Below are 57,671 nucleotides of genomic sequence, written 5' to 3'. Positions count from 1 at the left end.
TCGTGCCGATTCAGATTTTGTGGGTCAACTTGGTGACAGATGGATTGCCGGCGATGGCGCTCGGCATGGATCAGCCGGAAGGAGACGTTATGAAGCGGAAGCCGCGTCACCCGAAAGAAGGGGTGTTTGCACGCAAGCTTGGATGGAAGGTGGTCTCCAGAGGATTTTTAATCGGTGCTGCCACGATTTTGGCTTTTATCATCGTGTATCACCGCAATCCTGAGAATTTGTCTTATGCTCAGACAATTGCGTTTGCAACGTTGGTGCTGGCTCAGCTTATTCACGTATTTGACTGCCGGAGCGAAACATCTGTTTTTTCCAGAAATCCGTTTGAAAACTTGTATCTGATCGGCGCTGTATTGTCATCAATTTTACTGATGCTGGTGGTTATTTACTATCCGCCGCTCCAGCCGATTTTCCACACGGTTGCCATCACGCCGGGAGACTGGATGCTTGTCATCGGCATGTCGGCCATCCCTACTTTTTTGCTGGCGGGGTCACTTTTGACAAGAAAAAAATAAATTCATATGATATAATCTTAGGGGTAATAGCATGTCTATTGCCCTTTTATTTTGAGAACAGGGAAGAAATTGGGTGTTTTATTTATGATACGAAGTATGACAGGCTTCGGCAGTGCAAGCAAAACACAAGATGATCTCTCTGTAAGCGTTGAACTTAAATCTGTGAATTACAGGTTTAAAGAAGTGAACGCTCGTTTGCCAAGGCCTTTGCTATATTTAGAAGATAAGCTGAAACAGACGATTCTGCAGTACATACAGCGCGGAAGAATTGAGCTTTTCGTCTCCGTTGACAGTGATATGCTTGTAGAGAGAAGGCTTGACATTGATTGGCCGCTTCTCGATGAGTTTGTCGCAGCTGCAGAGGATATGAAAAAGCGATATCAATTGTCCGCAGAGCCTGATGTCATGGACTTCTTCAAGCTTGAACATGTCGTCCAGATTCATGAGGAGCAGACACAAAGCGAAAAGCTTGAGGAGTTAATAACAGCTGCTGCAGAGGAAGCTGTAAAAGGACTCTGTGAGATGCGCGAAAAAGAGGGGCTGCTTCTAGCCAAAGACTGTCTGATGCATATTGACCAGCTTGAAGAGCTGGCCGAAAAGACCGAATCTTTGGCAGCCGATGCGGTATCTCGTTACAGGGAACGGCTTTACGCCAGAATAAAGGAATGGACCGAAGACGTGTTGGATGAGAGCCGGCTGGTTACAGAATGCGCTATTTTTGCAGATCGCTCTGATATTACAGAAGAGATTACAAGGCTGAAGAGCCACTTCGCTCAGTTTCGTGATATATTAGCTGAAGGCGGAGCTGTCGGGCGCAAACTCGACTTTCTTGTCCAAGAGCTGAATCGGGAAGCAAATACAATCGGCTCAAAAGCAAATGATCACCAGATCACAAAGCTTGTCGTCGAAATGAAAAGTTCTATTGAAAAAATAAAAGAACAAGTGCAAAATATAGAATAGTAACTGTGCGTATTGTTTACAGACGGACTTGCTAGGTTAAACTAGAGACGTCTATTTTACAGGGGGAACGTAGAAGATGACGATTAAACTGATTAATATCGGATTTGGCAATATTATCTCCGCCAATCGGATGATTTCGATTGTCAGCCCGGAGTCTGCGCCAATCAAACGGATGATCCAGGATGCAAGAGACCGCGGAATGCTAATTGACGCTACATACGGACGAAGAACCCGTGCAGTTGTCGTCATGGATAGTGATCACATTATCTTATCTGCCGTCCAGCCTGAGACAGTTGCACACAGACTTTCTGTTAAAGAAGAAATTATGGATGAAGGGCAGGGGTAATTGCCGCATGAAAGAAAGAGGGTTATTAATCGTTCTCTCAGGTCCCTCAGGAGTTGGTAAAGGAACGGTTCGGCAAGCGATTTTTTCGCAAGAAGATACAAAATTCGAGTATTCGATTTCAGTAACAACGAGAAACCCGCGAGAGGGCGAAGTGAACGGAGTCGATTATTTTTTCAAAACTAGAGAAGAATTTGAGCAAATGATTGCAAACAATAAGCTGCTTGAATGGGCAGAATATGTCGGCAATTATTACGGCACTCCTGTCGATTATGTTGAACAGACGCTCCAAGAAGGAAAAGACGTCTTTTTAGAAATCGAAGTTCAAGGCGCTCTTCAAGTGAGAAATGCTTTCCCGGAAGGTCTGTTTATTTTCCTTGCGCCTCCGAGTCTTTCTGAACTGAAGAACAGAATTGTGACAAGAGGAACGGAAACAGATGCTCTGATTGAAAATCGCATGAAAGCCGCAAAAGCTGAGATCGAAATGATGGACGCATATGATTACGTCGTAGAAAATGATAATGTCGAAACGGCTTGCGACAAAATCAAAGCAATCGTTCTCGCTGAACATTTGAAGCGTGAGCGCGTTGCACCAAGATATAAGAAAATGCTGGAGGTTGAATAACTGATGTTAGATCCGTCAATTGACTCATTAATGAATAAATTGGATTCGAAATACACGCTCGTAACCGTTTCTGCTAGACGCGCGCGTGAAATGCAAATCAAAAAAGACCAGATGATTGAACATACGATTTCACACAAATATGTAGGCAAAGCTTTAGAAGAAATTGATGCAGGCCTGCTTTCGTTTGAAAAGGAAGACCGCGAATAGTAGCACAAGTAGCAACCTATATCATGTAGGTTGTTATTTTTTTCCGTGCTGTTTTAAATTGCAGAGGGGGAGAAGTCATTGCTGAACAATCGAAATGTGTTGCTTTGCGTGAGCGGAGGCATCGCTGTTTATAAAGCCTGTGCGCTGACAAGCAAGCTGGTGCAGGCAGGGGCAAATGTTAAAGTCATTATGACTGAATCTGCGTGCCAGTTCGTTTCACCGCTGACATTTCAGGCATTGAGCCGCCATGAAGTATATACAGATACATTTAAAGAACAAAATCCAAGCGTCATTTCTCATATAGACGCAGCTGACTGGGCCGACCTGATTATTGTTGCGCCGGCTACGGCCAATGTGATTGGAAAACTGGCCAACGGCATTGCTGATGATATGCTGACAACAACCTTATTAGCGGCAACAGCGCCGGTATGGATTGCGCCCGCCATGAATGTGCATATGTATGACCATCCGGCAGTCAAACGCAATATTTCTGTCCTTTATCAGGATGGTTTTCGTTTTATTGAACCGAGCGAGGGCTATTTAGCATGCGGTTACGTTGGAAAAGGAAGATTGGAAGAACCCGAAAACATCGTGAAACTTGCGGCAAAGCATTTTGCAGAAGAAAAAGACGCGCCTTTAGAAGGCAAACAAGTGGTGATCACAGCAGGCCCGACACGGGAGGCAGTTGATCCTGTGCGTTTTTTCACGAATAAATCGACGGGTAAAATGGGATACGCATTAGCTGAGGCTGCGGTGCGGCTTGGTGCAAACGTGACCTTGATCTCAGGGCCGGTTTCTCTTGATGTCCCTAAAGGGCTTTCTCAGTTTATCCCTGTCCAATCGGCTGCGGACATGCGCGATGCGGTGCTCTCTGTGTATGAGAGAAGCGACGTCGTCATAAAAACAGCTGCTGTTGCCGATTTTACGCCAAAAACAGTATTTGACCAAAAAATGAAAAAACAAGACGGCGGAATGACCCTTGAATTAAAAAGAACAGTCGACATCTTAAAAGAACTGGGCGAGAAAAAACAGCATCAGCTGTTAGTCGGTTTTGCTGCTGAGACACAAGATGTGGAACATTACGCCCGCAAAAAGCTTTCTGCCAAAAATCTTGACATGATTGTGGCGAATGACGTGAAAGCGGCAGGGGCCGGTTTTGGTGCTGATACGAATATTGTGACGCTCTTTTTCAAAGACGGGCGCAAACGCGAGCTGCCGAAGATGTCTAAGCTCGATGTTTCGTTTGACATTCTTGGAGAAGTCGCAGCCCTCTTAAAACAAACCGGAGAGCACTCATGAATTTTGCCGAAGTCATCGTTGATGTCAGCACCAAAAATATAGACAGGCCGTTTGATTACAAAATCCCAGACCATCTTAAAGGTATGATCAAAACGGGAATGAGGGTCATTGTTCCGTTTGGCCCCCGTAAAATTCAAGGGTTTGTGACAGCTGTCAAAGATACGTCTGATCTCTCAGGTAAATCTGTCAAAGAAGTGGAGGATTTATTAGATCTTACGCCTGTTTTGACAGAAGAGCTGATGAATTTGTCTTCATGGCTGTCAGACAAAACGCTGTCTTTTAAGATTACGGCGCTTCAAGCGATGCTGCCTGCCGCATTAAAGGCAAAATATGAAAAAGAGCTGAAGATTGCGGAAGGTGCGGATATCCCGCCGCAGGTAGAACGGCTGTTTTCTGAAACAAAGAGCTTGCTGTATTCCGATATACCTGATCACGATACGCTGAAAATCATCCAGAAGCAGGTTCAAAAAGGCCATATCGATGTAACTTATAAAGTGGCGCAAAAAGCGAACAAAAAAATGGTCAGGTATATTCAGGCCAATGCCGGTAAAGAAGAGCTCTCCAAGCAGGCTGAGGGTTTATCCCGACAAGCGGCTAAACAGCAGGCGATCCTGCACTTTTTCATGACAGAACCGGAAGGCACGAAAATACCTGCTGCGGACCTGTGCAAAAAAACAGACACAAGCTCAGCCACCATCAAGAGCCTGATCCAAAAGGGGCTTCTGAAAGAAACCTATGAAGAGGTTTACAGAGACCCCTATCAGGACAAAATGTTCAAAAAAACAGAACCTCTGCCGCTGACAGACGAGCAGAGCGCGGCCTTTCAGCCGATACGCCGGACGTTAGATAACAATGAACATCAAGTGTTTCTCCTGCACGGAGTGACGGGAAGCGGCAAAACGGAAATTTATCTCCAGTCGATTGAAAAAGTGCTTGCGAAAGGAAAAGAAGCCATCGTACTTGTACCGGAAATATCGTTAACGCCGCAAATGGTTCATCGATTTAAAGGGCGTTTCGGCTCTCAGGTAGCCGTGATGCACAGCGGGTTATCCACTGGTGAAAAGTATGACGAGTGGCGCAAAATCCACCGCAAGGAAGTACGGCTTGTCGTGGGCGCGAGGTCCGCTATTTTTGCTCCGTTTGAAAATCTCGGGATGATTATCATCGATGAGGAGCATGAATCGTCCTATAAACAAGAGGAAATGCCGCGCTACCATGCGAAAGAAGTAGCGATCAAGAGAGCGGAGCACCACCGCTGTCCGGTTGTGTTAGGTAGTGCTACACCGACGTTAGAGTCATATGCACGGGCGCAAAAAGGAGTGTACGAGCTGCTTTCGCTGAAACACCGCGTCAATCACCAAGTGATGCCTGAGGTTTCGCTTGTGGATATGAGAGAGGAGCTCAGAAACGGCAATCGCTCTATGTTTTCAATAGAATTGATGGAAAAGCTTGAAGAAACCATTGCCAAGGGTGAACAGGCTGTGCTGTTTTTAAATAAAAGGGGCTATTCCTCCTTTGTGATGTGCAGGGACTGCGGATATGTCCCGCAATGCCCTCACTGCGACATTTCCATGACGTATCACCGTTCCGGCCAGAGGATGAAATGCCATTATTGCGGACATGAAGAGCCTGTTCCGCATACTTGTCCTGAATGCGGGAGCGATCATATCCGTTTTTTCGGAACGGGAACACAAAGAGTGGAAGAAGAATTAACAAAGGTGCTGCCACATGCAAGAGTCATACGGATGGATGTTGATACGACCTCTCGGAAAGGTGCCCATGAAAAATTATTGTCTGCTTTCGGAGAAGGCAAAGCAGATATTCTTCTTGGAACGCAAATGATTGCGAAAGGGCTTGATTTTCCGAATGTGACACTTGTCGGAGTCTTAAGCGCTGACACAACACTGCACATTCCTGATTTCAGATCTGCCGAAAAAACGTTTCAGCTGCTAACACAAGTCAGCGGCCGCGCGGGAAGACATGAAAAACCCGGCAATGTCATCATTCAAACGTACACACCGTCCCATTACAGCATCCAGCTGACGAAAACGCATGATTATGAAACGTTTTATCAGCATGAAATGGCGCACAGGAGGGAGCAATCCTACCCGCCGTATTACTATTTGGCTCTTGTGACGGTTTCTCACGAGGAAGTGGCAAAAGCGGCTGTAACCGCTGAGAAAATCGGACACTTTCTGAAAGCAAACTGCGGGGCAGATACGAAAATACTTGGTCCAAGCGCATCGCCGATCGCCAGGATCAAAGATAGATATCGTTATCAATGCGTGATAAAATACAAACAGGAAACCCAGATATCAGCTTTATTGAAGAAGATACTGGAACATTATAAACGCGAAATTGAACAAAAACATGTAATGATTTCAATTGATATGAATCCTTATATGATGATGTAAGATCTCACGTCTTGGAGGGTAATGAATTGGCAGTAAAAAAGGTCGTCACACATCCCGCGGAGGTTTTGGAAACGCCCGCGGAAACCGTGACTGTTTTTGATAAAAAGCTAAAAAAACTGCTTGATGATATGTACGATACCATGCTCGAAATGGATGGAGTCGGACTGGCAGCGCCGCAGATCGGTATTTTAAAAAGAGCGGCTGTTGTTGATATCGGAGAAGAAAGCGGCAGAATTGACCTTGTGAATCCGGAAATTCTTGAACAAAGCGGCGAGCAAACCGGAGTTGAAGGATGCTTGAGTTTTCCCGGCGTCTACGGAGATGTCACGCGTGCCGATTATGTGAAAGTGCGGGCGTATAACCGTCAGGGAAAACCGTTTATTCTTGAAGCAAGGGGCTTTTTCGCGAGAGCCGTGCAGCATGAAATGGACCACTTGGACGGCGTGCTGTTTACATCAAAAATAAGCAAATATTATACAGAAGATGAACTAGCGGATATGGAAGGATGATTTGATGACGAGAATCGTGTTTATGGGAACACCCGATTTTTCAGTTCCTGTGTTAAAAACCCTGATAGATGACGGATATGAAGTAGTGGGGGTCGTCACTCAGCCGGACCGTCCGAAGGGCAGAAAAAAAGTGCTCACGCCTCCGCCTGTGAAGGAAGAAGCTTTGCGTCACGGTATCCCGGTTCTTCAGCCTGAAAAAGTCAGACTGAAAGAAGAAATTGAAAAGGTGCTGGCATTAAAACCGGATCTCATTGTGACGGCAGCGTTTGGGCAAATTCTGCCTAAAGAGCTTCTCGACAGCCCTAAGTACGGATGCATTAATGTCCATGCGTCTCTTTTGCCTGAACTGAGAGGCGGGGCTCCTATCCATTATTCCATTCTCCAAGGAAAGAAAAAAACCGGAGTTACCATTATGTACATGGTGGAAAAATTAGATGCAGGCGATATGATTTCTAAAGTGGAAGTAGACATTGAAGAAACCGACAATGTCGGAACCCTGCACGATAAATTAAGCGCTGCTGGCGCGAAGCTTCTGTCTGAAACAGTTCCTCAAGTTATAGCCGGCGACATATCACCTGAAAAGCAGGATGACGAGAAAGCGACGTATGCGCCAAACATTAAAAGAGAACAAGAGCTGATTGACTGGTCCAGAGCAGGAGAAGAGCTTTATAATCAAGTTCGAGGTTTAAACCCATGGCCTGTTGCCTATACGACTTTAAATGGACAAAACCTGAAAGTGTGGGCGGCCAAGAAAACAGCGGCGCCGGCAAAAGCCGAGCCCGGCACAGTCATTGCTATTGAAAAAGAAGGAATTATCGTGGCCACAGGAAACGATACGGCACTGTTATTAACAGAGCTGCAGCCTGCCGGCAAAAAACGCATGCGAGGCGAAGACTTCGTCCGTGGCGCTCATGTTGAGACAGGTGATATGTTAGGAGTGCACAATGAAAACAAATAGCGTTCGTGATATTGCGCTGGAGGCGCTGGTCAAATTAGAACAAAATCAGTCATACAGTAACCTGCTCCTGAAATCGGTTATTAAATCCAATAAACTGAGCGATCAGGACCGGGGGCTTTTGACTGAACTAGTGTACGGTACATTGCAAAACAAAATCGCGCTGGATTATATGCTCAAGCCGTTTATCAACAAGCCGCAAAAGGTGAAGCCGTGGGTTATCCAGCTTCTCCGCCTGTCCTTATATCAAATGGAATATTTAGAGAAAATTCCGGACCGGGCAGTCATCCATGAAGCGGTAGAGATTGCTAAAAACCGCGGGCATAAAGGCATTGCCTCATTTGTCAACGGCGTGCTTCGCTCTATTCAGCGCGAAGGAGTCCCTTCCTTTGACGCCATCGAAGATCCTGTTCTCCGGCTTGCGACAGAAACAAGCCATCCCGAATGGCTCGTGAAAGAGTGGGCAGACGCATACGGATTTGATGCGGCTGAAAAGATTTGCCGCATTCATCTCATTCCGCCTAAGCAAACGCTGCGTGTCAATCAAATGAAAACAGACAGAGCGGAGATACTTGATCAAATGGCAGCTGAAGGAATCGAAGCAGAAAAAGGCGATCTCGCCGAGGATGCTGTGAAGCTTGTAAAGGGAACAATCGCCGGAACTCACTTCTTCCAGACCGGTGAAGTGTCCATCCAGGATGAAAGCTCCATGCTGGTTGCCCGGGCCCTTGACCCTAAGCCAGGTGAAACGGTGCTTGATGCGTGCGCGGCGCCGGGCGGAAAGTCAGCCCATATCGCTGAATTAATGGAGAACAAGGGAAGTGTGACATCGCTTGACCTTCACAAACATAAAGTGAAGCTGATCAAAGAAGCGTCAGAACGGCTTGGCCTTTCCATTATTGATGCGAAAACAATGGACGCGAGAAAAGCGGGAGAAACGTTTAAAAGTGTACAGTTTGACCGTATTTTGGTTGACGCTCCATGCTCAGGCTTTGGCGTGATCAGAAGAAAGCCGGATATGAAGTACACCAAAACCCCGAATGACAGCTCCCGGCTTGCTGAAATCCAGCTGTCTATCTTAAGGGAAATTGCGCCATTAGTAAAAAAAGGTGGCACTCTTGTCTACAGTACGTGTACAATGGATCGGACAGAAAATGAAGAAGTTATCCATGCGTTTATACAAGAACATCCTGATTTTGAACCCGATTTGTCTCTTGAAAAGCGGCTGCCCGAAAAGGCGAGACCCTTTGTTCGGGATGGGAGGCTTCAAATCCTTCCGCATTATTTCGGAACAGATGGTTTCTTTATTTGCAGCATGAGAAAGAAGGGATAAGCAATGACAGAACTTAAAAAAACAAAGATCAGAAAAGAATTGCGGACAGAGCGTCCTTCAATTTATTCTTTTGAATTAGACGAAATCAAACAATGGCTGACAGACAACGGAGAGAAACCGTTCCGCGCGGCACAGATTTTTGAATGGCTTTACGAAAAACGAGTATCTTCTTTTGACGAAATGACAAACCTGTCAAAGGATCTGCGTGAGAAATTAAACACTCATTTCGTATTAACGACGCTGAAAACAGCAGTTAAACAAACTTCTCAAGATGGTACGATGAAGTTTTTATTCGAGCTTCACGACGGTTATACAATCGAAACCGTTTTAATGAGACACGAGTATGGTAATTCTGTATGTGTAACGACACAAGTCGGCTGCCGCATTGGCTGCACATTCTGCGCATCAACGCTCGGCGGCTTAAAACGAAATCTTGAAGCGGGCGAAATTGTCGCTCAAGTGGTGAAAGTTCAAAAAGCGCTGGATGAAACGGATGAACGCGTCAGCTCTGTCGTCATCATGGGAATTGGCGAACCATTTGATAACTTTAACGAAATGCTTGCCTTCTTAAAAATCATTAACCATGATAAGGGACTGAATATAGGAGCCCGCCATATTACTGTTTCTACAAGCGGAATCATCCCGAAAATTTACGAATTCGCTGATCAGCAAATGCAGATTAACTTTGCGATTTCTCTGCACGCGCCAAATACAGAAATCAGAAGCCGTTTGATGCCGATTAACAGAGCGTACAAGCTGCCTGATTTAATGGAAGCCGTTAAATATTACATTAATAAAACAGGACGCCGGATCAGCTTTGAATACGGTCTGTTCGGTGGCGTAAATGATCAGGTCGAGCACGCTGAAGAGCTTGCAGACTTGCTGGAAGGCGTAAAATGCCACGTGAACTTGATTCCGGTAAACTATGTGCCTGAACGGGATTACGTCCGCACACCGCGCGAGCAGATTTTTGCTTTTGAGAAAACGCTGAAATCCCGCGGAGTAAATGTCACGATCCGAAGAGAGCAAGGCCATGACATTGACGCAGCCTGCGGTCAGCTTCGCGCGAAGGAGCGTCAAGACGAGACGAGGTGATGAGGGTTGTTAACAGCCTTAAAAACAGATACAGGGAAAATCCGCCAGCATAATGAAGATGATGCGGGTATTTTTAAGGGGAAAGACGATTTTGTATTAGCGGTTGTCGCTGATGGCATGGGCGGCCATCTTGCTGGAGATGTTGCAAGCAAGATGGCTGTGAAAGCCATGGGAGAGAAATGGAATGAGGCAGATACGGTTCCTGCGGCGCCGTCAGAGTGTGAAGAGTGGCTCATTGAACAGATTCTCGCGGTAAACAGCAAGATTTACGATCATGCCCAAGCGCACGAAGAATGCCAAGGCATGGGAACAACCATTGTATGCGCTCTTTTTACAGGCAAAACGGTTTCCGTTGCTCATATAGGCGACAGCAGATGCTATTTGCTTCAGGACGATCTTTTCGTTCAGGTGACAGAGGATCATTCTCTTGTGAATGAACTGGTTCGCACCGGTGAAATCTCCAGAGAAGATGCTGAGCATCATCCGCGCAAAAATGTGCTGACGAAGGCGCTCGGAACAGATCAATCTGTCAGTATTGACGCACGTTCTTTCGAAATTGAACCCGGAGACAAACTCCTTTTATGTTCTGATGGACTGACGAATAAAGTGGAAGTCACTGAATTAAAAGACATCCTGCAAAGCGATTCAGCTCCTCAGGAAAAAGTAAACCTGCTTGTGGACAAAGCCAATGAGAATGGCGGGGAAGACAATATTACAGCAGTTTTGCTTGAGCTTGCTTTACATGTTGAAGAGGGTGAAGATCAGTGCTAATCGGCAAGCGAATCAGCGGGCGTTACCAGATTCTCCGTGCCATAGGCGGCGGGGGAATGGCCAACGTTTATTTAGCTGAGGACATTATTCTTGATCGTGAAGTCGCAATCAAAATCCTGCGGTTTGACTATGTGAATGACAATGAGTTTATCAGGCGTTTCCGAAGAGAAGCCCAATCGGCATCAAGCCTTGATCACCCGAATATTGTCAGCATTTATGATTTGGGCGAGGAAGATGACATTTACTATATTGTCATGGAATACGTAGAGGGCATGACGCTAAAAGAATACATAACAGCAAATGGGCCGCTTCACCCCAAAGAAGCGCTCAGCATCATGGAGCAAATTGTCTCAGCCATTGCCCATGCCCACCAAAATCATATTGTCCACAGGGATATTAAACCGCATAACATTTTGATCGACCATATGGGCAATATCAAAGTAACGGATTTTGGAATTGCGACTGCACTGACTTCGACAACAATCACCCACACCAATTCTGTGCTGGGCTCAGTCCATTATTTATCCCCCGAACAGGCGCGGGGCGGTCTGGCCACAAAAAAATCAGATATTTATGCACTTGGGATTGTCTTATTTGAGCTGTTAACCGGCCGAATCCCGTTTGATGGAGAATCGGCTGTCAGCATCGCCTTAAAGCATCTTCAGGCTGAAACCCCTTCAGCGAAAAGGTGGAATCCCTCAGTACCCCAAAGCGTTGAAAACATCATATTAAAGGCAACCGCCAAAGATCCTTTTCATCGCTATGAAACTGCTGAAGATATGGAAGAAGATATTCGAACAGCTTTTGACGCGGACAGGCTCAACGAAAAGAAATTTACGATTCAAGATGATGAAGAAATGACGAAAGCGATTCCGATTATTAAGGATGCAGAGCTTGCGAAAGCTTCTAATGAAACCGAAGCTGACATGACATTTCCTCAAGAAAACCAAACGAAGAAAAAAGCTAAGAGAAAAAAATGGCCGTGGATTTTGCTCACCATATGCCTGATTTTTATCACGGCAGGAGTTCTCGCCGTCACTGTTTTTCCTTCTCTTTTTATGCCTAAGGATGTCAAAATACCCGATGTAGCAGGGATGGAATATGAGAAAGCGGCAGATCTTCTAGAAAAAGAAGGCTTGCAGGTAGATTCAGACGTTTTGGAAATCTCAGATGAGAAGATCGAAGAAGGCCTGATGGTCAAAACCGATCCTAAAGCCGAGTCCACTGTTAAAGAAGGAGCAACGGTTACGCTTTATAAGAGTACAGGTAAAGCAAAAAAGCAGATCGGTGATGTGACGGACCAATCAGTCGACAAGGCAAAAAAAGTGTTAAAGGAACAGGGCTTTAAAAATGTAACGGTGGATGAAGTAAATAATGATGAGAAAGACGCCGGCACTGTCATAGACCAGAATCCGTCAGCAGGGACCGAACTTGTGCCGGACGAAGATCAAGTTAAGCTCACAGTCAGCATCGGGCCGGAAGATATTACGCTCAGAGACTTAAAAACATACAGTAAAGAAGCAGCCTCAGGATATCTGGAAGATAACGGGCTCAAGCTGGTGGAAAAAGAAGCGTACTCAGATGACGTTCCGGAAGGACAGGTTGTCAAACAAAAACCGGCAGCGGGAACGGCGCTAAAGCCGGGAAATGAGGTCGAAGTGACATTCTCTCTCGGACCTGAGAAAAAACCGGCGAAAACAGTGAAAGAAAAAGTCAAGATTCCATATGAGCCTGAAAACGAAGGGGACGAGCTGGAGGTGCAAATCGCGATTGACGACGCGGACCACAGCATTTCTGACACTTACGAACATTTTAAGATTAAAGAGCCCGTAGAACGGACGATCGAACTGAAGATTGAACCTGGCCAAAAAGGGTACTATCAAGTGATGGTAAATAATAAAGTCGTCAGCTACAAAACAATTGAGTATCCGAAAGATGAATAACAAGGAGGGAAAATATGCCTGAGGGCAAAATTATTAAAGCGCTTAGCGGCTTTTATTACGTACTGGATGAATCAGAGGATTCAAATAACGGAAAAGTTATACAATGCAGAGGAAGAGGCATTTTCAGAAAAAATAAAATCACCCCTTTGGTCGGTGATTATGTTGTTTATCAAGCTGAAAATAATAAAGAAGGATATCTTCTGGAGATTAAAGAAAGAACCAATGAACTTATCAGGCCGCCGATCTGCAACGTTGATCAAGCGGTGCTTGTTTTCTCGGCGATGCAGCCATCTTTCAGCACAGCATTGCTCGACCGTTTCTTGGTTCTCGTAGAAGCGAATGACATCCAGCCGATTATTTGTATTACAAAAATGGATTTAATTGAAGATCAACATACACAAAAGCTCATTCAAGCGTATGCTGAAGACTACCGGAATATTGGCTATGACGTGTATCTTACCTCTTCAAAGGACCAAGACAGTTTAACGGAGATCATCCCGCATTTCCGCGGCAAAACAACGGTCTTTGCCGGCCAGTCTGGGGTTGGAAAATCCTCGCTTCTCAACGCGATCAGTCCCGAGCTGGGTTTGAGAACAAACGAGATTTCCGAGCATTTAGGCCGCGGGAAGCACACAACCCGCCATGTGGAGCTCATTCACACGTCCGGAGGTCTGGTTGCGGATACGCCGGGTTTCAGCTCTCTTGAGTTTACAGACATAGAAGAAGGAGAGCTGGGCTACACCTTCCCTGACATCAGAGAAAAAAGCGCATCATGCAAATTCAGAGGGTGTTTGCATTTGAAAGAGCCGAAATGTGCAGTCAAACAAGCTGTTGAAGAAGGGGAATTAAAGCAGTACCGCTACGACCATTATGTTGAATTTATCACAGAGATCAAAGACAGAAAGCCGAGGTATTAGATCATGGTAAAGATTGCACCTTCTATTCTTTCCGCTGATTTTGCCGCTTTAGGCAAAGAGATTCAAGATGTAGAAAAAGGCGGAGCCGATTACATTCATGTTGATGTCATGGACGGCCATTTTGTCCCGAATATTACGATTGGGCCGCTGATTGTAGAAGCCATTCGTCCGGTGACGAAACTGCCCCTGGATGTACATTTAATGATTGAAGAGCCGGATCGTTATATCCCGGCTTTCGCAAAAGCTGGAGCAGATATCCTGTCTGTACATGCCGAAGCCTGTCCGCACCTTCACCGGACAATCCAGCTTATGAAAGAGCAGGGTGTAAAAGCTGGCGTTGTCCTGAATCCGCATACACCTGTTCAAGTAATTGAGCATATTTTTGAAGAACTTGATCTCGTTCTCTTAATGACGGTGAACCCTGGATTTGGCGGACAGAAATTTATTCATTCTGTTCTTCCGAAAATAAAAGAAGTGAAACGAATGGCAGAGGAAAAAGGGAAACATGATCTGCTAATTGAAGTAGACGGCGGCGTCAACAAAGAAACAGCCCCGCTAGTCATCGAAGCGGGCGCAAATTTACTTGTTGCCGGTTCTGCTGTTTATGGCCAAACTGATCGCGAAAAAGCTATTTCTGAGATAAGAGGAAGCAAATAAGCAGCAGGAGAAAGAGCCGGGCGCATTTAGCCCGAGCTCTTTTTCCTGTACCCAGAAGCAGAAAGGAAAAAGAGATGAGAAAAATCAATATCGTTGCGGGAGGCCCAAAAGATTTGATCCCTGACCTGACTGGTTATACGGCTGATCACACGATCTGGGTCGGGGTTGACAAGGGCACAGTCACGCTTTTAGATGCCGGCATCATTCCTGATGAAGCTTTCGGAGATTTTGACAGCATTACGGAGCAGGAACGCCGGCAAATCGAAAAAGCCGCGCCCGCTCTCCATGTGTACCAGGCAGAAAAAGATCAAACTGATTTAGACCTCGCTCTTGATTGGGCCCTGGAAAAGCAGCCGGATGTCATTCAGATCTTCGGTATTACGGGAGGCAGAGCAGATCACTTTTTAGGAAATATTCAGCTGCTGTACAGGGGAGTAAAAACAAATTCGAAAATGAAGCTTATAGACAAACAGAATGATATTCAGATGTTCTCTCCAGGCGAATATTCTCTTCTTATCGATCAAAACAAACGGTATATCTCCTTCATCCCATTTACAGAAAAAGTGGATGAGCTGACTCTCATCGGTTTTAAATATCCGCTAAATAAGTGTCATATTACGCTTGGTTCAACACTATGTATTAGTAACGAACTCATTCATTCACGAGGTACTTTTTCGTTTGCGAAAGGCATATTAATAATGATAAGAAGCACGGATTAGCTTCTGCTTTCACTCATTTGTTGAAATTAATGAACCTTAAAGCGATGAACAGGCGGTTACGGGACTTATAGGAGGGGACAAAAATGAAATTTTACACCATTAAATTGCCGAAGTTTTTAGGAGGAATTGTCCGGGCGATGCTGGGCTCATTTAGAAAAGATTAAAGCCCAGGGGTTCAAGCCCCCTTTCACCACATAAAAACGCCTGCCACATATCAGGGCAGGCGTTCATTTTGTTATACACGCTCAACTTTACCGGATTTCAAAGCTCGAGCAGATACATATACTTTTTTAGGTTTTCCGTTCACAAGGATACGAACCTTTTGAAGATTCGCGCCCCAAGTGCGCTTAGAAGCATTCATTGCGTGAGAACGGTTATTCCCAGCTGTTGTTTTTTTACCTGTGATAACGCATTTACGTGCCATTTGTTTCCCTCCTCACTTGCACAAAACATCTACTTTTTCACTTTCATATGTTCTTAGATGCTTTCGATATGGATACTTTAAATAATTTACCACAGCTAAAAAACGTTTGCAACTATTGTTTCATCATCTTTCAAGAAAATTCACTTGACATCTTGCACAAACAGCGGCGCTATAGTATATGTAAAGAGACGTGCAGCGTTTGTCGCGTCTTTTCTTTTCATAATGGAATTCATATAGTAGAATAGCTGTAACTCTATGCATTCGAAGGAGGAACTAGTGTGTCCATTGAATTAAGAACGAAATACGGGCAGATTGATATATCGAATGAAGTCATTGCAATGGTTGCCGGCGGCGCTGCGATTGACTGTTACGGCATCGTTGGAATGGCCTCTAAAAACCAAATTAAAGACGGACTGACTGAAATCCTTCGGAAAGAGAATTTCAGCAGAGGTGTTCAAGTTCGCCAAGAAGCAGAACAGATACATATTGACATGTATATCATTGTCAGCTACGGCACAAAAATTTCTGAAGTGGCACATAACGTCCAAACAAAAGTAAAGTACACAGTAAATCAAACAGTCGGACTTGCAGTGGACTCTGTCAATATTTATGTCCAAGGCGTACGAGTGACGAACCCGTAGTTAGGAGGAGTAGGATTGTCTATCAGAACATTAGACGGCAGAACCTTTGCTGAGATGATTCTTGCAGGTGCACAGAATCTGTCGCAAAACGCGAGTGCGGTTGACGCGCTCAACGTGTTTCCGGTGCCGGACGGTGATACGGGAACAAACATGAACCTGTCAATGACTTCCGGGGCAAGAGAAGTGGAGCATTTGGAGACAAGTGATATCGGTAAAGTGGGCTCCGCGTTATCTAAAGGATTGCTCATGGGGGCAAGAGGGAATTCAGGAGTCATCCTGTCCCAATTGTTCCGAGGATTCAGTAAAAGCATTGAAACAAAAAAAGAAATTAATGCAAAAGAGTTTGCCGCCGCGCTGCAAGCCGGTGTCGATATGGCTTACAAAGCAGTCATGAAGCCTGTGGAGGGCACCATCTTAACAGTTGCAAAAGATGCTGCGAAACAAGCGGTGGCCCTGGCGGAAAAAGAAACCGATATCATTGCGCTGATGACATCGGTGACAAAGGAAGCTGAGGCATCCTTAAATCGGACACCAGAATTGCTGCCTGTCCTGAAGGAAGTAGGAGTCGTTGACAGCGGAGGCAAAGGCCTGCTTTGTGTGTATGAAGGTTTCCTCGCTTCATTAAAAGGAGAGACCGTTCCTGAGAAAACCGTTCTTCCGTCACTTGATGACATGGTCAGCGCAGAGCATCATAAGAGTGCGCAGAGCATGATGAATACAGATGATATTGAATTCGGTTTCTGTACAGAAGTGATGGTAAGGCTCGATCAGAATAAAAGAGAATTTGATGAAGGCACATTCAGAAATGACCTCAGCCAATTTGGTGATTCTCTTTTGGTTATTGCAGACGAGTCTCTGGCGAAGGTTCATATTCATGCTGAAGAGCCGGGAAACGTGTTAAACTACGCTCAAAATTACGGTGAATTAATAAAAATCAAAATTGAAAACATGAGAGAGCAGCACACTTCCATCATCAGCCAGGGCAGCGAGCCTGCTCACAGCGAGAAAGCGGCAAAGCAGCCGTACGGCATTGTGACTGTTGCGATGGGAGAAGGCATTTCTGATTTATTCAAAAGCATTGGCGCTTCCGTTGTGATTGAAGGCGGCCAGACGATGAATCCAAGCACTGAGGATATTGTCGATGCTGTAAGATCTGTAAATGCAGACACTGTGTTTATCTTACCGAATAACTCCAACATTATCATGGCTGCCAATCAAGCCGCAAGTGTGATAGGCGATAAGGTTTTTGTCATTCCTGCCAAAACGGTTCCGCAAGGGATGTCAGCGCTGCTGGCATTTAATCCGGATCAAGAGCCTGAAGCAAATGAAGCCAATATGCTAAGTGCCATTCAGCAAGTAAAAAGCGGACAGGTGACATACTCAGTCAGGGATACTCATATTGACGGACAAGACATAAAAAAAGGCGACTTTATGGGAATTCTGAATGGAACGATTATCGGCAGTGCAGAAGATCAGCTGGGTGCTGCAAAAATGCTCTTGTCAGAAATGATCGGAGAAGAGGACGAAATTGTCACCATTCTTTATGGAGAAGATGCGTCTCAAGAAGAAGCTGAAGAGCTTGAAGCGTTTCTCAACGACAAGTACGAAGAGATTGAGGTTGAAATCCACAACGGAAAACAGCCGCTGTATTCGTATATAGTTTCTGCAGAATAGAAGGGCGATTCGCCCTTCTATTCTTATGTCTGCTTTTAAGTGCGGCAGCGCTGTAACGCGCCCGCTTGCCATTTTATATCCGATCAATTAGTCTAGAAGCAAAGCCGCTTATAAGCTCTGATTCATAAGGAGGAATAGCATGAAATACAGAAGCGTTTTTGATATTATCGGCCCGGTTATGATCGGTCCGTCCAGTTCGCATACAGCAGGAGCGGCGAGAATCGGGAGAGTGGCCAGAAGTTTATTTGGCAGAGAGCCTGAGCGCATCGTTGTGTCCTTTTACGGCTCTTTTGCTGAAACTTATAAGGGTCACGGCACAGATGTGGCAATCATCGGCGGTCTGCTTGATTTTGATACATTTGACGAACGGATTAAAACCGCTATACAAATTGCAGAAGATAAAGGAATTGATATAGAGTTTCGAGTCGAAGACGCTGTTCCGGTTCACCCAAACACAGCTCGAATCAGCATTTCTGATGAAAAGGGAGAACTTGAACTGACGGGAATTTCGATAGGCGGAGGAAAAATTGAAATCACAGAATTAAACGGCTTTGAGCTCCGTCTGTCTGGAAACCACCCTGCCATTCTAGTTGTCCATAATGACAAGTTTGGCACCATTGCAGGAGTTGCCAATGTCCTTGCGAAATTCTCAATCAACGTCGGCCATATGGAAGTCGCCCGCAAGGATATTGGGCAGCTTGCGCTGATGACAATAGAAGTGGATCAAAATATTGACGATGATGTTCTCGATGAGCTGTCGAAGCTGCCGAACATTATTCAAGTGACAAAGATTGCTGACTAGCGAAGGGTCAGGAGGAGCCAGTTATGTTTCGTAATGTAAAAGAATTAATTGAGATAACGAAAGAAAAGCAAATGTCCATCTCTGACATCATGATCGCTCAAGAGATGGAAGTAACAGAAAAAACAAAAGAAGAAATTTTTCAGCAGATGGATCACAATCTGACTGTTATGGAAGCGGCGGTTCAGAAAGGGCTTGAAGGGGTTACGAGTCAAACGGGCTTAACAGGCGGGGATGCCGTTAAATTACAGGCCTACATTCAATCTGGAAAAAGCCTGTCGGGAGCACTGATTTTAGACGCGGTATCGAAAGCTGTGGCAACAAATGAAGTGAATGCCGCCATGGGAACAATCTGTGCGACACCGACAGCCGGATCTGCAGGTGTAGTGCCGGGTACGTTATTTGCCGTGAAAGAAAAACTGAACCCGACAAGAGAACAAATGATCCGCTTTTTATTTACGGCCGGAGCTTTCGGATTTGTCGTAGCAAATAATGCAAGTATTTCCGGTGCGGCCGGCGGGTGTCAGGCAGAGGTAGGATCTGCCTCGGGCATGGCAGCTGCGGCAATTGTTGAAATGGCAGGCGGAACACCTGAGCAAAGTGCGGAGGCCATGGCCATTACATTAAAAAATATGCTCGGCCTTGTGTGTGATCCTGTTGCGGGCCTTGTTGAAGTGCCTTGTGTGAAGCGGAATGCAATGGGCGCATCAAACGCGATGATTGCTGCTGATATGGCATTAGCAGGCATTACAAGCCGGATTCCATGTGACGAGGTCATCGATGCGATGTATAAAATCGGCCAAACGATGCCCACTGCCCTTAGAGAAACAGGCCAGGGCGGTTTAGCGGCCACACCGACGGGAAGAGAATTAGAGAAAAAAATATTCGGAGGAGCGCTGGGTTCAAGTGAAACAACATCAGCAAACTAGTATAGCCAACATTAAGGGCATTGGGCCGGAAACAGAAAAAACATTAAATGAACTCGGTATTTATGACATTTCTGATCTTCTGAATTATTTCCCTTATCGCTATGATGACTACGAGCTGAGGGATTTAGAAGAAGTACAGCATGATGAAAGAGTCACAGTTGAAGGGAAGGTTCATTCAGAGCCTTCTCTTACCTATTACGGAAAAAAACGAAACAGGCTGACATTTCGCCTTCTTGTCGGCCATTATTTAATCACTGCCATTTGTTTTAACCGTCCTTATTTAAAGAAAAAGCTTTCGCTGGGCTCTGTTGTGACGATTTCCGGTAAATGGGACAAGCACCGTCAGACCATTTCTGTTCAGGAATTAAAAAATGGGCCTCATCAAGAGGATAAAAGCATTGAACCAGTTTATTCCGTGAAAGAAAATGTCACCGTCAAAATGATGAGACGTTTTATTCAGCACGGTCTGACCCAATATGCGGACTCAATACCTGATCCTCTCCCGGAAAATCTTAAAGTTCGCTATAAGCTGCCGGACTATCATCAAGCGTTAAAAGCGATGCACCAGCCAGAAACAAGAGAAGCATTAAAGCTGGCCAGACGCCGATTCGTTTACGAAGAATTTTTATTATTTCAGTTGAAAATGCAGGCGTTCCGAAAGGCGGAAAGAGAGCAGTCACAAGGGATACGGCAGCGTTTTTCAAACGAAGAACTCATGACATTTGTCAAAAGCCTCCCATTTCCTCTCACCAACGCCCAGTCCCGCGTGCTCCGCGAAATAACAGCAGACATGTCCTCCCCATACAGAATGAACCGTCTTCTTCAAGGAGACGTCGGATCAGGAAAAACGGCAGTCGCTGCCATCGCGCTTTATGCGGCCATTTTATCCGGATATCAGGGAGCGCTTATGGTTCCGACAGAAATTCTTGCTGAACAGCATGCTGATTCCCTTGTTTCACTGTTTGAAAAGTGGGATGTCAATGTTGCCCTTCTGACAAGCTCTGTAAAAGGGAAGCGCCGAAGGGAATTGCTTGAGCGGCTTGCTGCGGGAGAGATTGATATTCTTGTAGGAACCCATGCTTTAATCCAGGATGAGGTCGAGTTTAAAGCGCTAAGTCTTGTCATCACGGATGAGCAGCACCGATTTGGAGTTGAACAGCGGAAGAAGCTTCGGAACAAAGGGCAGGATCCCGATGTTCTCTTTATGACAGCCACTCCGATTCCGAGAACCCTGGCGATTACTGTTTTCGGTGAAATGGATGTCTCCGTCATTGATGAGATGCCGGCGGGGCGAAAACAAATCGAGACTTATTGGGTGAAACATGACATGCTGGACCGCATTCTGGCATTCGTCGAAAAAGAATTAAAGCAGGGCAGACAGGCGTATATTATCTGTCCGCTGATCGAAGAATCAGACAAGCTTGATGTGCAAAACGCTATAGATGTATACAATATGCTTTCTGAGGTTTTCCGTGGAAAATGGAACGTCGGTCTTATGCACGGAAAACTGCATTCCGATGAAAAAGATCAGGTGATGAGGGAATTCAGCGCGAATACGTGTCAAATTCTCGTATCAACCACTGTTGTTGAAGTCGGAGTGAATGTCCCGAATGCAACGATTATGGTCATTTACGACGCCGATCGCTTTGGTTTGTCCCAGCTTCACCAGCTGCGCGGCCGTGTAGGCCGCGGCGAGCACCAATCCTACTGCATTCTTATGGCTGATCCGAAATCAGAAACAGGAAAAGAACGGATGAGAATCATGTCGGAAACCAATAACGGCTTTGAACTGTCTGAAAAGGATTTGGAACTGAGAGGCCCGGGAGATTTCTTTGGAAAAAAACAAAGCGGAATGCCTGATTTTAAGGTGGCGGACATGGTTCATGATTACAGAGCGCTTGAAACGGCAAGGCAGGACGCTGCAAATCTGGTGGCTTCGGAAGCGTTCTGGAACGACCCTGAATATGGGGCGCTAAGAGAGCATTTGCTGAAAAGCGGAGTCATGGACGGGGAAAAATTGAGCTGAGGTAAGAAGTTTTTGGTGTTCAGCCAGAAACAATCATTGCATTCCAATCTATGAAATTATATACTACTATTAGTACCTAGTCTTAATTTGCCGGATGGTGTTTAGATATGAGAAGAAATAAGAAAGAACGCCAGGAATTACTTCAGCAGACGATCAAAGCAACCCCATTTATTACAGATGAAGAATTAGCGGGAAAATTCGGAGTAAGCATTCAGACGATTCGTTTGGACCGCTTGGAGCTTTCCATACCGGAGCTGAGAGAAAGAATTAAGAACGTGGCAGAGAAAACGCTTGAAGATGAAGTGAAGTCCCTGTCACTAGACGAAGTCATCGGAGAAATTATTGACCTTGAGCTGGATGATCAGGCGATTTCTATTTTAGAAATAAAACAGGAGCATGTATTCAGCCGGAATCAGATTGCAAGAGGACATCATTTATTTGCTCAGGCGAATTCTTTGGCCGTTGCAATTATAGATGACGAACTGGCGCTGACTGCAAGTGCAGATATCCGCTTTACCAGGCAGGTAAAGCAGGGTGAGCGCGTCGTTGCGAAAGCGAAAGTGACGGCGGTTGAGAAAGAAAAAGGAAGAACGGTTGTCGAAGTAAACAGCTATGTTGCAGAGGAAATTGTTTTTTCTGGACGCTTTGACATGTACCGTTCAAAACATTCATAAAGGTGGAGCATGCATGAGAATAGCTGTAGATGCAATGGGAGGAGACCACGCTCCCAAAGCTGTTATTGACGGAGTTATGAAGGGTATAGAGTCATTTGATGATCTTCATATTACACTTGTCGGTGACAAGACAACAATAGAATCGTATTTAACAACATCATCAGACCGCATCACGGTGCTGCACGCAGATGAAGTGATTGAGCCTACGGACGAACCGGTCCGCGCCGTGCGGAGAAAAAAGAACTCCTCTATGGTCCTGATGGCGCAGGAAGTTGCAGAAGGCAGAGCTGACGCCTGCATTTCAGCAGGAAATACCGGCGCGCTAATGACAGCCGGCCTGTTTATTGTGGGAAGAATTAAAGGAATTGACCGCCCTGCGCTTGCACCGACACTGCCGACTGTATCAGGCGGCGGATTTCTGCTCCTTGATGTCGGCGCCAATGTAGATGCCAAGCCTGAGCATCTCGTTCAATACGCCATTATGGGTTCTGTTTATTCCCAGCAAGTCCGAGGCGTGACTTCACCGAGAGTCGGACTTTTGAATGTCGGAACAGAAGATAAAAAAGGAAACGAATTGACGAAGCAGACGTTCCAATTATTAAAAGAGGCAAACATCAACTTTATCGGAAACGTGGAAGCACGGGACCTTTTAGACGATGTAGCAGATGTCGTAGTAACGGACGGATTTACCGGGAATGTTACACTCAAAACGCTTGAAGGCTCTGCGATGTCCATTTTTAAAATGATGAAAGAAGCGCTCACGTCAAACTTTACATCTAAGCTTGCGGCCGCTGTGCTGAAGCCGAAGATGAAGGAAATGAAAATGAAAATGGATTATTCCGAATACGGCGGAGCAAGTCTTTTCGGTTTGAAAGCGCCGGTAATCAAGGCACACGGCTCTTCTGATGCCCGTGCGGTTTACCATGCGATCCGCCAAGCCAGAGAGATGGTCAGCCAAAACATGGCTGCGCTCATTCAGGAAGAAGTAAAAGAAGAAAAAACAGATGAATAGTCTGGAGGTTTTTACATCATGAGTAAGATTGCATTTTTATTCCCTGGTCAGGGATCTCAATTTATCGGCATGGGGAAAGAGCTTTATGAGCAGGCTCCAGCTGCAAAACGTCTGTTCGATGAAGCGGACGAAACATTGGAAACAAAGCTCAGCTCACTGATTTTTGAAGGTGATGCCAAAGAATTAACCCTTACATACAATGCGCAGCCTGCTTTGCTGACGACTAGCATGGCTGTGCTTGAAAAATTTAAAGAATCAGGCATTACACCTGATTTCACAGCCGGACACAGCCTTGGAGAATATTCTGCACTGGTGGCGGCTGGCGCAATGAGCTTTAAAGACGCTGTTTATACTGTCAGAAAACGCGGTGAGTTCATGAACGAAGCGGTGCCGGCCGGAGAAGGAGCGATGGCTGCCATTCTCGGCATGGATGCCGACGCATTGAAACAAGTAACCGATAAAGTCACTGAGGATGGCCACCTTGTGCAGCTTGCCAACCTCAACTGTCCCGGACAAATCGTTATTTCCGGAACGGCAAAAGGAGTAGAGCTTGCATCTGAACAGGCAAAAGAGAACGGCGCTAAACGTGCGATTCCGCTTGACGTAAGCGGTCCGTTCCATTCTGAACTGATGAAGCCTGCTGCTGATAAGCTGAAGGAAGTCTTGGACTCCTGTGAACTGAAAGACGCAGACGTGCCGGTGATCTCAAATGTTTCTGCAGATGTGATGACAGATAAGGCAGACATTAAAGAGAAACTCATTGAGCAGCTGTACTCCCCGGTTCGTTTTGAGGAAACTGTTAACAAGCTGATCGCAGAGGGTGTTACGACGTTTATTGAAATCGGTCCCGGCAAAGTGCTTTCAGGCCTTGTGAAAAAAGTAAACAGACGCTTAAAAACCATTGCCGTATCAGACCCGGAAACGATTGAACTGGCAATTCAAACGCTTAAGGAGGAGAATGAGAATGCTTAATGAAAAAACAGCTGTTGTCACTGGCGCATCCCGCGGAATCGGCCGTTCAATCGCCCTTGACTTGGCCAAAAACGGTGCAAACGTTGTCGTTAACTACTCAGGCAGCGAAGCGAAAGCAAATGAAGTCGTAGATGAAATCAAATCAATGGGCAGAAAAGCGATTGCTGTCAAAGCCGATGTATCAAATCCTGAAGATGTACAAAACATGATAAAAGAAGCGATTTCTGTTTTCTCTACGATTGACATTCTAGTGAACAACGCCGGAATTACAAAAGACAATCTCATCATGAGGATGAAAGAAGATGAGTGGGATGATGTTATTAACATTAACCTGAAGGGTGTTTTCAACTGCACGAAAGCTGTGACAAGACAAATGATGAAGCAGCGATCAGGCCGGATTATTAACGTATCGTCTATCGTCGGCGTCAGCGGAAATCCTGGACAAGCCAACTACGTGGCTGCAAAAGCAGGTGTGATCGGCTTAACAAAATCTTCAGCTAAAGAGCTCGCAAGCCGCAACATCACAGTTAATGCGATTGCGCCTGGATTTATCTCAACTGATATGACAGATAAACTTGCTAAAGACGTTCAAGATGAAATGCTGAAACAAATTCCGCTCGCTCGCTTTGGCGATCCCGGCGATGTCAGCAGCGTCGTTACGTTTCTTGCTTCAGAGGGAGCGCGTTACATGACAGGCCAGACACTTCATATTGACGGCGGAATGGTAATGTAAGTTTTTTCTCGAAAATTTCATCATAGTTACTCTAGTTTTTTAAAAACGAATCCACTATAATACTTGAGGGGAGGTGAATTGCTATGGCAGATACATTAGAGCGTGTAACGAAAATCATCGTAGATCGCCTTGGCGTTGATGAAGCAGACGTCAAACTTGAAGCTTCTTTCAAGGAAGACTTAGGTGCTGATTCCCTGGATGTAGTTGAGCTTGTTATGGAACTTGAAGACGAGTTTGATATGGAAATTTCTGACGAAGATGCTGAAAAGATTGCAACAGTCGGCGACGCTGTGAACTACATACAAAACCAGCAATAAGCTGATGCTAAAAGTCCCGCCGAAACGCGGGGCTTTAGCCCTTTATTCGTGCAGTTATTACAGCATGCCGCTTTTACGCGCGCTGTATCCGGTTTAGTCAGAGAAGCGCGGTGAACCTGATGTGCCTATGGAGGTTACTATGTCAAAACACTCACATTATAAAGATAAGAAAAAGTTCTATAAAAAAATAGAACAATTTAAAGAGTTTCAAGAACGGATCTCGGTTCACTTTCAAAATGAAAAGCTTTTGTATCAAGCATTTACACATTCATCTTATGTGAATGAGCATCGGAAAAAGCCGTATGAAGATAATGAAAGGCTTGAATTTTTAGGTGACGCTGTTTTGGAACTGACGATCTCCAGATTCTTATTTGCCAAGTATCCGGCTATGAGTGAAGGAGATTTGACGAAATTGAGAGCCGCGATTGTATGCGAACCGTCTCTCGTTTCATTGGCTCACGAACTGTCATTCGGCGATCTTGTCCTATTAGGGAAAGGCGAGGAAATGACGGGCGGCAGAAAACGCCCTGCACTTTTGGCGGATGTCTTCGAAGCATTTATCGGAGCCTTGTATCTTGACCAGGGATTAGAGCCGGTCGAAAGTTTCTTAAAAGTCTATGTGTTCCCTAAAATAAACGATGGTGCTTTTTCTCATGTGATGGATTTTAAAAGCCAGCTGCAGGAATACGTGCAGCGGGACGGCAAGGGCTCGCTGGAGTATAAAATATCCAACGAAAAAGGACCTGCCCATAACCGTGAATTCGAAGCCATCGTATCTCTAAAAGGTGAACCACTCGGAGTCGGAAACGGCCGTTCAAAGAAAGAAGCCGAACAGCACGCTGCTCAGGAAGCTCTAGCTAAATTGCAAAAACACCATACGAAACAATAAAATCCCCCTAAGTTATAAGGGGGATTTCAGTATGTTTGCCGTCTTATTTCATCCATGTTTATGATAAAATTGAAATACTTATTACATAAGGAGGATCGCTATGTTCCTCAAACGTTTAGACGTTATAGGATTTAAATCATTTGCAGAACGGATTTCCGTTGATTTTGTAAAAGGCGTCACTGCGGTTGTCGGCCCGAACGGAAGCGGAAAAAGCAATATCACAGACGCTATTCGCTGGGTTCTTGGAGAACAATCAGCACGTTCCCTTCGCGGCGGGAAAATGGAAGATATTATTTTTGCCGGCAGTGATTCGAGAAAACGGTTAAATCTTGCCGAAGTTACACTTACGCTTGATAATGACGATCATTTTTTGCCGATTGACTTCCATGAGGTCAGTGTCACAAGACGTGTGTACAGATCTGGCGAGAGTGAATTTTTAATTAACAATCAGCCGTGCCGCTTAAAAGATATTATTGATTTATTTATGGACTCAGGACTTGGAAAAGAAGCATTTTCGATTATCAGCCAAGGGAAAGTGGAAGAAATCCTGAGCAGCAAAGCGGAGGATCGCCGCAGTATCTTTGAAGAAGCAGCAGGGGTGCTCAAGTACAAAACGAGAAAGAAAAAAGCAGAAAACAAGCTGTTTGAAACCCAGGATAATTTAAACCGGGTAGAAGATATATTACATGAGCTGGAAGGCCAGGTTGAACCTCTTAAAATACAGGCCTCAATCGCGAAAGACTACCTGGAGAAAAAGAAAGAGCTTGAGCACGTTGAAATTGCGCTGACCGCTTACGATATTGAAGAGCTGCACGCCAAATGGTCAAGCCTTCAGGAGAAAGTGCAAGCCGCTAAGGAAGAAGAGCTTGCTGAATCGTCTGCTATTTCAGCAAAAGAAGCGAAAATTGAAGATGCGCGGGATAAAATTCAAGCGCTCGATGAATCAGTGGACGAGCTCCAGCAAGTCTTGCTTGTGACAAGTGAGGAGCTTGAAAAGCTGGAAGGGCGCAAAGAAGTACTGAAAGAACGCAAAAAAAACGCTGTGCAAAACCGAGAGCAGCTTGAAGAAGCCATCGTACAGTTTCAGCAAAAAGAAGCTGTGCTGAAAGAAGATCTTGCGAAGCAGGAAGCTGTTTTCGAAACGCTTCAGACAGAAGTGAAAGATTTAAAAGCACAGGTGAAGGAAAAGCAGCAGGCTCTCAGTCTTCATAATGAAAATGTCGAAGAGAAAATTGAACAGCTGAAAAGCGATTACTTTGAGCTGTTAAACAGCCAGGCGTCGATTCGCAATGAGCTCCAGCTGCTTGATGACCAGATGTCCCAATCAGCCGTTACCCAGCAGAGGCTAGCTGATAATAATGAAAAGCATCTGCAGGAACGGCGCGATATTTCCGCCCAAAAAGCTGCATGTGAAACCGAGTTTGCGCGCATAGAGCAGGAGATTCACAGCCAAGTCGGCGCGTATCGTGAAATGCAGGTCAAATACGAGCAGAAAAAGCGTCAATATGAGAAAAATGAATCTGCTCTTTACCAAGCATACCAATACGTCCAGCAGGCGAGATCGAAAAAAGACATGCTTGAGACGATGCAGGGAGATTTCTCCGGCTTTTATCAAGGTGTTAAAGAGGTGCTGAAAGCGAAAGAGCGGCTTGGCGGTATTCGCGGGGCAGTCCTTGAGCTGATTTCAACAGAACAAAAGTATGAAACGGCCATTGAAATCGCACTCGGAGCTTCAGCACAGCATGTCGTGACCGATGATGAACAGTCCGCACGTAAAGCGATTCAATATTTGAAACAAAATTCGTTCGGCCGGGCGACATTTCTGCCGCTTTCTGTCATCAAAGACCGTCAGCTTCAAAGCAGAGACGCGGCAACTGCGGAGCAGCACCCGTCATTTCTCGGGGTTGCCAGTGATCTTGTCACATTTGATCCGGCGTATCGCCGTATCATTCAAAACCTGCTTGGCACCGTTCTGATTACAGAGCATTTAAAAGGTGCAAATGAGCTTGCGAAGCTGCTTGGACACCGTTACCGTATTGTTACTCTCGAGGGCGATGTCGTGAATCCTGGAGGTTCAATGACGGGGGGCGCCGTTAAAAAGAAAAACAACTCCCTGCTAGGAAGAAGCCGGGAACTAGAGGATGTCACCCAGCGGCTCGCTGAGATGGAAGAAAAAACAGTGCAGCTTGAACAAGAGGTCAAAACCCTTAAGCACTCCATTCAGGAGATGGAGAAAAAACTGGCTGAATTAAGAGAGGCCGGGGAAGGCTTAAGAGTAAAGCAGCAGGATGTGAAAGGCCAGCTGTATGAGCTTCAAGTCGCTGAGAAGAATATCAATACTCACTTAGAGCTCTATGATCAAGAAAAATCAGCTCTGTCAGAAAGCGATCAAGAGAAGAAAGCGCGCAAACGCGAGCTGGAAGAAAAGCTTTCTTCCGTATCCGAAAAGATGAAACAGCTTGAAGAGAATATTGATAGACTGACAAAACAAAAACAGACACAGTCCTCTACAAAAGAGTCTCTCTCCAATGAGCTGACTGAGCTGAAGATCGCAGCAGCGAAAAAAGAGCAAGCATGTAAGAGCGAAGAGGACAACCTCGCTAGATTAAAGAAAGAGCTCCAAGAAACAGAGCTTGCTTTAAAAGAGACGAAAGAGGACCTAAGCTTCTTAACGTCAGAAATGTCATCAAGCACAAGCGGCGAAGAAAAACTGGAAGAGGCCGCGAAACATAAATTGAATGACAAAACAAAAACAATTGAATTGATTGCGTTAAGGCGTGACCAGAGGATCAAACTTCAGCAGGGGCTTGATACGTATGAGCGCGAGCTGAAAGAAATGAAGCGCCTGTATAAACAAAAAACAACGCTCTTAAAAGACGAAGAAGTAAAACTAGGCCGAATGGAAGTCGAGCTTGATAATTTGCTGCAATACTTGCGGGAAGAATACAGCTTGTCCTTTGAGGGAGCTAAAGAGAAATACCAGCTTGAAACAGATCCTGAGGAAGCACGAAAGCGCGTGAAGCTGATTAAACTCGCAATAGAAGAGCTTGGGACGGTAAACCTCGGAAGCATAGATGAGTTTGAGAGGGTTAACGAACGCTATCAATTCTTGTCAGAGCAAAAAGAAGATTTAACAGAAGCAAAAAATACCCTGTTCCAAGTGATTGAGGAAATGGACGAAGAGATGACGAAACGCTTTAACGACACATTCGTCCAAATCCGCTCACACTTTGATCAAGTCTTCCGCTCCTTATTCGGAGGAGGACGAGCGGAATTAAGGCTTACCGATCCGAATGATCTGCTGCATTCCGGGGTAGAAATTATCGCGCAGCCGCCGGGAAAAAAACTGCAAAACTTAAACCTTTTGTCTGGCGGAGAGCGTGCGCTTACTGCTATTGCGCTTTTATTCTCAATTTTAAAGGTGCGCCCTGTGCCGTTTTGTGTTCTTGACGAGGTAGAAGCAGCGCTTGACGAAGCAAATGTGTTCCGGTTTGCGCAGTATTTGAAAAAATACAGCGCCGATACCCAGTTTATTGTGATTACCCACAGAAAAGGCACTATGGAGGAAGCCGATGTGCTTTACGGCGTGACAATGCCGGAATCAGGTGTTTCTAAGGTCATCTCAGTGAAGTTGGAAGAGACAAAAGAATTCGTTCAGTAACGAGGAAAGAGGTTATAAGATGAGTTTTTTTAAAAAATTAAAAGAGAAAATCACAAAGCAGACAGATTCCGTATCTGAAAAGTTTAAGGACGGCCTTGAAAAGACGAGAAACTCCTTTCAAAACAAAGTGAATGATCTCGTGTCCCGTTACCGTAAAATTGATGAGGACTTCTTCGAAGAGCTTGAAGAGGTTCTGATCAGTGCTGATGTCGGTTTTACAACGGTTATGGAGCTGATAGACGAGCTCAAGAAAGAAGTGAAGCGCAGAAATATTCAAGATCCGCAGGAAGTGCAGTCTGTTATTTCTGAAAAGCTGGTGGAGATTTATAACAGCGGAGACGAACAAATTTCTGAGCTGAACATTCAGGAAGGGCGTTTAAATGTCATTCTCCTGGTCGGCGTAAATGGAGTCGGCAAAACGACAACGATCGGAAAGCTTGCTCATAAACTAAAGCAAGAAGGAAAGTCTGTTGTACTCGCTGCCGGAGACACTTTCAGAGCAGGAGCGATTGAACAGCTTGAAGTATGGGGAGAACGTACGGGTGTGCCTGTCATTAAGCAGGCGGCCGGCAGCGATCCTGCGGCTGTCATCTATGATGCTGTTCACGCTGCCAAAGCGAGAGAAGCAGATGTATTGATTTGTGATACGGCAGGGCGTCTTCAAAATAAGGTAAACCTGATGAAGGAGCTCGAAAAGGTGAAGCGCGTTATCGAAAGAGAAGTGCCCGAAGCGCCTCATGAGGTCCTGCTCGCCCTTGATGCCACGACTGGACAAAACGCAATGGCACAGGCGAAGGAGTTCTCTAAAGCAACAAACGTTACAGGAATTGCTTTAACAAAGCTTGACGGCACTGCAAAAGGCGGCATTGTCCTTGCGATTCGCAACGAGCTTCATATTCCGGTTAAATTAGTCGGCTTAGGAGAAAAAGTTGATGATCTTCAGGAGTTTGACGCTGAATCTTACGTATACGGGCTCTTTTCAGATTTAGTGGAAAAAGCGGAGGATTAAAAAGACAACCAGCCCCCAAAAGCATTGGGGGCTGTTTTGTTATCGTCTCACTTGATAGGCGAAATGATAAAGGCTGTTATCAGTGGATAGCAATCTCGCATCACCTGAATAAACCCTGAATGGAATAATGTCATAGTAATGAACGGAAACAGATGTGTAATACGTGTAGTATCCAGCAGCAGGTCCTAAATACATTGGAACGTTAAACTTTCCGTTTTCATCAGTTGTTCCCGCAGCTGTCTGTGTTGTATTCCCGACTTTTGTATCTGCTTCGAAGCTGACTGGTGTGTTTGGCACTGGCGCTCCATTTTCGTCGAGCAATGTACCGCTTATCGTAATATTGTACTTGACTCGCCAAAATTGGCCCTGTCCGTAATTGATTTTGCCGTACACGCCTCCGTCCGTGCTAATATTTGAGATGGAGGCCCTATAAGGGGCTCCGGCTGCAGCTGCTTGCTGGGCTGGAAAAATAAATGGTAACACGGCAGCCAAGCATAACATAACCAACAAACAGATTTTTTTCATGAGAATCCTCCTTTAAAGTGGGGTTCATATACAATATCGGAATAAATTAGAAGATTTTTAGTTAATATTGGAAAAAGTGATCATTGCTTTGACAAGATAAAAACTTGACACTCACATTAAAACCATGTAAACTAAGTTATCGTAAAGGGATTTGACTTAACAAAGGGGAGAGCTCATATGTCGCTCGAAAAGACAACGAGAATGAATTATCTGTTTGATTTTTATCAGTCGTTGTTGACGTCTAAACAGAAGAGCTATATGTCGCTTTATTATTTGGACGATTTCTCCCTTGGCGAAATAGCCGAAGAGTATGAGGTTTCAAGACAAGCTGTTTATGATAACATCAAACGAACAGAAGCGATGCTTGAACAATATGAAGAAAAGCTGCTCCTTTTGAAAAAGTTTCAGGAGCGTAAAGAGATGTTTAATAAGCTGAAGGAGCTTGCTTCCGGTACTAAAGAAGAGGAAGAAATTACAGCTCTGATTGAAGCGCTTGAGAAATTAGATTAGGAGGCGGCAAACTATGGCATTTGAAGGATTAGCCGACCGACTGCAGCAGACGATTTCTAAAATCCGCGGAAAAGGGAAAGTCAGCGAACAAGATGTAAAAGAAATGATGCGTGAAGTTCGTCTTGCGCTGCTTGAGGCTGACGTTAACTTTAAAGTAGTAAAGGATTTTGTGAAAAAAGTAAGTGAACGGGCTGTAGGCCAAGACGTCATGAAAAGCCTGACGCCCGGCCAGCAGGTCATTAAAGTCGTTAAAGAGGAACTGACAGAGCTGATGGGCGGCGAAGAAAGCAAAATTGCCGTCGCGAAGCGGCCGCCGACTGTTATTATGATGGTTGGTCTCCAGGGTGCCGGTAAAACGACAACGAGCGGTAAGCTTGCAAATCTGCTGCGCAAAAAGCATAATCGCAAACCGATGCTGGTTGCTGCCGATATTTACCGTCCTGCTGCAATCAAGCAGCTGGAAACGCTAGGCAAGCAGCTCGACATGCCTGTTTTTTCCCTTGGCGATCAGGTCAGCCCTGTAGAAATAGCCAAGCAGGCTATCGAAAAAGCCAAGGAAGAACACTATGATTATGTCATTTTGGATACAGCAGGCCGTTTGCATATCGACCATGAGCTTATGGATGAACTGACCCAAGTGAAAGAAATCGCGAATCCGGAAGAAATTTTTCTGGTTGTCGATTCAATGACCGGGCAGGATGCCGTGAATGTAGCCAAAAGCTTTAACGAACAGCTCGGTTTAACCGGTGTTGTGTTAACGAAGCTTGATGGAGACACGCGCGGGGGTGCTGCACTTTCCATTCGTGCGGTGACAAACACGCCGATTAAATTCGCCGGTTTAGGCGAAAAACTTGATGCATTAGAAGCATTCCATCCTGAACGCATGGCATCAAGGATTCTCGGCATGGGTGACGTGTTAACATTGATTGAAAAAGCTCAGGCAACCGTCGATGAAGACAAGGCCAAAGAGCTGGAACAAAAAATGAGAACAATGAGCTTCACATTGGATGATTTTCTGGAGCAGCTCGGACAGGTCAGAAACATGGGGCCTCTGGATGAGCTTCTGCAAATGATGCCGGGTGCAGGTAAGATGAAAGGCTTGAAAAATATTCAAGTTGATGAAAAGCAGCTGAATCATGTGGAAGCGATCATTAAATCGATGACTGTTCTTGAAAAAGAACAGCCGGATATCATTAATGCCAGCCGGCGCAAGCGGATTGCGAAAGGAAGCGGGACGTCCGTACAGGAAGTCAACCGTCTGCTTAAGCAGTTTGACGAAATGAAAAAAATGATGAAGCAGATGACAAACATGTCAAAAGGAAAGAAAAAAGGATTTAAGTTACCTTTTATGTAATCGGTTATACATGATAAAACCGTTGTTAAGAAAAAACACTTTACAAACACTTTTATCATTGTTAATATACTATCTTGTTGAAATATTTTCGGAGGTGCTAGTAAAATGGCAGTAAAAATTCGTTTAAAACGTATGGGAGCAAAAAAATCTCCTTTCTATCGTATTGTTGTAGCAGATTCTCGTTCACCGCGTGACGGCCGTTTCATCGAAACAGTCGGCACTTACAACCCGGTTGCAAAACCAGCGGAAGTAAAAATCGATGAAGAGCTTGCTCTTAAATGGCTTCAAACTGGAGCGAAACCATCTGATACAGTTCGCAACTTGTTCTCTAGCCAAGGAATCATGGAAAAATTCCACAACGCTAAACAAGGCAAGTAATGACTGATCAACACTTGGAAGATTTGATTGTCACGATTGTGACGCCGCTTGTTGATCATCCAGATGACATTCGGGTCATAAGAGAAGAAACCGATCAAAAGATTGCGCTGCGCTTATCTGTTCATAAGTCAGATACCGGTAAAGTTATCGGGAAGCAAGGCCGGACTGCAAAAGCGATTCGAACAGCTGTATTTGCAGCTGGCGCACAGTCTTCTAAGAAAGTTCAATTTGAAATATTTGACTAAAAGGGAGAGGGCCGGCACCTCCCCTTTTTTTACACGCAAAAAACGGGTAAACTGATAGAAGATAAGACAAGATAGAAAAGTCTGGTCTTGAAAAAGTTTTAAAAGCAGGGAGCTTGGTGCGATGCAGATTATTCACCGTGTAGCCGTTATGCAAGTCTTAACCGAGCGCAGCAAAGAAAAGCTTTTATCTACTTTCACAGAAAAGAAGCAAATGCTTGAACGAGAATGCAGCCAGCTCTATTTTCAGCTTAGAAAACATGAAAAAGAACAGCAGAACCCAGATGTAATTGAACAATTTAAAAAGGCAATAGAAAAACGAAAAGATAATATGAAAATGATCGATTTTCAAATTACCCAAGTACATACATTACCGCTTGGCAGTGAAATGAAAGAAAAGGAAATCGATGCGCTGCTGACCATTGAAGTCGGAGATGACTGGCATGAGAAAACAGCAGCAAACACCATCGTCATAAAAGACGGAACAGTAATTGAAATTCGCCAGAGGTGATCATATGACAAAGCGATGGTTTAATGTCGGTAAAATTGTAAATACCCACGGAATTAAAGGCGAGGTGCGGGTCATTTCAAAAACGGATTTTGCCGAAGAACGGTACAAGCCGGGCAACACGCTGTATTTGTTTATGGACGGACGCCAAGAACCGATAGAAGTAACGGTAAACACGTACAGGCTGCATAAGCAATTTCATCTGCTGCAGTTTAAAGAAAGACAAAGCCTGAATGAAGTAGAGGAACTGAAAAACGCCATCATCAAAGTTCCTGAAGAGGATTTGGGTGAGCTGAATGAAGGAGAATTTTATTTCCACGAAATTATCGGCTGTGAAGTTTTTACCGAAGAAGGCGAACTGATCGGAAAGGTGAAAGAAATTTTAACACCGGGAGCCAATGATGTATGGGTAATCGGGCGTAAAGGTAAAAAAGACGCGCTGATCCCTTACATTGAATCAGTCGTTAAACAGATTGATGTCAGCGAAAAGAAAATTGAGATTCAACTCATGGAAGGATTAATAGACGAATGAAAATCGATTTTTTGACGCTGTTTCCTGAAATGTTTGAAGGGGTGCTCGGTTCATCCATTCTTCAAAAAGCCCAAGAAAAAGAAGCAGTGCAGTTCCAGATCGTCAATTTCCGGGAGTATTCTGATAACAAGCATAATACAGTGGATGATTATCCTTACGGTGGCGGAGCAGGTATGGTTCTGAAGCCTCAGCCTGTTTTTGACGCGGTTGAGGATCTGGCCTCAAAAGCCGACAGTCCGCCGCGCGTTATCCTCGTCTGCCCGCAAGGTGAGCGTTTCACTCAAAAAAAAGCCGAGGAATTGGCAAAGGAAGAGCATTTGCTGTTTATCTGCGGTCATTATGAAGGCTATGATGAGCGAATCCGCGAGCATTTGGTGACAGATGAAATATCAATTGGCGACTTCGTTCTGACAGGCGGTGAGCTGCCTGCGATGATGATTGCTGACAGTGTCGTCAGGCTGCTTCCGGGTGTGCTTGGCAAAGAGGCTTCCCACATAGAGGATTCGTTCAGTACGGGGCTCTTGGAGCATCCGCATTATACAAGACCGGCAGATTATAAAGGTTTAAAAGTGCCTGAAACACTTCTATCAGGAAACCATGCTAAAATCAAAGAATGGCGGAATAAAGAATCGATCAGAAGAACCTATTTAAGACGCCCGGATCTTCTGAAAGACTATCCGCTTACAGAGCAAGAAAGAAAATGGATTTCTGAATGGGAAAAAGAATAGATTTTATTGCATAGGCTATGAAATTGTGATAAGATACTACTTGTGGCTTGAACGGGCTTATCCGTTGAAAGCTTGAAAACGATGTTCCGCTGTGCCGGGTTTTGAGGCCAAGAGCATCTGTTGGAAGGAGTTGAAAACGATGCAAAAACTAATTGAAGATATCACAAAAGAACAGCTTCGTACTGATCTTCCTACGTTCCGTCCTGGTGACACTTTACGTGTACACGTAAAAGTTGTTGAGGGTAACCGTGAGCGTATCCAGATCTTTGAAGGTGTTGTGATTAAGCGTCGTGGTGGTGGAATCAGCGAAACGTTCACAGTTCGTAAGATTTCTTACGGTGTTGGCGTTGAACGTACTTTCCCTGTACACACACCAAAAATCGCGAAAATCGAAGTTGTACGTTACGGTAAAGTACGCCGTGCTAAGCTTTACTACCTGCGTGAACTTCGCGGAAAAGCGGCTCGTATTAAAGAAATCAGACGATAATGATAACGAACGAAAAGAGCTTGTTACCAGTAACAAGCTCTTTTTTTATACAGAATTTGAAAATGCCGGTCAGGCATCGTAAAATACATAAAGAACAACTAAGAATCTTGCACACTTAGAAGATAAAGGCGGTGTTCGTGTCACATGACAATCCAATGGTTCCCTGGCCATATGGCAAAGGCAAGACGGGAAGTAACCGAAAAATTAAAATTAATCGATATTGTATATGAACTGGTAGATGCCAGAATCCCGATGTCATCAAGAAACCCAATGATTGAAGACATCTTGAAAAATAAGCCGAGAATTATGCTGTTAAATAAAGCTGACAAAGCAGATGCGGCAGTCACACAGCAGTGGAAAGAGCACTTTGAGAACCAAGGAATCCGCTCTCTGTCTATTAATTCTGTAAATGGCCAAGGATTAAATCAAATCGTTCCGGCTTCAAAAGATATCCTGCAGGAGAAATTTGACCGGATGAGAGCAAAAGGTGTAAAGCCAAGAGCGATCCGGGCGCTGATCATCGGCATTCCGAACGTCGGAAAATCAACGCTTATCAACCGGCTGGCAAAGAAAAACATTGCGAAAACCGGAGACAGACCGGGTATCACAACATCTCAGCAATGGGTCAAAGTCGGAAAAGAATTAGAGCTTTTAGACACTCCGGGGATTTTATGGCCTAAATTTGAGGACGAGCTTGTCGGATTGAGGCTGGCAGTCACAGGGGCTATTAAAGACTCGATTATCAATCTTCAGGATGTTGCCGTGTTTGGCCTCCGTTTTCTCGAAGAACATTATCCTGAACGGCTTAAAGAACGCTACGGGCTCGATGAGATACCCGAAGACATCGCGGAGCTGTTTGATGCAATAGGTGAAAAACGCGGCTGCCTCATGAGCGGTGGGCTTATTAACTACGATAAAACGACTGAAGTGATCATTCGTGATATCCGCACAGAAAAGTTCGGGAGGCTGTCATTCGAACAGCCGACGATGTAAAGACGCGCAGAAATGCGGGTCTTTATTTTTTCCTGACAGGACCGATACATACAGTAAGGGAGAAGAGAAAGTGAATACATTAACCGTAAAAGACATTAGAGACCGTCTGCAAGAGGTAAGAGATGACCAGGACCCATTTCTTGCCCAGTGTGAAAATGATCCGAGAAAAAGCGTACAAGCGCTTGTAGAGCAATGGCTGAAAAAGAACGCAAAGGAAAAAGCGCTAAAAGAACAGTGGGTGAATATGACCTCCTATGAAAGGCTTGCGAGAAACAAGGGGTTTCGTTTTATTGCAGGAGTAGACGAAGTAGGCCGGGGCCCATTGGCAGGGCCGGTTGTCGCCAGCGCAGTCATCCTTCCTGAGAAATGCGAAATACTTGGGCTCACAGACTCAAAAAAGCTTACAGAAAAAAAGCGTGAGGAATATTACGATCTCATTATGAAAGAAGCTGTGGCAGTCGGTATAGGAATTGTAGAAGCAGCTGTTATTGATGAGATCAATATTTATGAAGCCTCAAAATTGGCAATGGTCGAAGCAATCCGCGATTTGTCCGATACACCCGATTATTTGCTCGTTGACGCGATGACACTGCCGCTCGATACGTCTCAGTCTTCAATTATAAAAGGTGATGCCAAAAGCGTGTCTATCGCAGCAGGTGCGTGTATTGCGAAAGTAACGAGAGACCGGATGATGAGCGCATATGCCGAAAAGTATCCGCAGTACGGCTTTGAAAAAAATAAAGGCTATGGGACAAAAGAGCATCTTGAAGCGCTCGCAGCTTATGGACCGACCGACTTGCACCGGAAAACTTTCGCTCCTGTTCAATCTTACAGATAATCTAATGGACAAGGAGGCACCTTTTGAAATGAACATACGAAATGATGTACAGCAGGCGCTCAAAAACCTTTTTGGAAACACTGCAGCTCCGCAGGAAACATCAAATACAACCGACGAATCAAATACCGTAAAGCGTCTCCTTTTAGGAAAAGTGCTTCGTTTATTAGGGGACCAGCATGCACTGATCCAAGTAGGGAATCAAACGATTCAAGGCAAACTTGAAACCCAGCTTCGTCCTCAGGCGTATTACTGGTTTTCCTACGAAAAAAAAACAGCGGAACAGACAGGCCGTCTCCAGGTTGTTCAAAGCTTTGACCAAAATCCCAAAACCATTCAGGATGCTGCGGGCAAGCTTCTGAACGCTATTTCAGTGAAGCCGTCAAACGCATCCCTTATGCTGGCAGGCGCAATGCTGAAAAGCAAAACACCCATCACAGAAAATGATATCAAAACAGCCGTCCGCTGGATGGACACGCTGCCTGTGACAGACACAAAAAAAGCCATCGAAACAGTTTTATTTGCCTTAAAGCGGGATCTTCCCGTTCACCCCGATGTTTTGAGCGGAGTTCATGCTGTCAAATCGCCTGTACCGCTCCATCAGCACTTATCTCAGCTGATTCAGGCTATTCATCAAAATCCTCAGACGAGCCAGGCGCTGACAAAGCTAAAAGAAGCCGTTACGGCACTTTTTAATAGCGAAACAGATGTCCATGCAGAACGTCTTATCGAGAAGCTTATCTCGTTAACGGATCATAACAGATCTGCCTCTTCAGTCAGTACAGCTGGAAACCGGGAGCTTAGCGCAGCAGACGGCTCCGCAGGAAAGGCAGACTACCCGCAGGAGCAGCAGCGAAACACACGAGACGGTGCCGCTAAAACTGTCTCAGACATTCCAATGAAAGAGGCAAGAAGGCTGCTGGCCACACTGACGGAAGCTGCGGATAAAAACGGCAATCCAATCGTAAAAGAAGCAGCGAATTGGATAAAGGCTGTTGTTTCCTCTAGTCAAAATAAGCCTGAGTCAGCAGCATCTGCTTTGCAGGCCGCGCAAGTCACGGATCAAGAAGCAGAAGTGTTTTTAAAGGCTGTTCAGCAGACAGCTCCTAATTTGGCGGATAAGGCAGATGTTCTTTCCTTCTTATCCAAAGTGAAAATGGCAATAGGCGCTCGAGATGAGCTTGCTTTTATTAAAGCGTTTGAACAAGGTGCCGCAGTGCTGCCCGATGATATTCAATCAGTTAAGATGGCTCTTCATGCTGCCAGAGCGTCACATGAGTTAGCGGAACCTGTCAAACAGGAAGCGGATCAGCTCTTCCATAAATTAAACGGTCAGCTTCTCATGCAGCAGGATCATCCTTCCTACAGCCAAATTGTGATGTCATTTCCGATGTTTTCAAAATCGGGGGTTCAGGACATGACTGTTCTGTTTAAAGGACAAAAAGAAGCGGATGGAAAGCTCGATCCTTCCCATTGCCGGCTCTTGTTTTTACTGCAATTAGATACGTTAAAAGAAACAGTTGTTGACTGCCTGATACAGCAGCAAGTCATGACGATTACAATTGAGACGGACTTTGAACTTCAGCCGGCAATCGATCCGATGGTGCCCGCCCTCAAGCAATCGCTCAAAGAAATGGGCTACAGTCTTTCAGGAGTTAACGCTAAAAAACGCCTTCAATCTGATGAAAAGGCTACAATTGATCAATACATAACAAGCATCAGTGATCAGGGAGTGGATGTGAAAATATGAACGAGCAAACGCCTTTAAGAAAAGCCATAGCTCTCCATTATGACGAAAAAATAGACAAGGCGCCAAGAGTAATTGCAACCGGGAAGGGCCATGTTGCTGACAACATTATCAAAGAAGCTAAAAAGGCGGGGGTCCCGATCCAAGAAGATCGGACCCTTGTCGAATTAATGCGCCATTTGACTGTGGATGACCAGATCCCGGAAGCACTTTATGAAACGGTAGCCGAGATTTTTTCTTTCATTTACAGATTGGACGAAAGTGTAAAAAATAAAAAATAGCTAAAATATTCCCCATTCTCCGCTTGAAATTTATGTTTTTAATAAAATAAAAGTTTGAATGTTTAGAAGGATTTTAAGATTTTGCATCGAACTCTAGACAATTCTTCCAGTATTATATAGAATGAAAGCGCAGTCTATTTTTAGTTTTGTTACATAAGTTAGGAGGATGGGAAATGAATATCCATGAGTACCAGGGAAAAGAAGTCCTCAGAAAATATGGGGTATCTGTTCCTGAAGGTAAAGTGGCTTTTACAGCAGAAGAAGCAGTTGAAAAAGCAAAGAGCTTATCCAGCTCGGTTTATGTCGTAAAGGCTCAAATTCATGCTGGCGGTCGAGGCAAAGCTGGTGGGGTAAAAATAGCAAAATCATTAGACGAAGTAAAAGCGTATGCCGAAGAACTTTTAGGTAAGACCCTCGTTACGCATCAGACAGGTCCGGACGGGCAAGTAATAAAACGCTTACTTATTGAAGAAGGCTGCGATATTAAAAAGGAATACTATGTGGGATTAGTGCTTGACCGTGCCACTTCAAGAATTGTTCTGATGGCCTCTGAAGAAGGCGGAACAGAAATTGAAGAAGTAGCAGAGAAAACACCGGAAAAAATCAAAAAGGCTGTCATTGATCCGGCTGTTGGCCTCCAAGGCTATCAAGCTAGAGAAATTGCATTCGCTATCAATATTCCAAAAGAGCTTGTGGGGAAAGCTGCTAAATTTATGCTTGGACTATACAAAGCGTTTGTTGAGAAAGACTGCTCAATCGCCGAAATCAATCCTCTCGTTGTAACTGGAGACGGGAATGTGATGGCGCTTGATGCGAAACTAAATTTTGACAGCAACGCATTATACAGACAAAAAGATATTATGGAATACAGAGATTTGGACGAAGAAGATCCAAAAGAAATTGAAGCGTCTAAATACGATCTGAGCTACATTTCCCTTGATGGAAATATCGGATGCATGGTAAACGGCGCTGGACTAGCAATGTCCACGATGGATATCATTAAACATTATGGAGGAGAACCGGCCAACTTCCTTGATGTCGGGGGCGGCGCAACCGCAGAAAAAGTCACGGAAGCATTTAAAATCATTCTTTCTGATCAAAATGTTAAAGGGATTTTCGTCAACATTTTCGGAGGCATTATGAAATGTGATGTCATCGCAGAAGGGGTTGTTGAAGCGACAAGGCAAGTCGGTTTAACATTGCCGCTTGTCGTCCGTCTTGAAGGAACAAACGTGGATCTAGGGAAGAAAATCCTTAGTGAATCAGGATTAAATATTACATCTGCGGAATCCATGGCTGACGGCGCGCAGAAAATCGTATCTTTAGTATAGGAAAGAATGAAAGGCAGGGGACCAAATAATGAGTGTTTTTATCAATAAAGATACAAGAGTTATTGTACAAGGGATTACAGGTTCTACCGCTTTATTCCATACGAAGCAGATGCTTGAATACGGCACAAATATCGTGGGCGGTGTGACACCTGGAAAAGGCGGAACAGAAGTGGAAGGGGTACCTGTATTTAATACAGTGGCTGATGCAGTTCATACGACTGGCGCAAATGCGTCTGTTATCTATGTTCCGGCACCGTTTGCAGCTGATGCAATTATGGAAGCGGTAGATGCGGAGCTTGATCTGGTCATTTGCATTACAGAGCATATCCCGGTTTTAGATATGGTAAAAGTGAAACGCTTCATGGAAGGCAAGAAAACGAGATTAATAGGACCGAACTGTCCTGGCGTCATCACGCCTGATGAATGTAAAATCGGCATTATGCCCGGATATATCCATAAAAAGGGTCATGTAGGCGTTGTATCGCGTTCAGGAACATTAACATACGAAGCAGTGCATCAGCTGTCAGAAGCGGGTGTAGGACAGTCTACAGCCGTTGGAATCGGCGGCGATCCTGTAAATGGAACCAACTTCATTGACGTTTTAAAAGCGTTTAACGAAGATCCTGAAACACACGCTGTCATCATGATCGGCGAAATCGGCGGCACAGCTGAAGAGGAAGCTGCTGAGTGGGTAAAAGCCAACATGACAAAACCGGTAGTCGGATTCATTGGCGGTAAAACAGCACCTCCAGGGAAGCGCATGGGACATGCAGGCGCCATCATTTCCGGCGGAAAAGGCACGGCTGATGAAAAAATCAAAACACTTAATGAATGCGGAATCGAAGTTGCAGAGACACCTTCTGTCATGGGAGAAACATTAATTAAAGTGTTGAAAGAAAAGAATTTATTTGAAACGTGCAAAACTCATTAATAGAGAAGGGACAGCCATCTTGGCTGTTCCTGCTTTTGCTGTTAAAAGGAGGTTCTCATATTGGATCAGGCCGCTGCCTGTTTAATCACTTGCAGAATCAACCAATTACTATCCCCGTCTCTTCTATTAAAATGGTGGAAAGCTGATCCGTCAATGTCACTGACAAATCCTTCATGTGCATTAGAAACAGCTTCACGCGGCAAAGTAAGGGCTGCGGCACTAAAAAATAAAATAGAAGAACAATATCCAAAACTTCAGCATTTACTCTCTGTATATCATCAGCAAGGCATTAATGTCATCCCAATATCCTCAGATCAATATCCATTCTGGCTGAAAACCATTTATGATCCGCCTCCCGTGCTGTTTGCAAAAGGTGATATATCCCTTCTTTCTCAAGGGAGAAAAATAGGAATTGTAGGTACGAGACATCCGACAGCCTATGGAATTCAGGTTGTCAATCATCTTACAATAGAGCTTTGCCATAAAAAGTGGGTGATTGTCAGCGGGCTGGCGTCTGGGATTGACGGATTGTCCCATGCTGCAAGTATTAAGGCGAAGGGGCGGACAATCGGAGTCATCGCAGGCGGATTTCAGAACATTTATCCTCGAGAAAATCTTCAATTAGCAGAACACATGGCTAAACACCATCTTCTTCTGTCAGAGCATCCACCTGAAACCAAACCCCAAAAATGGCATTTCCCTATGAGAAACCGTATCATCAGCGGGTTAAGTGAGGGCATTATTGTTGTGCAGGGCAAAGAAAAAAGCGGTTCTTTGATTACCGCATACCAAGCGCTGGAACAAGGGAGAGAAGTATTTGCCGTACCCGGTTCTGTATTTGATCCTTACGCCGGAGGTCCTGTAAAATTGATTCAAGAGGGGGCTAAAGCCATATGGTCAGCAGAGGATATTTATGCAGAGCTTCCTGAGAAAAACGTTCAATATACGGAACCCTTTTGAATTATCGTTTGACAAACAGCATTGTAATATTTAATAATAGTGAGGATTTAAAGTTGCATATTGTTTTCTATTTAAATAATGACGTTCATCATAAAGAATGAAATGTTGAAAGCCAAATAAAGACAGCTGCAAATATAAAATAAAATTTGAAATACTTGAAGAGAGAGAACACCTCTTGAGGGGGATGAAAATGTCTGATTATCTAGTCATCGTGGAATCGCCCGCTAAGGCGAAAACGATTGAACGTTACTTAGGTAAAAAATATAAAGTGAAAGCATCAATGGGACATGTCCGGGATCTTCCAAAAAGTCAAATGGGAGTTGACATAGAACAAAATTTCGAACCGAAATATATAACCATTCGAGGTAAAGGTCCGGTACTAAAAGAGCTGAAAACGGCTGCCAAAAAAGCTAAAAAAGTTTATCTCGCAGCCGACCCCGACAGAGAAGGGGAAGCGATTGCATGGCACTTGGCCCACAGCCTTGATTTAGATCTTCATTCAGACTGCCGTGTTGTGTTTAACGAAATTACGAAAGATGCAATTAAAGAATCATTTAAGCATCCCCGCATGATCAATATGGATTTGGTGGATGCACAGCAGGCGAGACGTATATTAGACAGGCTCGTCGGATATAAAATCAGCCCAATCCTTTGGAAAAAAGTCAAAAAAGGACTCAGTGCTGGCCGTGTTCAATCTGTTGCCCTCCGTTTAATTATTGATCGTGAAAAGGAAATTAACGACTTTAAGCCAGAGGAATATTGGACAATAGACGGCACGTTCTTAAAAGGACAGGAGACGTTTGAAGCGGGCTTTTTCGGTAAAAACGGCAAAAAACTTCCTTTAAAGAGTGAAGCGGATGTAAAGGACATACTTTCTCAGCTCAAAGGCAATAAGTATACAGTTGAAAAAGTAACTAAAAAGGAACGTAAACGTAATCCGGCCTTGCCATTTACAACTTCCACCCTTCAGCAGGAAGCAGCGCGTAAGCTCAATTTCAGAGCGAAGAAAACGATGATGATTGCGCAGCAATTATATGAAGGAATTGATCTTGGAAAAGAAGGAACTGTCGGTCTGATCACGTATATGAGAACGGATTCAACACGCATTTCCAATACAGCAGTTGATGAAGCGGCAGCGTTTATTGATCAAACGTACGGAAAAGAGTACTTAGGCGGCAAAAGAAAGCCCGCTAAAAAGAATGAAAATGCTCAGGATGCCCACGAAGCGATCCGTCCGACGTCGGTTCTCAGAAAACCAAGCGAATTAAAAGCAGTCCTTGGCAGAGATCAGCTGAGACTGTATAAATTAATTTGGGAGCGCTTTGTTGCCAGCCAAATGGCATCTGCTGTTTTAGATACAATGAGTGTTGATTTGACAAACAACGGTTTGACTTTTCGTGCAAACGGAAGTAAAGTCAAGTTTTCCGGCTTTATGAAAGTGTATGTTGAAGGCAAAGACGATCAATTGGAAGAAAAAGACCGGATGCTGCCTGACTTGCAAGAGGGAGACACTGTTTTATCTAAGGACATAGAACCGGAACAGCATTTTACCCAGCCGCCTCCGCGCTATACTGAGGCCCGTTTGGTTAAAACGCTTGAAGAACTCGGGATCGGCCGTCCTTCCACTTATGCTCCGACGCTTGATACGATTCAGCGGCGCGGGTACGTTGGTCTGGATAATAAACGGTTTGTTCCCACAGAATTAGGGCAGATCGTGCTTGAGCTGATCATGGAATTTTTCCCTGAAATCATTAACGTTGAGTTTACGGCAAAAATGGAAAAAGACCTTGATAATGTTGAGGAAGGCAATATAGAATGGGTACAGATTATTGATAACTTCTATACCGATTTTGAAAAGCGCGTGAAAAAAGCCGAATCAGAAATGAAGGAAGTAGAAATTGAACCGGAATATGCCGGAGAAGATTGTGAATTATGCAGTTCTCCTATGGTATATAAAATGGGCCGATACGGTAAATTCTTAGCTTGCTCCAATTTCCCCGATTGCCGGAATACAAAGCCGATTGTCAAACAAATCGGTGTGAAGTGTCCGAGCTGCGGAGAAGGAAATATTGTTGAGCGAAAATCGAAAAAGAAACGGGTTTTTTACGGCTGTGACCGTTATCCGGACTGTGAATTCGTTTCCTGGGACAAACCAATTGAACGAAAATGTCCGAAATGCGGAAAAATGCTTGTTGAGAAAAAGCTCAAAAAAGGCATACAAGTCCAATGCGTGGAATGCGATTATAAGGAAGAACCACAGAAGTAGCGGTGAGCAGGGTCTTGCTCACCTTCTTTGTGTGTTAAAAGAAGACAATGAATAATAAACTAGGAGATGTGAAAGATGAACCAACAAACAGTGAATGTAATCGGAGCCGGACTCGCAGGCAGTGAAGCGGCGTGGCAGCTTGCCAAACGGGGGATTCAAGTCAGATTATATGAAATGCGCCCAGTCAAACAGACGCCTGCCCATCATACTGATAAATTTGCAGAACTGGTATGCAGCAACTCTTTACGCTCCAATACACTTGCTAACGCTGTAGGTGTACTAAAAGAAGAAATGCGTGCGCTTGATTCAGCAATTATTGCTGCGGCTGACGAATGCTCAGTGCCTGCCGGCGGCGCACTCGCGGTAGACCGGCATGAATTTGCGGCAAGTGTGACAAACCGGGTGAAAAACCATCCCAATGTTACCGTCGTTAATGAAGAAGTAACAGAAATACCTGAAGGACCAACGATTATCGCAACTGGTCCGTTAACTTCAGAATCACTGTCTGCACAGTTAAAAGAGCTTACTGGAGAGGACTATTTATACTTCTATGATGCAGCGGCGCCTATCGTAGAGAAAGACAGCCTTGACATGGATAAAGTGTATTTGAAATCCCGTTATGACAAGGGAGAAGCGGCTTATCTAAACTGCCCGATGACAGAAGAAGAGTTTGACCGTTTTCATGAAGCTTTGACATCAGCGGAAACTGTGCCGTTAAAAGAGTTTGAAAAAGAGATTTTCTTTGAGGGCTGCATGCCGATTGAAGTAATGGCAAAACGAGGAAAGAAAACAATGCTTTTCGGACCGATGAAGCCAGTGGGATTAGAGCATCCTGTTACCGGAAAACGTCCATATGCAGTCGTTCAGCTCAGACAGGATGATGCGGCGGGAACTCTCTATAATATTGTAGGATTCCAAACTCATTTAAAATGGGGAGACCAAAAGGAAGTCCTCAAATTGATTCCTGGACTTGAAAATGTGGAAATCGTCAGATACGGTGTTATGCACAGAAATACATTCATTAATTCTCCAAGCTTGTTAAAACCGACTTACCAATTTAAAAAACGGAACGATTTGTTCTTCGCAGGACAAATGACGGGAGTAGAAGGATATGTGGAATCGGCTGCTTCTGGGCTTGTAGCAGGTATTAATGCGGCTAAACTTGTTTTAGGAGAAGAGCTTGTCACTTTTCCTCAGGAAACAGCAATAGGCAGTATGGCTCACTATATTACAACAACAAACCAGAAGAACTTCCAGCCGATGAATGCAAACTTTGGGCTTTTGAAAGATTTGCCTGTTAAAATTAAAAATAAAAAAGAGCGTAATGAACAGTACGCAAATCGGGCGATCGAGACAATTCAAACAATTTCGAAAACAATATAGGTATTGATTGCAACTTGATCGCGATTTGTGATACCATTTAAAAGCCCTTCCTGGGGAGGTATTTGGCATGGAGAATGTTAAGAATTTCGTAAAGTTATTCGTTGAATATTTACAAATTGAAAAAAATTATTCACAATATACTATTGTGAATTATGTGGATTCAATTGAAGAATTCGAGACTTTCCTGCGCGTTCAAGGTATAAATGGATTTGAAAAAGTTGCATATCAAGATACTAGAATTTTTTTGACGGAAGCCTATGAAAAGGGTTTATCGAGAAGAACAATCAGCAAAAAAATTTCTGCATTGAGAAGCTTTTACAAATTTCTGATGCGAGAAAAGCTAATTGATGATAATCCGTTCCAGCTTGTTCATCTGCCGAAACAAGAGAAACGGATACCGAAGTTTCTATATCAAAAAGAGCTTGAGGAACTGTTTGAAGTTTCAGATATAAGCCAGCCGACCGGCATGAGGGATCAAGCGCTATTAGAGCTTCTCTATGCCACCGGAATGAGGGTCAGTGAATGCTCTTCCATAAGTGTTCATGATCTTGATTTATTTATGGATACAGTGCTTGTTCACGGGAAAGGCAAGAAGCAGCGTTATATCCCTTTTGGGTCTTACGCCCGCGAAGCGTTGAAGTTATATATGAATAGCGGAAGACAGTGCTTGCTGAAAAAAGCAAAAGAACCTCATGATCTATTATTCGTGAATCAAAGAGGCGGACCGCTTACAGCCCGAGGCATTAGACACATTTTAAGCGGGCTTGTCAAAAAAGCGTCCGGCACTTTACATATCCATCCGCATATGCTTCGACATACGTTCGCCACTCATCTATTAAACGAAGGAGCAGATTTGAGGAGCGTTCAAGAACTGCTCGGGCATTCCAATCTGTCTTCGACACAGATATACACGCACGTTTCGAAGGAAATGTTGAGAAACACATATATGTCTCACCATCCAAGAGCTTTTAAGAAAAATTAAAGGAGGCCCTTTATGTCATCTTTTCATGCGACCACAATCTTTGCAGTACAGCATAAGGGACGAAGCGCAATGTCCGGAGACGGTCAAGTTACATTTGGTCAGGCTGTTGTAATGAAACATACTGCGAGAAAAGTAAGAAAACTGTTTAACGGCAAGGTTCTCGCAGGATTTGCGGGATCTGTTGCAGACGCTTTCACTCTATTCGAAAAGTTCGAAGCGAAACTTGAAGAATATAATGGCAACTTAAAACGGGCTTCTGTTGAGCTTGCAAAGGAATGGCGAAGCGACAAAGTGCTTAGAAAGCTTGAAGCCATGCTGATCGTTATGAATCAAGATACCTTGCTTCTCGTATCGGGAACTGGTGAGGTTATCGAGCCGGATGACGGCATTCTGGCAATTGGATCAGGCGGCAATTACGCTTTGGCAGCCGGAAGAGCGCTGAAAAAGCATGCCGGGGAGAGCATGACTGCAAGTGAGATTGCTAGAGCTGCGCTGGAAACAGCGGGCGAAATTTGTGTATACACGAACGATCAAATCATACTGGAAGAGCTTGAATAGAAAGGACTTGAGGCGCATGGAAAAAAAACCGTTAACACCAAGACAGATTGTAGATCGGTTAGACCAATACATCGTCGGTCAGCAAAACGCGAAAAAAGCTGTCGCCGTGGCATTAAGAAACCGCTATAGAAGAAGTCTCCTGGATGAAAAGCTGAAGGACGAGGTCGTTCCGAAAAATATTTTAATGATGGGGCCTACCGGGGTAGGGAAAACTGAAATTGCCAGACGAATCGCTAAGCTTTCAGGTGCGCCATTTATCAAAATTGAAGCAACAAAATTTACAGAAGTCGGCTATGTAGGCAGAGACGTTGAATCAATGGTCAGAGACCTTGTGGAAACTTCTGTTCGTCTTATAAAGGAAGAAAAAATCAACGAAGTGAAGGAGCAGGCAGAAGAAAATGCTAACAAACGCATTGTTCGCCTGCTAGTTCCAGGGAAGAAAAAACAATCAGGCGTTAAAAACCCGTTTGAAATGTTTTTCGGCGGCAGCCAGCCAAACGGCGAGGACGAAACGGAAAGCCAGGAAGAAGCAAACATTGAAGAAAAAAGAAAACGCATGGCTCATCAGCTGGCATTAGGAGAGCTTGAAGACCACTATGTTACTGTAGAAGTTGAAGAGCAGCAGCCTTCTATGTTTGACATGCTGCAGGGCTCGGGTATGGAGCAGATGGGCATGAATATGCAGGATGCACTGAGCGGATTGATGCCCAAGAAAAAGAAACGCCGTAAAATGACAGTCAGAGAAGCCAGAAAAGTCCTGACGAATGAAGAGGCAAGCAAACTCATCGATATGGATGAAGTCAGCCAGGAAGCTGTCCATCGGGCAGAAGAGAGCGGAATTATCTTTATCGACGAGATTGATAAGATTGCAAAAAACGGTGGCGCGTCATCTTCAGCTGATGTATCAAGAGAAGGTGTTCAGCGTGATATTCTCCCAATCGTTGAGGGTTCTACCGTTGTCACTAAATACGGTTCAGTTAAAACAGACCATGTATTGTTTATTGCAGCGGGAGCATTTCATATGGCCAAACCGTCTGATCTGATTCCTGAACTGCAAGGGCGTTTTCCAATTCGTGTAGAACTGAGCAAACTGACGGTTGACGATTTCGTGAGAATTTTAGTTGAACCCGATAACGCGCTCTTGAAACAATATCAGGCATTATTGCAGACAGAGGGTATATCTCTTGAATTTTCTGACGAAGCTATTCATAAGATTGCTGAAGTCGCCTATCATGTGAACCAGGAAACAGATAATATCGGTGCGAGACGCCTTCATACAATACTCGAACGTCTGTTAGAAGATCTCTCTTTTGAAGCTCCGGATGTAACAATGGAGAAAATAACGATTACACCGCAGTATGTGGAAGAAAAGCTCGGAACGATAGCTAAAAACAAAGATTTAAGTCAATTTATATTGTGAAAATTTAATAAGAGGAATGTTTAGGAGGATCATTTATCATGGCTTTATTACAAAAAACAAGAATTATTAACTCCATGCTGCAAGCTGCGGCAGGGAAACCGGTTAACTTTAAAGAAATGGCGGAAACGCTTCGGGATGTAATTGATTCCAATATTTTCGTTGTGAGCCGCAGAGGAAAACTGCTCGGCTACTCTATCAACCAGCAAATTGAAAATGACCGTATGAAAAAAATGCTTGAAGATCGCCAATTCCCAGAGGAATATACGAAGAATCTGTTCAACGTCCCTGAAACATCTTCTAACCTGGATATCAACAGTGAGTATACTGCTTTCCCTGTTGAAAACAGAGACTTGTTCCAAGCTGGTTTAACAACAATTGTGCCGATCATCGGAGGCGGAGAAAGATTAGGTACACTCATTCTTTCACGTTTACAGGATCAATTTAATGATGATGATTTAATACTTGCTGAATACGGCGCTACAGTTGTCGGAATGGAAATTCTGAGAGAAAAAGCAGAAGAAATTGAAGAAGAAGCAAGAAGCAAAGCAGTAGTACAAATGGCAATCAGCTCTCTTTCTTATAGTGAGCTTGAAGCAATTGAACACATCTTTGAAGAGCTTGACGGAAACGAAGGTCTCCTTGTTGCAAGTAAGATTGCAGACCGTGTCGGCATTACCCGCTCAGTTATTGTTAACGCACTCAGAAAGCTTGAAAGCGCCGGTGTAATTGAGTCAAGATCATTAGGAATGAAGGGTACTTATATTAAAGTGCTCAACAACAAATTCCTGATTGAATTAGAAAATCTGAAATCCCATTAATGAATAGAAGAACCTCTTAAAAGGGGTTCTTTTTTTATTCAAATAAAGGAAATCAATAAGCTTTATTTCCTGGGCGAAAAGTCTTTCTTTGTAATAATTTTAATAAAGTTTATTATTTTCTTCATAAAAACAGAAAAATGACGAAATAAATGGGGAAAATACAGAAATTCAGCTATTTTCAGCCTTATATCAATGTAAAAAACGTAGTTCAAATAATCTAGGACTATGTACCTAGTTGTAAAATAGATATATATGAGGACATTTTTTTACACGAACTTCATAGACTTTATGCCTGTTATTTCTTACAATAAGCATATGGTTTTACAAATCTCGACAAGGATATTGAGGGTGAAAAAAACTGAAATGGAGGTAAGTGGATTTGAGCTTATTTTCTGGAACGATACAAAATCTTGAAAATGCCTTGGGCAGAGCGAATATTAAGCAAAAAGTCATAACTAATAATATTGCTAATATAGATACACCGAACTATAAGGCAAAAAAAGTCTCTTTCCAAAATTTATTAGATCAAGAATCCTCTCGTCTCGAATCTATAAAAACGGACTATCGGCATGTTGATTTTTCTGATGCTGATTCAAATTATTCAATTGTAACGAGCGGAGATACATCTTATCAGCAAAACGGAAATAACGTTGACGTTGACAAAGAGATGACAGAACTAGCTGAAAATCAGATTAACTATCAAGCTTTAGTTGAAAGAATGAACGGCAAATTCAATTCTCTGAAGACCGTGCTAACAGGAGGAAAATAATGACAGCTTTTCAAAGCTTAAATGTTTCAGCATCAGCTTTAACAGCTCAGCGCCTCAGAATGGATGTTGTATCGTCTAACTTGGCGAATATGGATACGACAAGAGCCAAGCAGGTAAACGGTGAGTGGGTGCCTTACAGAAGGAAAATGGTTTCGCTTCAGTCAAAAGGTGAATCGTTCTCGTCGATTTTGAATTCTAAAATGAGCGGAAGCGGCAATGTCGGAAATGGGGTAAAGGTTACAAAAATCACTGAAGATAACTCTGATTTTAATCTGGTCTATGATCCGACTGACCCTGATGCAAACGCTGAAGGATATGTGCAAAAGCCGAATGTTGATCCATTAAAAGAAATGGTAGACCTTGTCAGCAGTACGAGATCATATGAGGCCAATGTCACAGCGATGAATGCCTCAAAGGGAATGCTGATGAAGGCTCTAGAAATCGGAAAGTAAGGTGATGAATGTGATCAATGCAATTTCTCCTTTTCAGGTTCAAAATACTCAAAACACTCAAAATGCAACAAATCAATTAAACAATAGCCAAAAAACAGACTCTTCAAATCAAACAAGCTTTTCGGAGCTTTTAAAAAACTCTATAAGTTCGTTAAATGAGTCCCAAGTAGCTTCTGACAATATGACTAATGCCTTGGCTGCAGGAAAAGATGTGAATCTTGATGAGGTCATGATCGCCGCTCAAAAAGCAAGCATCTCTCTGACTGCTGCAACTGAGTTCCGCAACAAAGCTGTGGAAGCATATCAGGAGATTATGAGAATGCAAATGTAGGGGGTCTGACGAGAAAGAGAAAGAGTGGAATGACCGGGGGTTAACATGAATCGTACTCTAATGCAAATGAAAAACAAAACGAGTGAGTTTTGGAAAAATAGATCTAAATTACAAAAGGTTTTAATGATTAGTGCTTTAGCGGCAATTATCATTCTTGCCATTATTATCAGTATTTTTTCTTCTAATCAGAAAATGGCGCCGCTGTACAAAGATTTGTCAGCTGAAGAAGCCGGACAGATCAAAGAGGAATTGGATGCGAAAAAAGTGCCTAGCGAACTTTCAAATGGCGGTACGGTCATTAAGGTTCCGGAAGATCAGGTTGATTCACTGAAAGTTCAGCTGGCGGCAGAAGGGCTTCCTAAAACCGGATCAATTGATTACTCATTTTTTGGACAGAACGCCGGCTTTGGTTTAACAGATAATGAATTTGATATGGTGAAAGTCAAAGCCACACAAACGGAACTATCCAATCTGATTAATGAAATGGACGGTATCAAAAATTCAAAAGTAATGATTAACCTTCCGAAAGACGCTGTCTTTGTCGGTGAAGAGCAATCAGCAGCATCTGCTTCAATCGTCCTGCAGACTCAGCCTGGCTACACTCTGGACCAAAGCCAGATCAACGGATTATATCATCTGGTATCAAAAAGTGTGCCGAACTTAAAAGAAGATAACATCGTCATCATGGACCAGAACTCTACATACTATGACAAAACAGACAGCGGTTCAGGGTCCTACGCTGATAGTTATTCTTCGCAGCAGGGAGTTAAATCCCAAGTTGAAAAAGACATTCAAAAACATGTTCAGTCATTGCTTGGAACGATGATGGGGCAGGACAAAGTTGTTGTTTCTGTCACGGCTGATATTGACTTTACAAAAGAAAATCGCACAGAAGACATCGTCGAGCCTGTTGACAAAGAAAACATGGAAGGCATCGCGGTCAGTGCTGAAAAAGTATCGGAAACATATCAGGGAGACGGCGCAGCTAATGGCGGAACTGCCGGAACCGGTGATGAAGATGTAACAAACTATCAAGCTGACGGTGAAAATACCGAAAGTGGGAACTACGAAAAAAGCAGTAATAAAATCAATTACGAGGTTAATCGAATCCATAAAGAAATAGCTGAAAGCCCTTATAAGGTAAGGGATTTAGGGATTCAAGTAATGGTAGAGCCGCCTGATGCCAAAAACACAGCGTCGCTATCAACTGAAAGACAGGATGATATACAAAAAATCCTTTCAACTGTTGTCAGAACATCATTGGATAAGGATGAAACACAGAACCAGAACCTTTCTGATGAAGATATCAATAATAAAATTGTTGTCTCCGTTCAGCCTTTTGACGGAAAAGTAAGTCTGGATACTGATACAGAAAAATCCTCCGGTATCCCAATGTGGGTATATATCGTAGGGGGCGTATTGATCGCAGTTATCATCATTCTGATCATTATGTTTATCAGAAAGAAACGCGTTCAAGAGGATGAATTTGAGGAATACACGTACGAAGTGCCTCAGGAGCCTATCAATTTGCCTGATATTAATGAAGAGGAAAATGAAACAGAGGAAACAGTCAGACGAAAACAGCTTGAAAAGATGGCGAAAGATAAGCCTGAAGACTTTGCAAAACTGCTGAGAAGCTGGCTGGCCGAGGATTAGGAGGGATTAGAAATGGCGAGACGTGATCAAGACAAGCTTACAGGAAAACAAAAAGCAGCCATTCTCATGATTTCCTTAGGTTTAGATGTGTCAGCTTCTGTATATAAGCATTTAACCGATGAAGAAATTGAAAGGCTTACCCTTGAAATATCAGGAGTTAGAAGTGTCGATCATCAAAAAAAGGATGAAATTATAGAGGAATTTCATAATATAGCGATTGCCCAGGATTATATTTCTCAGGGCGGATTAAGCTATGCCAGACAAGTTCTTGAGAAGGCGCTGGGAGAAGATAAGGCTGAAAACATACTAAACAGGCTGACTTCTTCTCTGCAAGTTAAACCATTTGACTTTGCCAGAAAAGCAGAGCCTGAACAAATTTTAAATTTTATCCAACAAGAGCATCCGCAAACGATGGCTTTAATCTTGTCTTACCTTGACCCTGTGCAGGCCGGACAAATTTTATCCGAGCTGAATCCTGAGGTACAGGCAGAAGTCGCAAGAAGGATTGCGGTAATGGACAGAACGTCACCTGAAATTATTAATGAAGTAGAACGGATTCTGGAACAGAAATTATCCTCCGCATTTACTCAGGATTATACACAAACCGGCGGAATCGAAGCTGTTGTTGAAGTGTTAAACGGTGTAGACAGAGGAACAGAAAAGACGATATTGGATTCCTTAGAAATTCAGGATCCTGATCTTGCTGAAGAAATCAAGAAGCGGATGTTTGTCTTTGAGGATATTGTTACCCTTGATAACCGAGCAATTCAGCGGGTTATACGCGATGTTGAAAACGACGATCTGCTCCTTTCATTAAAGGTGGCAAGCGAGGAAGTCAAAGAAATTGTATTCAACAATATGTCACAGCGTATGGTTGAAACATTCAAAGAAGAAATGGAATTTATGGGCCCTGTACGTTTGAAGGATGTAGAAGAGGCTCAATCAAGAATTGTAAGCATCGTCAGAAAGCTTGAAGAAGCCGGTGAAATTGTTATAGCAAGAGGCGGAGGAGACGATATTATTGTCTAATATCATTAAACAAGAATCATCTTTTTCCCCACAGCAGGAAAGAAGAAAGCTTTCTTTACAAGAGGTTCGGATCGATCATTCACATCTTTTACAGACTGAAGAAAATCCGGAAGCGTTAATGGCCCGGATCAAAGAAGAAGCTGATCGGATTTCCGAGCGAGCGAACAGCCAGATGGAAGACATCCGCCGTCAAATTGAAAAGGAAAAAAATGATTGGGCGGCTGAAAAACAGCAGCTTATTGAAGAAGCGAAAACAGATGGTTTCGAACAAGGTGTGGCATTAGGGAGAGCTGAAGCCTTGCAACAGTATGCTGAGCTGATCGATCAGGCAAACAGCATAACAGAGATGTCCAGAAAAGCTGTAGAGGATAAGCTTGAAGATGCCTCCGGAGAAATCGTTGAGCTTGCCGTTGCGTTAGCTAAAAAAGTATGGCAGCAAAAATCTGATGATAAAGAGGCCTTTATCCTGCTTGTGAAACAGGTGGTAAACGAAGTAAAGGAATATGACGATATATCAATATATGTGGACCCTTATTACTATGAAACAGTTTTTCAGCATAAAGACGAAATCCAGCAGCTTCTTTACAAAGAATGCCGGCTGGGTTTATACGCCGATGAAAAAGCTGAAAAAGGATCATGCTATATAGAAACTCCTTTTGGAAGAGTGGATGCAAGCATTGATACCCAGCTGGTGCAACTGAAGCATAAGCTCCTTACAGCACTGGAAGCAGGTGCGGATCAATGAAGACACAGAGTCTGATAGATTGCATAGAAATGACAGACTCGTATAAGCGTTATGGAAAAGTGAAACGGGTGATCGGCCTGATGATCGAATCAAAGGGGCCGGCAAGCTCAATAGGCGACCTGTGCCTGATTTATGCAAAAGGTCAATCAGGAAAAGTCATCAAAGCTGAAGTTGTTGGATTTCAGGAAGAAAATATTTTGTTAATGCCCTATTTAGAGGCCGCTAGCATTGCCCCCGGGAGCATTGTTGAAGCCACCGGTGAATCTCTTCGTGTAAAGGTAGGAGCCGGTCTGATCGGACAAGTCATTGATGCGTTTGGCGAACCGCTCGACGGAAAACTTTTGCCGAAAGGACTTTCGCCTGTATCGACGGAGCAATCACCTCCTAACCCGATGAAACGCCCGCCTATCCGGGAAAAAATGGGTGTTGGAGTCAGGTCTATTGACAGTCTGCTGACTGTCGGAAAAGGCCAGCGGATTGGTATTTTCGCAGGAAGCGGCGTCGGGAAAAGCACATTAATGGGAATGATCGCTAAACAGACCGAAGCTGATTTGAACGTAATTGCACTCGTCGGAGAACGCGGTCGAGAGGTTCGGGAGTTTATTGAAAAAGACTTGGGAGCAGAGGGTCTGAAGCGGTCAATTGTAGTTGTTGCTACCTCAGACCAGCCTGCATTAACGAGGTTGAAAGCCGCATATACGGCGACAGCCATTGCTGAGTACTTTCGTGATAAAGGGCAAAATGTCATGTTTATGATGGATTCTGTCACAAGGGTGGCGATGGCTCAGAGGGAGATCGGACTTGCCGCTGGAGAGCCCCCGACGACAAAAGGATATACACCCTCTGTGTTCGCTATTTTACCTCGTTTACTAGAGAGAACAGGTGCAAATGAACACGGAACAATCACAGCGTTTTATACAGTGTTAGTCGACGGAGATGACATGAATGAGCCTATTGCTGATACTGTTCGCGGAATCTTAGACGGACACATTGTGTTAGACAGGGCTCTTGCTAATAAAGGCCAGTTTCCTGCCGTCAATGTGTTAAAAAGCATCAGCAGGGTGATGTCAAACATCTCGACAAAACAGCACTTAGACGCAGCGAATAAATTCCGTGAACTTTTATCAACGTATCAAAATTCTGAAGATCTCATTAATATTGGAGCTTACAAAAGAGGGTCCTCAAGAGAAATTGATGAGGCGATACAATTTTATCCGCAGCTTATTCAATTTCTGAAGCAGGGAACAGAAGAATCAGCATCATTGGAAGTAAGCATTGCTGCATTAACTAGTTTGACAGGAAATGAGGAATAGAACGTGGCCTATCAATTTAGATTCCAAAAGCTGCTGGAACTAAAAGAGAACGAAAAAGACCAGTCTTTGTCTGAGTATCAGCAATCAGTTTCTGAATTTGAAACTGTAGCGGAGAAACTATATGAGAATATGAGCAAAAAGGAATTGCTTGAGCAAAATAAAGAAAACAAACTGAAAAGCGGGATGAGCGTTCAAGAGATGAGGCATTATCAGCAATTTGTCTCAAATCTTGAAAACACCATTTATCACTACCAAAAGCTCGTCATTATGAAAAGGAATCAAATGAACCAAAAGCAAGAAGTGTTAACAGAAAAAAATATTGAAGTGAAGAAGTTTGAAAAGATGCGTGAAAAACAGTTTAAAATGTTTGCTCTTGAAGACAAAGCTGCAGAGATGAAAGAAATGGACGATATTTCGATCAAGCAGTTTATGATTCAAGGCCATTAGGAGCGAATGTAATGTCCGGCAAAAAGAAAGAATCAGGTAAGTTCCGATCGGTTTTGCTGATCATTATCCTTCCGCTGATATTTCTGCTTATAGCAGGGGGGATTGTTCTCTGGGCGGCTGGTGTCAATGTCT

The 57,671-nt window shown here is 44.0% G+C and carries 62 protein-coding genes (2 of these 62 only partly in view); 60 read left to right on the top strand and 2 right to left on the bottom strand.

Going from position 1 to position 57,671, the window contains the following annotated elements:
* The 17 genes from DIC78_RS01540 to spoVM all read left to right on the top strand — a co-directional run.
* Positions 1-521, top strand: partial view of a calcium-translocating P-type ATPase, SERCA-type gene (locus DIC78_RS01540; protein WP_127695257.1) — the 3' portion only. 2,152 nt of this gene lie to the left of the window's left edge; 521 of the gene's 2,673 nt are visible here — the last part of the coding sequence; the start codon falls outside the window, past its left edge; its stop codon occupies positions 519-521.
* A gap of 84 nt (positions 522-605) precedes the next feature.
* Positions 606-1,481 carry a YicC/YloC family endoribonuclease gene (locus DIC78_RS01535; protein ID WP_127695255.1) on the top strand — a complete coding sequence of 292 codons (876 nt, stop codon included), beginning with the start codon at positions 606-608 and terminating at the stop codon, positions 1,479-1,481.
* Positions 1,482-1,557: 76 nt separating this feature from the next.
* Complete coding sequence (remA, locus tag DIC78_RS01530; protein ID WP_003154355.1) at positions 1,558-1,827, top strand: extracellular matrix/biofilm regulator RemA; 270 nt, start codon at positions 1,558-1,560, stop codon at positions 1,825-1,827.
* A 7-nt stretch (positions 1,828-1,834) separates the two neighbouring features.
* The gene (gene gmk / locus DIC78_RS01525) at positions 1,835-2,449 is read left to right on the top strand and encodes a guanylate kinase (RefSeq protein ID WP_024121355.1); all 615 of its coding nucleotides are present in this window, start codon (positions 1,835-1,837) and stop codon (positions 2,447-2,449) included.
* Between the two features lie 3 nt (positions 2,450-2,452).
* Positions 2,453-2,656, top strand: coding sequence for a DNA-directed RNA polymerase subunit omega (gene rpoZ / locus DIC78_RS01520; protein ID WP_003221520.1), 204 nt, complete (start codon positions 2,453-2,455; stop codon positions 2,654-2,656).
* A gap of 78 nt (positions 2,657-2,734) precedes the next feature.
* Positions 2,735-3,955: a bifunctional phosphopantothenoylcysteine decarboxylase/phosphopantothenate--cysteine ligase CoaBC gene (gene coaBC, locus DIC78_RS01515; protein WP_127695253.1), complete on the top strand. Its 1,221-nt coding sequence runs from the start codon at positions 2,735-2,737 to the stop codon at positions 3,953-3,955.
* Complete coding sequence (priA, locus tag DIC78_RS01510; RefSeq protein ID WP_127695251.1) at positions 3,952-6,369, top strand: primosomal protein N'; 2,418 nt, start codon at positions 3,952-3,954, stop codon at positions 6,367-6,369. The genes coaBC and priA overlap by 4 nt, the downstream gene beginning before the upstream one ends.
* 26 nt (positions 6,370-6,395) lie before the next feature.
* Entirely contained in the window at positions 6,396-6,878 is a 483-nt protein-coding gene (gene def, locus DIC78_RS01505; protein ID WP_024121358.1) for a peptide deformylase, read from the top strand.
* A 4-nt stretch (positions 6,879-6,882) separates the two neighbouring features.
* Positions 6,883-7,836 carry a methionyl-tRNA formyltransferase gene (gene fmt / locus DIC78_RS01500; protein ID WP_127695249.1) on the top strand — a complete coding sequence of 318 codons (954 nt, stop codon included), beginning with the start codon at positions 6,883-6,885 and terminating at the stop codon, positions 7,834-7,836.
* The gene (gene rsmB, locus DIC78_RS01495) at positions 7,823-9,166 is read left to right on the top strand and encodes a 16S rRNA (cytosine(967)-C(5))-methyltransferase RsmB (RefSeq protein WP_106020676.1); all 1,344 of its coding nucleotides are present in this window, start codon (positions 7,823-7,825) and stop codon (positions 9,164-9,166) included. The genes fmt and rsmB overlap by 14 nt, the downstream gene beginning before the upstream one ends.
* Positions 9,167-9,169: 3 nt before the next feature.
* Positions 9,170-10,261 (top strand): dual-specificity RNA methyltransferase RlmN, encoded by a 1,092-nt coding sequence (gene rlmN / locus DIC78_RS01490; protein ID WP_024121361.1) that lies wholly within the window; start codon positions 9,170-9,172, stop codon positions 10,259-10,261.
* 6 nt (positions 10,262-10,267) lie between these two features.
* Positions 10,268-11,032, top strand: a complete 765-nt coding sequence (gene prpC, locus DIC78_RS01485) for a protein-serine/threonine phosphatase PrpC (protein WP_024121362.1) — start codon at positions 10,268-10,270, stop codon at positions 11,030-11,032.
* Positions 11,026-12,975: a Stk1 family PASTA domain-containing Ser/Thr kinase gene (gene pknB, locus DIC78_RS01480; protein ID WP_095713818.1), complete on the top strand. Its 1,950-nt coding sequence runs from the start codon at positions 11,026-11,028 to the stop codon at positions 12,973-12,975. Before prpC ends, pknB begins: the two co-directional genes overlap by 7 nt.
* A gap of 14 nt (positions 12,976-12,989) precedes the next feature.
* Complete coding sequence (gene rsgA / locus DIC78_RS01475; protein ID WP_024121364.1) at positions 12,990-13,892, top strand: ribosome small subunit-dependent GTPase A; 903 nt, start codon at positions 12,990-12,992, stop codon at positions 13,890-13,892.
* A 3-nt stretch (positions 13,893-13,895) separates the two neighbouring features.
* Positions 13,896-14,549, top strand: a complete 654-nt coding sequence (gene rpe, locus DIC78_RS01470; RefSeq protein ID WP_101861202.1) for a ribulose-phosphate 3-epimerase — start codon at positions 13,896-13,898, stop codon at positions 14,547-14,549.
* A gap of 74 nt (positions 14,550-14,623) precedes the next feature.
* Positions 14,624-15,268, top strand: a complete 645-nt coding sequence (locus DIC78_RS01465; protein WP_127695247.1) for a thiamine diphosphokinase — start codon at positions 14,624-14,626, stop codon at positions 15,266-15,268.
* Between the two features lie 83 nt (positions 15,269-15,351).
* Positions 15,352-15,432 (top strand): stage V sporulation protein SpoVM, encoded by an 81-nt coding sequence (spoVM, locus tag DIC78_RS01460; protein ID WP_003221545.1) that lies wholly within the window; start codon positions 15,352-15,354, stop codon positions 15,430-15,432.
* Between the two features lie 71 nt (positions 15,433-15,503).
* On the opposite strand, the gene rpmB is transcribed toward spoVM, so the two are convergent.
* Complete coding sequence (rpmB, locus tag DIC78_RS01455; RefSeq protein WP_003221548.1) at positions 15,504-15,692, bottom strand: 50S ribosomal protein L28; 189 nt, start codon at positions 15,690-15,692, stop codon at positions 15,504-15,506.
* A 278-nt stretch (positions 15,693-15,970) separates the two neighbouring features.
* Between rpmB and DIC78_RS01450 the strand changes: the two genes are divergently transcribed.
* The 13 genes from DIC78_RS01450 (at position 15,971) to ftsY (ending at position 31,028) form a co-directional block, all read left to right on the top strand.
* Positions 15,971-16,333 (top strand): Asp23/Gls24 family envelope stress response protein, encoded by a 363-nt coding sequence (locus DIC78_RS01450; protein WP_024121367.1) that lies wholly within the window; start codon positions 15,971-15,973, stop codon positions 16,331-16,333.
* 15 nt (positions 16,334-16,348) lie between these two features.
* Complete coding sequence (locus DIC78_RS01445; protein ID WP_024121368.1) at positions 16,349-18,007, top strand: DAK2 domain-containing protein; 1,659 nt, start codon at positions 16,349-16,351, stop codon at positions 18,005-18,007.
* A gap of 139 nt (positions 18,008-18,146) precedes the next feature.
* A complete protein-coding gene (sdaAB, locus tag DIC78_RS01440; protein WP_024121369.1) occupies positions 18,147-18,809 on the top strand; it encodes an L-serine ammonia-lyase, iron-sulfur-dependent subunit beta in 663 nt (220 codons plus the stop codon).
* A 23-nt stretch (positions 18,810-18,832) separates the two neighbouring features.
* Positions 18,833-19,735, top strand: a complete 903-nt coding sequence (gene sdaAA, locus DIC78_RS01435; RefSeq protein WP_127695245.1) for an L-serine ammonia-lyase, iron-sulfur-dependent, subunit alpha — start codon at positions 18,833-18,835, stop codon at positions 19,733-19,735.
* Positions 19,713-21,761 (top strand): ATP-dependent DNA helicase RecG, encoded by a 2,049-nt coding sequence (recG, locus tag DIC78_RS01430; protein ID WP_106020682.1) that lies wholly within the window; start codon positions 19,713-19,715, stop codon positions 21,759-21,761. Before sdaAA ends, recG begins: the two co-directional genes overlap by 23 nt.
* Before the next feature lie 107 nt (positions 21,762-21,868).
* Entirely contained in the window at positions 21,869-22,435 is a 567-nt protein-coding gene (fapR, locus tag DIC78_RS01425; RefSeq protein ID WP_106020684.1) for a transcription factor FapR, read from the top strand.
* A 13-nt stretch (positions 22,436-22,448) separates the two neighbouring features.
* Positions 22,449-23,447, top strand: coding sequence for a phosphate acyltransferase PlsX (gene plsX / locus DIC78_RS01420; RefSeq protein WP_024121373.1), 999 nt, complete (start codon positions 22,449-22,451; stop codon positions 23,445-23,447).
* Positions 23,448-23,465: 18 nt separating this feature from the next.
* Positions 23,466-24,419 (top strand): ACP S-malonyltransferase, encoded by a 954-nt coding sequence (fabD, locus tag DIC78_RS01415; protein ID WP_127695243.1) that lies wholly within the window; start codon positions 23,466-23,468, stop codon positions 24,417-24,419.
* Positions 24,412-25,152, top strand: a complete 741-nt coding sequence (gene fabG / locus DIC78_RS01410; RefSeq protein ID WP_024121375.1) for a 3-oxoacyl-[acyl-carrier-protein] reductase — start codon at positions 24,412-24,414, stop codon at positions 25,150-25,152. Before fabD ends, fabG begins: the two co-directional genes overlap by 8 nt.
* Before the next feature lie 83 nt (positions 25,153-25,235).
* Positions 25,236-25,469 (top strand): acyl carrier protein, encoded by a 234-nt coding sequence (acpP, locus tag DIC78_RS01405; RefSeq protein WP_003154310.1) that lies wholly within the window; start codon positions 25,236-25,238, stop codon positions 25,467-25,469.
* Positions 25,470-25,608: 139 nt separating this feature from the next.
* On the top strand, positions 25,609-26,358 hold the full coding sequence (gene rncS / locus DIC78_RS01400; RefSeq protein WP_010334220.1) for a ribonuclease III: 750 nt from the start codon (positions 25,609-25,611) through the stop codon (positions 26,356-26,358).
* 100 nt (positions 26,359-26,458) lie between these two features.
* Positions 26,459-30,019 (top strand): chromosome segregation protein SMC, encoded by a 3,561-nt coding sequence (gene smc / locus DIC78_RS01395; RefSeq protein ID WP_127695241.1) that lies wholly within the window; start codon positions 26,459-26,461, stop codon positions 30,017-30,019.
* A gap of 19 nt (positions 30,020-30,038) precedes the next feature.
* Complete coding sequence (ftsY, locus tag DIC78_RS01390; protein ID WP_044155917.1) at positions 30,039-31,028, top strand: signal recognition particle-docking protein FtsY; 990 nt, start codon at positions 30,039-30,041, stop codon at positions 31,026-31,028.
* A gap of 39 nt (positions 31,029-31,067) precedes the next feature.
* Here ftsY and DIC78_RS01385 read toward each other — a convergent pair whose 3' ends face one another.
* The gene (locus tag DIC78_RS01385) at positions 31,068-31,553 is read right to left on the bottom strand and encodes an Ig-like domain-containing protein (protein WP_106020686.1); all 486 of its coding nucleotides are present in this window, start codon (positions 31,551-31,553) and stop codon (positions 31,068-31,070) included.
* 177 nt (positions 31,554-31,730) lie between these two features.
* Between DIC78_RS01385 and DIC78_RS01380 the strand changes: the two genes are divergently transcribed.
* The 30 genes from DIC78_RS01380 to DIC78_RS01235 form a co-directional block, all read left to right on the top strand.
* Complete coding sequence (locus DIC78_RS01380; RefSeq protein WP_024121379.1) at positions 31,731-32,063, top strand: putative DNA-binding protein; 333 nt, start codon at positions 31,731-31,733, stop codon at positions 32,061-32,063.
* A 13-nt stretch (positions 32,064-32,076) separates the two neighbouring features.
* Positions 32,077-33,417, top strand: a complete 1,341-nt coding sequence (gene ffh, locus DIC78_RS01375) for a signal recognition particle protein (protein ID WP_024121380.1) — start codon at positions 32,077-32,079, stop codon at positions 33,415-33,417.
* 105 nt (positions 33,418-33,522) lie between these two features.
* Positions 33,523-33,795, top strand: coding sequence for a 30S ribosomal protein S16 (gene rpsP, locus DIC78_RS01370; RefSeq protein WP_003220815.1), 273 nt, complete (start codon positions 33,523-33,525; stop codon positions 33,793-33,795).
* Positions 33,795-34,040 carry a KH domain-containing protein gene (locus DIC78_RS01365; RefSeq protein WP_024121381.1) on the top strand — a complete coding sequence of 82 codons (246 nt, stop codon included), beginning with the start codon at positions 33,795-33,797 and terminating at the stop codon, positions 34,038-34,040. Before rpsP ends, DIC78_RS01365 begins: the two co-directional genes overlap by 1 nt.
* A 121-nt stretch (positions 34,041-34,161) precedes the next feature.
* Positions 34,162-34,548 carry a YlqD family protein gene (locus DIC78_RS01360; RefSeq protein WP_024121382.1) on the top strand — a complete coding sequence of 129 codons (387 nt, stop codon included), beginning with the start codon at positions 34,162-34,164 and terminating at the stop codon, positions 34,546-34,548.
* Positions 34,549-34,552: 4 nt separating this feature from the next.
* Positions 34,553-35,077, top strand: a complete 525-nt coding sequence (rimM, locus tag DIC78_RS01355) for a ribosome maturation factor RimM (protein ID WP_044155911.1) — start codon at positions 34,553-34,555, stop codon at positions 35,075-35,077.
* Positions 35,074-35,805: a tRNA (guanosine(37)-N1)-methyltransferase TrmD gene (gene trmD, locus DIC78_RS01350; protein WP_024121384.1), complete on the top strand. Its 732-nt coding sequence runs from the start codon at positions 35,074-35,076 to the stop codon at positions 35,803-35,805. Before rimM ends, trmD begins: the two co-directional genes overlap by 4 nt.
* A 139-nt stretch (positions 35,806-35,944) precedes the next feature.
* Entirely contained in the window at positions 35,945-36,292 is a 348-nt protein-coding gene (gene rplS / locus DIC78_RS01345; RefSeq protein WP_010334229.1) for a 50S ribosomal protein L19, read from the top strand.
* 144 nt (positions 36,293-36,436) lie between these two features.
* Positions 36,437-37,285, top strand: coding sequence for a ribosome biogenesis GTPase YlqF (gene ylqF / locus DIC78_RS01340; protein WP_010334231.1), 849 nt, complete (start codon positions 36,437-36,439; stop codon positions 37,283-37,285).
* A gap of 70 nt (positions 37,286-37,355) precedes the next feature.
* Entirely contained in the window at positions 37,356-38,123 is a 768-nt protein-coding gene (locus DIC78_RS01335; protein ID WP_106022039.1) for a ribonuclease HII, read from the top strand.
* Positions 38,124-38,151: 28 nt separating this feature from the next.
* Entirely contained in the window at positions 38,152-39,870 is a 1,719-nt protein-coding gene (locus tag DIC78_RS01330) for a hypothetical protein (RefSeq protein ID WP_127695239.1), read from the top strand.
* Positions 39,867-40,148 (top strand): FlhB-like flagellar biosynthesis protein, encoded by a 282-nt coding sequence (locus DIC78_RS01325; protein ID WP_095713833.1) that lies wholly within the window; start codon positions 39,867-39,869, stop codon positions 40,146-40,148. Before DIC78_RS01330 ends, DIC78_RS01325 begins: the two co-directional genes overlap by 4 nt.
* Positions 40,149-40,321: 173 nt before the next feature.
* The gene (gene sucC, locus DIC78_RS01320; protein ID WP_003238568.1) at positions 40,322-41,479 is read left to right on the top strand and encodes an ADP-forming succinate--CoA ligase subunit beta; all 1,158 of its coding nucleotides are present in this window, start codon (positions 40,322-40,324) and stop codon (positions 41,477-41,479) included.
* 28 nt (positions 41,480-41,507) lie between these two features.
* Positions 41,508-42,410, top strand: coding sequence for a succinate--CoA ligase subunit alpha (gene sucD / locus DIC78_RS01315; protein ID WP_024121388.1), 903 nt, complete (start codon positions 41,508-41,510; stop codon positions 42,408-42,410).
* A gap of 60 nt (positions 42,411-42,470) precedes the next feature.
* Complete coding sequence (gene dprA, locus DIC78_RS01310) at positions 42,471-43,370, top strand: DNA-processing protein DprA (RefSeq protein WP_127695237.1); 900 nt, start codon at positions 42,471-42,473, stop codon at positions 43,368-43,370.
* Positions 43,371-43,560: 190 nt separating this feature from the next.
* Complete coding sequence (topA, locus tag DIC78_RS01305) at positions 43,561-45,636, top strand: type I DNA topoisomerase (RefSeq protein WP_044155905.1); 2,076 nt, start codon at positions 43,561-43,563, stop codon at positions 45,634-45,636.
* A 75-nt stretch (positions 45,637-45,711) separates the two neighbouring features.
* Positions 45,712-47,019: an FADH(2)-oxidizing methylenetetrahydrofolate--tRNA-(uracil(54)-C(5))-methyltransferase TrmFO gene (gene trmFO / locus DIC78_RS01300; protein WP_024121391.1), complete on the top strand. Its 1,308-nt coding sequence runs from the start codon at positions 45,712-45,714 to the stop codon at positions 47,017-47,019.
* Between the two features lie 67 nt (positions 47,020-47,086).
* Positions 47,087-48,001 carry a tyrosine recombinase XerC gene (xerC, locus tag DIC78_RS01295; protein ID WP_127695235.1) on the top strand — a complete coding sequence of 305 codons (915 nt, stop codon included), beginning with the start codon at positions 47,087-47,089 and terminating at the stop codon, positions 47,999-48,001.
* A gap of 12 nt (positions 48,002-48,013) precedes the next feature.
* Positions 48,014-48,559 carry an ATP-dependent protease subunit ClpQ gene (clpQ, locus tag DIC78_RS01290; protein WP_127695233.1) on the top strand — a complete coding sequence of 182 codons (546 nt, stop codon included), beginning with the start codon at positions 48,014-48,016 and terminating at the stop codon, positions 48,557-48,559.
* 16 nt (positions 48,560-48,575) lie between these two features.
* Entirely contained in the window at positions 48,576-49,979 is a 1,404-nt protein-coding gene (gene hslU, locus DIC78_RS01285) for an ATP-dependent protease ATPase subunit HslU (protein ID WP_044155901.1), read from the top strand.
* A gap of 38 nt (positions 49,980-50,017) precedes the next feature.
* A complete protein-coding gene (codY, locus tag DIC78_RS01280) occupies positions 50,018-50,797 on the top strand; it encodes a GTP-sensing pleiotropic transcriptional regulator CodY (protein WP_003220850.1) in 780 nt (259 codons plus the stop codon).
* Between the two features lie 379 nt (positions 50,798-51,176).
* The gene (gene flgB / locus DIC78_RS01275) at positions 51,177-51,566 is read left to right on the top strand and encodes a flagellar basal body rod protein FlgB (RefSeq protein ID WP_010334244.1); all 390 of its coding nucleotides are present in this window, start codon (positions 51,177-51,179) and stop codon (positions 51,564-51,566) included.
* Positions 51,566-52,018 (top strand): flagellar basal body rod protein FlgC, encoded by a 453-nt coding sequence (gene flgC / locus DIC78_RS01270; protein WP_044155899.1) that lies wholly within the window; start codon positions 51,566-51,568, stop codon positions 52,016-52,018. Before flgB ends, flgC begins: the two co-directional genes overlap by 1 nt.
* Before the next feature lie 10 nt (positions 52,019-52,028).
* Positions 52,029-52,349: a flagellar hook-basal body complex protein FliE gene (fliE, locus tag DIC78_RS01265; protein WP_024121395.1), complete on the top strand. Its 321-nt coding sequence runs from the start codon at positions 52,029-52,031 to the stop codon at positions 52,347-52,349.
* 45 nt (positions 52,350-52,394) lie between these two features.
* A complete protein-coding gene (gene fliF, locus DIC78_RS01260) occupies positions 52,395-54,005 on the top strand; it encodes a flagellar basal-body MS-ring/collar protein FliF (protein ID WP_024121396.1) in 1,611 nt (536 codons plus the stop codon).
* Between the two features lie 12 nt (positions 54,006-54,017).
* The gene (gene fliG / locus DIC78_RS01255) at positions 54,018-55,034 is read left to right on the top strand and encodes a flagellar motor switch protein FliG (RefSeq protein ID WP_003231981.1); all 1,017 of its coding nucleotides are present in this window, start codon (positions 54,018-54,020) and stop codon (positions 55,032-55,034) included.
* Complete coding sequence (fliH, locus tag DIC78_RS01250) at positions 55,027-55,779, top strand: flagellar assembly protein FliH (protein WP_106020699.1); 753 nt, start codon at positions 55,027-55,029, stop codon at positions 55,777-55,779. Before fliG ends, fliH begins: the two co-directional genes overlap by 8 nt.
* Entirely contained in the window at positions 55,776-57,092 is a 1,317-nt protein-coding gene (gene fliI / locus DIC78_RS01245) for a flagellar protein export ATPase FliI (protein ID WP_127695231.1), read from the top strand. Before fliH ends, fliI begins: the two co-directional genes overlap by 4 nt.
* A gap of 3 nt (positions 57,093-57,095) precedes the next feature.
* Positions 57,096-57,539, top strand: a complete 444-nt coding sequence (gene fliJ / locus DIC78_RS01240; protein ID WP_010334249.1) for a flagellar export protein FliJ — start codon at positions 57,096-57,098, stop codon at positions 57,537-57,539.
* Between the two features lie 11 nt (positions 57,540-57,550).
* Positions 57,551-57,671: the 5' end (the start) of a MotE family protein gene (locus DIC78_RS01235; RefSeq protein WP_024121399.1), read on the top strand. 494 nt of this gene lie beyond the right edge of the window; 121 of the gene's 615 nt are visible here — the first part of the coding sequence; its start codon is at positions 57,551-57,553; the stop codon falls past the right edge of the window.

The sequence above is a fragment of the Bacillus halotolerans genome (genome assembly GCF_004006435.1).
In the GTDB taxonomy this organism is placed as follows: domain Bacteria; phylum Bacillota; class Bacilli; order Bacillales; family Bacillaceae; genus Bacillus; species Bacillus halotolerans.
Note: the sequence above shows the minus strand (reverse complement) of the source record. Positions and strands in the feature narration are given on the sequence as shown.

What these genes read in the sequence shown, in the direction of transcription:
- DIC78_RS01535 (WP_127695255.1), top strand. Translation starts at nt 606, where the DNA reads ATGATACGAAGTATGACAGGCTTCGGCAGTGCAAGCAAAACACAAGAT.
- remA (WP_003154355.1), top strand. Translation starts at nt 1,558, where the DNA reads ATGACGATTAAACTGATTAATATCGGATTTGGCAATATTATCTCCGCC.
- gmk (WP_024121355.1), top strand. Translation starts at nt 1,835, where the DNA reads ATGAAAGAAAGAGGGTTATTAATCGTTCTCTCAGGTCCCTCAGGAGTT.
- rpoZ (WP_003221520.1), top strand. Translation starts at nt 2,453, where the DNA reads ATGTTAGATCCGTCAATTGACTCATTAATGAATAAATTGGATTCGAAA.
- priA (WP_127695251.1), top strand. Translation starts at nt 3,952, where the DNA reads ATGAATTTTGCCGAAGTCATCGTTGATGTCAGCACCAAAAATATAGAC.
- fmt (WP_127695249.1), top strand. Translation starts at nt 6,883, where the DNA reads ATGACGAGAATCGTGTTTATGGGAACACCCGATTTTTCAGTTCCTGTG.
- rsmB (WP_106020676.1), top strand. Translation starts at nt 7,823, where the DNA reads ATGAAAACAAATAGCGTTCGTGATATTGCGCTGGAGGCGCTGGTCAAA.
- rlmN (WP_024121361.1), top strand. Translation starts at nt 9,170, where the DNA reads ATGACAGAACTTAAAAAAACAAAGATCAGAAAAGAATTGCGGACAGAG.
- rsgA (WP_024121364.1), top strand. Translation starts at nt 12,990, where the DNA reads ATGCCTGAGGGCAAAATTATTAAAGCGCTTAGCGGCTTTTATTACGTA.
- rpe (WP_101861202.1), top strand. Translation starts at nt 13,896, where the DNA reads ATGGTAAAGATTGCACCTTCTATTCTTTCCGCTGATTTTGCCGCTTTA.
- DIC78_RS01465 (WP_127695247.1), top strand. Translation starts at nt 14,624, where the DNA reads ATGAGAAAAATCAATATCGTTGCGGGAGGCCCAAAAGATTTGATCCCT.
- spoVM (WP_003221545.1), top strand. Translation starts at nt 15,352, where the DNA reads ATGAAATTTTACACCATTAAATTGCCGAAGTTTTTAGGAGGAATTGTC.
- rpmB (WP_003221548.1), bottom strand. Translation starts at nt 15,692, where the DNA reads ATGGCACGTAAATGCGTTATCACAGGTAAAAAAACAACAGCTGGGAAT.
- sdaAB (WP_024121369.1), top strand. Translation starts at nt 18,147, where the DNA reads ATGAAATACAGAAGCGTTTTTGATATTATCGGCCCGGTTATGATCGGT.
- sdaAA (WP_127695245.1), top strand. Translation starts at nt 18,833, where the DNA reads ATGTTTCGTAATGTAAAAGAATTAATTGAGATAACGAAAGAAAAGCAA.
- fapR (WP_106020684.1), top strand. Translation starts at nt 21,869, where the DNA reads ATGAGAAGAAATAAGAAAGAACGCCAGGAATTACTTCAGCAGACGATC.
- plsX (WP_024121373.1), top strand. Translation starts at nt 22,449, where the DNA reads ATGAGAATAGCTGTAGATGCAATGGGAGGAGACCACGCTCCCAAAGCT.
- fabD (WP_127695243.1), top strand. Translation starts at nt 23,466, where the DNA reads ATGAGTAAGATTGCATTTTTATTCCCTGGTCAGGGATCTCAATTTATC.
- fabG (WP_024121375.1), top strand. Translation starts at nt 24,412, where the DNA reads ATGCTTAATGAAAAAACAGCTGTTGTCACTGGCGCATCCCGCGGAATC.
- acpP (WP_003154310.1), top strand. Translation starts at nt 25,236, where the DNA reads ATGGCAGATACATTAGAGCGTGTAACGAAAATCATCGTAGATCGCCTT.
- rncS (WP_010334220.1), top strand. Translation starts at nt 25,609, where the DNA reads ATGTCAAAACACTCACATTATAAAGATAAGAAAAAGTTCTATAAAAAA.
- smc (WP_127695241.1), top strand. Translation starts at nt 26,459, where the DNA reads ATGTTCCTCAAACGTTTAGACGTTATAGGATTTAAATCATTTGCAGAA.
- ftsY (WP_044155917.1), top strand. Translation starts at nt 30,039, where the DNA reads ATGAGTTTTTTTAAAAAATTAAAAGAGAAAATCACAAAGCAGACAGAT.
- DIC78_RS01385 (WP_106020686.1), bottom strand. Translation starts at nt 31,553, where the DNA reads ATGAAAAAAATCTGTTTGTTGGTTATGTTATGCTTGGCTGCCGTGTTA.
- DIC78_RS01380 (WP_024121379.1), top strand. Translation starts at nt 31,731, where the DNA reads ATGTCGCTCGAAAAGACAACGAGAATGAATTATCTGTTTGATTTTTAT.
- ffh (WP_024121380.1), top strand. Translation starts at nt 32,077, where the DNA reads ATGGCATTTGAAGGATTAGCCGACCGACTGCAGCAGACGATTTCTAAA.
- rpsP (WP_003220815.1), top strand. Translation starts at nt 33,523, where the DNA reads ATGGCAGTAAAAATTCGTTTAAAACGTATGGGAGCAAAAAAATCTCCT.
- DIC78_RS01365 (WP_024121381.1), top strand. Translation starts at nt 33,795, where the DNA reads ATGACTGATCAACACTTGGAAGATTTGATTGTCACGATTGTGACGCCG.
- DIC78_RS01360 (WP_024121382.1), top strand. Translation starts at nt 34,162, where the DNA reads ATGCAGATTATTCACCGTGTAGCCGTTATGCAAGTCTTAACCGAGCGC.
- rimM (WP_044155911.1), top strand. Translation starts at nt 34,553, where the DNA reads ATGACAAAGCGATGGTTTAATGTCGGTAAAATTGTAAATACCCACGGA.
- trmD (WP_024121384.1), top strand. Translation starts at nt 35,074, where the DNA reads ATGAAAATCGATTTTTTGACGCTGTTTCCTGAAATGTTTGAAGGGGTG.
- rplS (WP_010334229.1), top strand. Translation starts at nt 35,945, where the DNA reads ATGCAAAAACTAATTGAAGATATCACAAAAGAACAGCTTCGTACTGAT.
- ylqF (WP_010334231.1), top strand. Translation starts at nt 36,437, where the DNA reads ATGACAATCCAATGGTTCCCTGGCCATATGGCAAAGGCAAGACGGGAA.
- DIC78_RS01330 (WP_127695239.1), top strand. Translation starts at nt 38,152, where the DNA reads ATGAACATACGAAATGATGTACAGCAGGCGCTCAAAAACCTTTTTGGA.
- DIC78_RS01325 (WP_095713833.1), top strand. Translation starts at nt 39,867, where the DNA reads ATGAACGAGCAAACGCCTTTAAGAAAAGCCATAGCTCTCCATTATGAC.
- sucC (WP_003238568.1), top strand. Translation starts at nt 40,322, where the DNA reads ATGAATATCCATGAGTACCAGGGAAAAGAAGTCCTCAGAAAATATGGG.
- sucD (WP_024121388.1), top strand. Translation starts at nt 41,508, where the DNA reads ATGAGTGTTTTTATCAATAAAGATACAAGAGTTATTGTACAAGGGATT.
- topA (WP_044155905.1), top strand. Translation starts at nt 43,561, where the DNA reads ATGTCTGATTATCTAGTCATCGTGGAATCGCCCGCTAAGGCGAAAACG.
- trmFO (WP_024121391.1), top strand. Translation starts at nt 45,712, where the DNA reads ATGAACCAACAAACAGTGAATGTAATCGGAGCCGGACTCGCAGGCAGT.
- xerC (WP_127695235.1), top strand. Translation starts at nt 47,087, where the DNA reads ATGGAGAATGTTAAGAATTTCGTAAAGTTATTCGTTGAATATTTACAA.
- clpQ (WP_127695233.1), top strand. Translation starts at nt 48,014, where the DNA reads ATGTCATCTTTTCATGCGACCACAATCTTTGCAGTACAGCATAAGGGA.
- hslU (WP_044155901.1), top strand. Translation starts at nt 48,576, where the DNA reads ATGGAAAAAAAACCGTTAACACCAAGACAGATTGTAGATCGGTTAGAC.
- codY (WP_003220850.1), top strand. Translation starts at nt 50,018, where the DNA reads ATGGCTTTATTACAAAAAACAAGAATTATTAACTCCATGCTGCAAGCT.
- flgC (WP_044155899.1), top strand. Translation starts at nt 51,566, where the DNA reads ATGACAGCTTTTCAAAGCTTAAATGTTTCAGCATCAGCTTTAACAGCT.
- fliF (WP_024121396.1), top strand. Translation starts at nt 52,395, where the DNA reads ATGAATCGTACTCTAATGCAAATGAAAAACAAAACGAGTGAGTTTTGG.
- fliG (WP_003231981.1), top strand. Translation starts at nt 54,018, where the DNA reads ATGGCGAGACGTGATCAAGACAAGCTTACAGGAAAACAAAAAGCAGCC.
- fliI (WP_127695231.1), top strand. Translation starts at nt 55,776, where the DNA reads ATGAAGACACAGAGTCTGATAGATTGCATAGAAATGACAGACTCGTAT.